The 57,671-nt window shown below is 66.8% G+C and carries 48 protein-coding genes and 1 pseudogene (1 of these 49 only partly in view); 25 read left to right on the forward strand and 24 right to left on the reverse strand.

Translation table 11 applies throughout. From position 1 onward, the window contains the following. Window positions 1-17 precede the first annotated feature (17 nt). Complete coding sequence (locus tag A7G45_RS04365; protein WP_043985881.1) at window positions 18-476, reverse strand: PPOX class F420-dependent oxidoreductase; 459 nt, start codon at window positions 474-476, stop codon at window positions 18-20. 55 nt (window positions 477-531) lie between these two features. Here A7G45_RS04365 and A7G45_RS04370 point away from each other — a divergent pair, with 55 nt between their 5' ends. Next, window positions 532-939, forward strand: coding sequence for a MerR family transcriptional regulator (locus A7G45_RS04370; RefSeq protein WP_043985884.1), 408 nt, complete (start codon window positions 532-534; stop codon window positions 937-939). Between the two features lie 5 nt (window positions 940-944). Here A7G45_RS04370 and A7G45_RS04375 read toward each other — a convergent pair whose 3' ends face one another. After that, a complete protein-coding gene (locus A7G45_RS04375; RefSeq protein WP_260934146.1) occupies window positions 945-1,499 on the reverse strand; it encodes a hypothetical protein in 555 nt (184 codons plus the stop codon). Window positions 1,500-1,762: 263 nt separating this feature from the next. Between A7G45_RS04375 and A7G45_RS04380 the strand changes: the two genes are divergently transcribed. Beyond that, window positions 1,763-3,055, forward strand: a complete 1,293-nt coding sequence (locus A7G45_RS04380) for an MSCRAMM family adhesin SdrC (RefSeq protein ID WP_260934148.1) — start codon at window positions 1,763-1,765, stop codon at window positions 3,053-3,055. Between the two features lie 90 nt (window positions 3,056-3,145). On the opposite strand, the gene A7G45_RS04385 is transcribed toward A7G45_RS04380, so the two are convergent. Both A7G45_RS04385 and A7G45_RS04390 read right to left on the reverse strand, forming a co-directional pair. Next, complete coding sequence (locus A7G45_RS04385) at window positions 3,146-3,952, reverse strand: hypothetical protein (RefSeq protein ID WP_260934149.1); 807 nt, start codon at window positions 3,950-3,952, stop codon at window positions 3,146-3,148. 403 nt (window positions 3,953-4,355) lie between these two features. Further along, complete coding sequence (locus A7G45_RS04390) at window positions 4,356-4,715, reverse strand: hypothetical protein (protein ID WP_043389982.1); 360 nt, start codon at window positions 4,713-4,715, stop codon at window positions 4,356-4,358. Here A7G45_RS04390 and A7G45_RS04395 point away from each other — a divergent pair. Continuing rightward, window positions 4,714-5,556, forward strand: a complete 843-nt coding sequence (locus A7G45_RS04395) for a hypothetical protein (RefSeq protein WP_043389979.1) — start codon at window positions 4,714-4,716, stop codon at window positions 5,554-5,556. The two genes, A7G45_RS04390 and A7G45_RS04395, sit on opposite strands and share 2 nt — an antisense overlap. Here the strand turns inward: A7G45_RS04395 and A7G45_RS04400 are convergent. Then, a complete protein-coding gene (locus A7G45_RS04400) occupies window positions 5,549-6,964 on the reverse strand; it encodes a PPE family protein (protein WP_260934153.1) in 1,416 nt (471 codons plus the stop codon). The genes A7G45_RS04395 and A7G45_RS04400 overlap by 8 nt on opposite strands. 154 nt (window positions 6,965-7,118) lie before the next feature. Here A7G45_RS04400 and A7G45_RS04405 point away from each other — a divergent pair, with 154 nt between their 5' ends. Beyond that, window positions 7,119-7,538, forward strand: a complete 420-nt coding sequence (locus A7G45_RS04405; RefSeq protein WP_043389975.1) for a nitroreductase family deazaflavin-dependent oxidoreductase — start codon at window positions 7,119-7,121, stop codon at window positions 7,536-7,538. On the opposite strand, the gene A7G45_RS04410 is transcribed toward A7G45_RS04405, so the two are convergent. Beyond that, on the reverse strand, window positions 7,525-8,106 hold the full coding sequence (locus tag A7G45_RS04410; protein WP_260934155.1) for a TetR/AcrR family transcriptional regulator: 582 nt from the start codon (window positions 8,104-8,106) through the stop codon (window positions 7,525-7,527). The two genes, A7G45_RS04405 and A7G45_RS04410, sit on opposite strands and share 14 nt — an antisense overlap. Window positions 8,107-8,409: 303 nt before the next feature. Between A7G45_RS04410 and A7G45_RS04415 the strand changes: the two genes are divergently transcribed. Both A7G45_RS04415 and A7G45_RS04420 read left to right on the forward strand, forming a co-directional pair. Next, complete coding sequence (locus tag A7G45_RS04415) at window positions 8,410-8,844, forward strand: MmpS family transport accessory protein (protein WP_043985887.1); 435 nt, start codon at window positions 8,410-8,412, stop codon at window positions 8,842-8,844. Next, entirely contained in the window at window positions 8,841-11,735 is a 2,895-nt protein-coding gene (locus A7G45_RS04420) for an MMPL/RND family transporter (RefSeq protein ID WP_071288122.1), read from the forward strand. Before A7G45_RS04415 ends, A7G45_RS04420 begins: the two co-directional genes overlap by 4 nt. Before the next feature lie 538 nt (window positions 11,736-12,273). On the opposite strand, the gene A7G45_RS04425 is transcribed toward A7G45_RS04420, so the two are convergent. After that, window positions 12,274-12,498, reverse strand: a complete 225-nt coding sequence (locus A7G45_RS04425) for a hypothetical protein (RefSeq protein ID WP_131630727.1) — start codon at window positions 12,496-12,498, stop codon at window positions 12,274-12,276. A gap of 161 nt (window positions 12,499-12,659) precedes the next feature. Continuing rightward, window positions 12,660-13,415: pseudogene (locus A7G45_RS04430) on the reverse strand (L,D-transpeptidase); the annotation flags it as partial. A gap of 316 nt (window positions 13,416-13,731) precedes the next feature. Between A7G45_RS04430 and A7G45_RS04435 the strand changes: the two are divergent. Continuing rightward, a complete protein-coding gene (locus A7G45_RS04435) occupies window positions 13,732-14,790 on the forward strand; it encodes a patatin-like phospholipase family protein (RefSeq protein ID WP_260934161.1) in 1,059 nt (352 codons plus the stop codon). A 13-nt stretch (window positions 14,791-14,803) separates the two neighbouring features. Here A7G45_RS04435 and A7G45_RS04440 read toward each other — a convergent pair whose 3' ends face one another. Then, a complete protein-coding gene (locus A7G45_RS04440) occupies window positions 14,804-15,220 on the reverse strand; it encodes a DUF732 domain-containing protein (protein ID WP_260934164.1) in 417 nt (138 codons plus the stop codon). A 163-nt stretch (window positions 15,221-15,383) separates the two neighbouring features. Beyond that, window positions 15,384-16,064, reverse strand: coding sequence for a hypothetical protein (locus A7G45_RS04445; RefSeq protein WP_260934167.1), 681 nt, complete (start codon window positions 16,062-16,064; stop codon window positions 15,384-15,386). Window positions 16,065-16,542: 478 nt separating this feature from the next. Here A7G45_RS04445 and A7G45_RS04450 point away from each other — a divergent pair, with 478 nt between their 5' ends. From A7G45_RS04450 to A7G45_RS04485, 8 genes are all read left to right on the forward strand, one after another. Next, entirely contained in the window at window positions 16,543-17,532 is a 990-nt protein-coding gene (locus A7G45_RS04450) for an ABC transporter substrate-binding protein (RefSeq protein WP_260934169.1), read from the forward strand. Between the two features lie 67 nt (window positions 17,533-17,599). Continuing rightward, window positions 17,600-18,283 carry a queuosine precursor transporter gene (locus A7G45_RS04455; protein ID WP_260937954.1) on the forward strand — a complete coding sequence of 228 codons (684 nt, stop codon included), beginning with the start codon at window positions 17,600-17,602 and terminating at the stop codon, window positions 18,281-18,283. Between the two features lie 74 nt (window positions 18,284-18,357). Further along, on the forward strand, window positions 18,358-19,029 hold the full coding sequence (locus A7G45_RS04460; protein ID WP_260934172.1) for a 5-oxoprolinase subunit B family protein: 672 nt from the start codon (window positions 18,358-18,360) through the stop codon (window positions 19,027-19,029). 10 nt (window positions 19,030-19,039) lie between these two features. Beyond that, window positions 19,040-19,933: a 5-oxoprolinase/urea amidolyase family protein gene (locus tag A7G45_RS04465; RefSeq protein ID WP_260934174.1), complete on the forward strand. Its 894-nt coding sequence runs from the start codon at window positions 19,040-19,042 to the stop codon at window positions 19,931-19,933. A 49-nt stretch (window positions 19,934-19,982) separates the two neighbouring features. Further along, window positions 19,983-20,549, forward strand: coding sequence for a GNAT family N-acetyltransferase (locus A7G45_RS04470; protein WP_043403072.1), 567 nt, complete (start codon window positions 19,983-19,985; stop codon window positions 20,547-20,549). Between the two features lie 135 nt (window positions 20,550-20,684). Further along, complete coding sequence (locus A7G45_RS04475) at window positions 20,685-21,833, forward strand: uroporphyrinogen-III synthase (RefSeq protein WP_260934179.1); 1,149 nt, start codon at window positions 20,685-20,687, stop codon at window positions 21,831-21,833. Further along, complete coding sequence (locus tag A7G45_RS04480; RefSeq protein WP_260934182.1) at window positions 21,830-22,513, forward strand: sirohydrochlorin chelatase; 684 nt, start codon at window positions 21,830-21,832, stop codon at window positions 22,511-22,513. Before A7G45_RS04475 ends, A7G45_RS04480 begins: the two co-directional genes overlap by 4 nt. 12 nt (window positions 22,514-22,525) lie before the next feature. After that, window positions 22,526-23,338: a hypothetical protein gene (locus A7G45_RS04485; protein ID WP_260934183.1), complete on the forward strand. Its 813-nt coding sequence runs from the start codon at window positions 22,526-22,528 to the stop codon at window positions 23,336-23,338. Window positions 23,339-23,351: 13 nt separating this feature from the next. Here the strand turns inward: A7G45_RS04485 and nirD are convergent, their stop codons facing one another. The 4 genes from nirD to A7G45_RS04505 form a co-directional block, all read right to left on the reverse strand. Continuing rightward, a complete protein-coding gene (gene nirD, locus A7G45_RS04490) occupies window positions 23,352-23,741 on the reverse strand; it encodes a nitrite reductase small subunit NirD (protein WP_043403079.1) in 390 nt (129 codons plus the stop codon). A gap of 13 nt (window positions 23,742-23,754) precedes the next feature. Next, window positions 23,755-26,271: a nitrite reductase large subunit NirB gene (gene nirB / locus A7G45_RS04495; RefSeq protein WP_260934188.1), complete on the reverse strand. Its 2,517-nt coding sequence runs from the start codon at window positions 26,269-26,271 to the stop codon at window positions 23,755-23,757. 134 nt (window positions 26,272-26,405) lie between these two features. Further along, window positions 26,406-26,837, reverse strand: a complete 432-nt coding sequence (locus A7G45_RS04500; RefSeq protein WP_157850371.1) for a hypothetical protein — start codon at window positions 26,835-26,837, stop codon at window positions 26,406-26,408. Then, window positions 26,828-27,586, reverse strand: coding sequence for an isocitrate lyase/PEP mutase family protein (locus tag A7G45_RS04505; RefSeq protein ID WP_043985927.1), 759 nt, complete (start codon window positions 27,584-27,586; stop codon window positions 26,828-26,830). The genes A7G45_RS04500 and A7G45_RS04505 overlap by 10 nt, the downstream gene beginning before the upstream one ends. Window positions 27,587-27,731: 145 nt before the next feature. Here A7G45_RS04505 and A7G45_RS04510 point away from each other — a divergent pair, with 145 nt between their 5' ends. The 6 genes from A7G45_RS04510 (at window position 27,732) to A7G45_RS04535 (ending at window position 33,589) form a co-directional block, all read left to right on the forward strand. Then, the gene (locus tag A7G45_RS04510; RefSeq protein WP_043403300.1) at window positions 27,732-28,019 is read left to right on the forward strand and encodes an Rv0250c family protein; all 288 of its coding nucleotides are present in this window, start codon (window positions 27,732-27,734) and stop codon (window positions 28,017-28,019) included. Window positions 28,020-28,113: 94 nt separating this feature from the next. Further along, window positions 28,114-28,941, forward strand: coding sequence for a succinate dehydrogenase subunit SdhC (locus A7G45_RS04515; RefSeq protein ID WP_043403084.1), 828 nt, complete (start codon window positions 28,114-28,116; stop codon window positions 28,939-28,941). A gap of 62 nt (window positions 28,942-29,003) precedes the next feature. Then, on the forward strand, window positions 29,004-30,911 hold the full coding sequence (locus A7G45_RS04520) for a fumarate reductase/succinate dehydrogenase flavoprotein subunit (protein WP_043403087.1): 1,908 nt from the start codon (window positions 29,004-29,006) through the stop codon (window positions 30,909-30,911). Next, a complete protein-coding gene (locus tag A7G45_RS04525) occupies window positions 30,911-31,663 on the forward strand; it encodes a succinate dehydrogenase/fumarate reductase iron-sulfur subunit (RefSeq protein WP_043403303.1) in 753 nt (250 codons plus the stop codon). The genes A7G45_RS04520 and A7G45_RS04525 overlap by 1 nt, the downstream gene beginning before the upstream one ends. A 444-nt stretch (window positions 31,664-32,107) precedes the next feature. Beyond that, the gene (locus A7G45_RS04530; RefSeq protein ID WP_276554911.1) at window positions 32,108-33,304 is read left to right on the forward strand and encodes an IS30 family transposase; all 1,197 of its coding nucleotides are present in this window, start codon (window positions 32,108-32,110) and stop codon (window positions 33,302-33,304) included. Between the two features lie 126 nt (window positions 33,305-33,430). Further along, the gene (locus A7G45_RS04535) at window positions 33,431-33,589 is read left to right on the forward strand and encodes a hypothetical protein (RefSeq protein WP_260934206.1); all 159 of its coding nucleotides are present in this window, start codon (window positions 33,431-33,433) and stop codon (window positions 33,587-33,589) included. A 4-nt stretch (window positions 33,590-33,593) separates the two neighbouring features. On the opposite strand, the gene A7G45_RS04540 is transcribed toward A7G45_RS04535, so the two are convergent. Beyond that, window positions 33,594-34,991, reverse strand: a complete 1,398-nt coding sequence (locus A7G45_RS04540; protein ID WP_260934208.1) for an MFS transporter — start codon at window positions 34,989-34,991, stop codon at window positions 33,594-33,596. A gap of 64 nt (window positions 34,992-35,055) precedes the next feature. Between A7G45_RS04540 and A7G45_RS04545 the strand changes: the two genes are divergently transcribed. Continuing rightward, the gene (locus A7G45_RS04545) at window positions 35,056-35,547 is read left to right on the forward strand and encodes a CGNR zinc finger domain-containing protein (RefSeq protein ID WP_260937958.1); all 492 of its coding nucleotides are present in this window, start codon (window positions 35,056-35,058) and stop codon (window positions 35,545-35,547) included. Between the two features lie 3 nt (window positions 35,548-35,550). Here the strand turns inward: A7G45_RS04545 and A7G45_RS04550 are convergent, their stop codons facing one another. The 6 genes from A7G45_RS04550 to A7G45_RS04575 form a co-directional block, all read right to left on the reverse strand. Beyond that, window positions 35,551-36,036 carry a flavin reductase family protein gene (locus tag A7G45_RS04550; protein WP_260934211.1) on the reverse strand — a complete coding sequence of 162 codons (486 nt, stop codon included), beginning with the start codon at window positions 36,034-36,036 and terminating at the stop codon, window positions 35,551-35,553. A gap of 69 nt (window positions 36,037-36,105) precedes the next feature. Then, complete coding sequence (gene rfbD / locus A7G45_RS04555; RefSeq protein WP_260937960.1) at window positions 36,106-37,512, reverse strand: dTDP-4-dehydrorhamnose reductase; 1,407 nt, start codon at window positions 37,510-37,512, stop codon at window positions 36,106-36,108. Between the two features lie 14 nt (window positions 37,513-37,526). After that, window positions 37,527-38,525, reverse strand: a complete 999-nt coding sequence (rfbB, locus tag A7G45_RS04560) for a dTDP-glucose 4,6-dehydratase (protein ID WP_260934214.1) — start codon at window positions 38,523-38,525, stop codon at window positions 37,527-37,529. Next, complete coding sequence (gene rfbA, locus A7G45_RS04565; protein WP_043985901.1) at window positions 38,525-39,394, reverse strand: glucose-1-phosphate thymidylyltransferase RfbA; 870 nt, start codon at window positions 39,392-39,394, stop codon at window positions 38,525-38,527. The genes rfbB and rfbA overlap by 1 nt, the downstream gene beginning before the upstream one ends. Before the next feature lie 70 nt (window positions 39,395-39,464). Further along, window positions 39,465-40,979 carry a serine/threonine-protein kinase gene (locus tag A7G45_RS32220; RefSeq protein ID WP_276554724.1) on the reverse strand — a complete coding sequence of 505 codons (1,515 nt, stop codon included), beginning with the start codon at window positions 40,977-40,979 and terminating at the stop codon, window positions 39,465-39,467. A gap of 81 nt (window positions 40,980-41,060) precedes the next feature. Beyond that, entirely contained in the window at window positions 41,061-41,942 is an 882-nt protein-coding gene (locus tag A7G45_RS04575; protein ID WP_260934218.1) for a CDP-diacylglycerol diphosphatase, read from the reverse strand. A gap of 295 nt (window positions 41,943-42,237) precedes the next feature. Between A7G45_RS04575 and A7G45_RS04580 the strand changes: the two genes are divergently transcribed. Continuing rightward, window positions 42,238-43,950 (forward strand): AMP-binding protein, encoded by a 1,713-nt coding sequence (locus tag A7G45_RS04580; protein WP_260934220.1) that lies wholly within the window; start codon window positions 42,238-42,240, stop codon window positions 43,948-43,950. A gap of 11 nt (window positions 43,951-43,961) precedes the next feature. Then, window positions 43,962-44,603, forward strand: coding sequence for a GAP family protein (locus A7G45_RS04585; protein ID WP_260934223.1), 642 nt, complete (start codon window positions 43,962-43,964; stop codon window positions 44,601-44,603). Between the two features lie 3 nt (window positions 44,604-44,606). Here A7G45_RS04585 and pe read toward each other — a convergent pair whose 3' ends face one another. Genes pe through A7G45_RS04600 form a run of 3 tightly spaced genes read right to left on the reverse strand, consistent with a single transcriptional unit; the run spans window position 44,607 to window position 50,171 of the window. Continuing rightward, a complete protein-coding gene (gene pe / locus A7G45_RS04590; RefSeq protein WP_260934226.1) occupies window positions 44,607-45,758 on the reverse strand; it encodes an acyltransferase PE in 1,152 nt (383 codons plus the stop codon). Then, entirely contained in the window at window positions 45,755-48,730 is a 2,976-nt protein-coding gene (locus A7G45_RS04595) for an MMPL/RND family transporter (RefSeq protein ID WP_260934227.1), read from the reverse strand. Before A7G45_RS04595 ends, pe begins: the two co-directional genes overlap by 4 nt. 31 nt (window positions 48,731-48,761) lie before the next feature. Continuing rightward, entirely contained in the window at window positions 48,762-50,171 is a 1,410-nt protein-coding gene (locus A7G45_RS04600; protein ID WP_260934230.1) for a condensation domain-containing protein, read from the reverse strand. A gap of 344 nt (window positions 50,172-50,515) precedes the next feature. Between A7G45_RS04600 and A7G45_RS04605 the strand changes: the two genes are divergently transcribed. Continuing rightward, a protein-coding gene (locus A7G45_RS04605) for a type I polyketide synthase (RefSeq protein WP_260934233.1) crosses the window boundary here: on the forward strand, window positions 50,516-57,671 show its 5' portion. It continues 3,869 nt past the right edge of the window; 7,156 of the gene's 11,025 nt are visible here — the first part of the coding sequence; the start codon lies at window positions 50,516-50,518; the stop codon falls past the right edge of the window.

Raw genomic sequence — 57,671 nt, forward strand, 5'->3', positions numbered from 1 at the left:
TTTTGCGTGGGCGTCACCTATGCGAAGTCGACGCGCACGATCACGCTGTCGTCCCAGACATTCCGATTCCGTGCCTTGCGCCACTTCTCGCGCCACGGAAGGCCGGCGTGCACCTGCGTCACGCCCGGAATCCTGATGAGCGGCACCAGATTCCACTGCCACCCATAGCGTCGGTGCAGCACGCGATTCGCGGCAGCCGCGTCCACGCCGTCGAGGATCGTCGCCGTGCCGGTGAATACAGTTGCGCCGCTGAGTTTTCGGCCGCGATAGTCACAGGCGGTCAGCTCCACCTGCGGATGCGCCCGCAAGCGTGCGGTTTTCGGTCCGCGCTTGGTCCGGAACATGACGGAGTTGCCCGCAGCGGCGAACCACATCGGGGTATCGACCGGCTCACCACTTTTCCGGTAGCTCCGGAGCAGTGCGTACCGGGTCCTGCTCAACTCGCTGATGTCTGATCGCTGTGCGTTGGTAGCCATGCACACAGTCAACGACTTAGAGTTGGCTCCAAGTCAAGCCCGATCCAGGAGTGTCATGGCCACGTTCACCATCGGCGAAGTGTCGGCGCGCACCGACGTCGCCGCGACGACACTGCGCTACTACGAGCAGATCGGTCTCATCCCCGCACCGGCGCGGGTCGGCGGCCAGCGCCGCTACGACGGCGCCGTCGTCGATCGGCTCAACGTCATCCGGGTGTGCAAGACCGCCGGGTTCTCCCTGGACGAGATCCTCTTGCTGTTCGCCGACGACGCCCCCGGCCGCCCCTCGACACGCGCACTGGCCACGGCCAAGATCGCCGAGATCGACACCAAGATCGCCGAACTGCATCTCGCCCGGGCGATCGTCGAGTGGGGTCTCCAGTGCACCTGCCCGTCGATCGACGCCTGCAGCTGCGGCATTCACCCCGCCAAGCCCCGGGACTCCCAGACCGCCGCCGGCTGATCGCGTCAGTGCCCGCTCGGGTGGGCTCCACCAACTTCTGCAGGTAATGGCGGCGGAAGTGGAGTGGTCGGCGTGGGTGCGGGAGCTCCGGTGACAGGTGCGGGTGGCGTGCCCGCCGGTGCGGGCGCGGCGGCGGCAGTGCCGGTCAGCGGCCCGCCACTGCGGTAAAAGGTCATGGGCTCGGACCTGATGGATTGTGAACCCGCGCTGATATCAAGCGATTTGGCGGTCACGACATAGGTGATGCCGTCACTCGTCGCGGTGTAGCGGCCGTTGCCGTCCGCGGTGGCGGAGATGATCAGCTTCGCACCGTCGCTGATGCGCACGCCGCGGTACTGATATTGACCGCCGGCGCTCTTGCAGATGGCCACCCGCGACGAGGCGGTGCTCCCGAAAGCCACCGCGGTATCGCCGGTCGGACACCGCGCCGTCGAGTCGACGAACCCCTGCGCGTCCGTGGCGGGATCGGCCGACGCCGCCGGGATCCCGGCCAGCACCAGCGCGGCGCCCGTCAGGGTCGCAGCCAGCAGCCCCGCGGCTCGGACGGTGAAGTCGGACATCGTCACCACCACATCACACCGCGACGCGTTCGGCGAGCGCCCACACCGCGTCCCGGCAAACCGATTGCCGGTCGTAACCCCTGGGCCTTGGATGAATTCTTGGAAAACTTCAGCTTGATTTATTTACCCGGGCAGGCAAATTGTGCACGTATCGGCAGGTCAGACGGCCGAGGGGCGAATTTTCTCAGCTAGAGGCGAGTCCTGGTTTCCGCTACCTTCAGACCGCCTAATTCCGTTCTGTTTCACTGAATCCGGGGTCCATCATGCAAATCGCTGTTCGGCACAACGCACTGCCTTCGTCTCTCGTTGCCGGAATGTGCTCGGTGTGCATCGTCGCCTCGGTCGGAGCCGCGGCGCCGCTGCCCGCACCGCAGGCCGTGCCCGCGGCGGCGCACTCTGCCGTGACGACCGTCTCCACCTACGCGGAGAAGTACTACCTGACTGCCTTCCCGGCAGACCTGCTGCAGCTGATCTCGCTGCCGTTCACGACGTACCAGACGTTCGTGAACAACCTCATCGCCGGCCCCAACGAGTTCATCAAGGCCTTCAACACGCTCAACGCCGCGATCTACGCCCAGACGGTCGGCCCGTTCGTCGCCCAGCTGATCCAGGGCCCGAACGCGATCATCAACAACCTCAACGCGATCAACAAGGCGATTCACGCCGCCACGCTGCTCCCGATCGTCAACACCCTGATCGCGGCGCCGAACGCCATCATCAAGGGCATCAATGCCATCAACGCCTCGTTCTTCAACGGCACGACGGCAAAGATCCCGGTGCTCATCACCACGGCGATCAACACCGCGATCGCCGCGTTGCAGAACCTGAGCACCTTGCCCGCCACCATCATCAAGGGGATCAACGCCCTGCCGGGCGCGCTCATCGCCGGACTGAACGCCCTGCCGGGCGCCATTCTCTCCGGATTCCCCTTGGCCGCAACGCCGTTGGCCGCCACCACCTCGTTGAAGACACTGTCTGCGGCCACGGTCGTGCCCACGACCCAGCCGTTGTCTCTGACGGTCAAACCCGCTGCCGCAGAGTCGGATACGTCGAGCGTTTCGGCCAAGTCGTCGCCTGCGTCCAGCACGCCGGACAAGACGCCCGCCGCGACCGACACCGGGAAGACGACGGAGAGCACCGGCTCCGGCGCCACCACGGACAGCCCGACCGAGGCCAAGGACACGAGCAAGCCCGCCGGCAAGACCGACGAGAAGTCCGACACCAAGGGCACCGAGACCAAGGGCACCGACGCCAAGGGCACCGAGACCAAGGGCACCGACAAGCCGGACGCCAAGTCCGACACGAAGTCGGACAGCAAGTCGGACGACAAGACGGGCACCGACAAGTCGACCGCCGACAAGTCCACGAAGGCGGACTCGAGCAAGTCCAAGAAGACCGACAAGACCACCTCGAAGGGCGGCAAGCACAGCGCTCCCGACGGTGCCAGCGGTTCGGTCTCCGTGCCCGCGGGTTCGACCGGTGGCAAGCACCGCCCCGAGGGCGGCAGCTCGTCGCACGCCTCCAGCAGCAGCGGCGGCAGCAGCCACGACAGCTAGCACGTAGCACAACGACATTGAGGGCTGTGGCTTCGAAAAGCCACAGCCCTCAATGCATTCCCGCCCACATTCGGTGGACGGGGTCAGACGTCAGTAACCGGGAATCGCCGGCACGACCGGAGACGAAGCCAGCTGCAACGGTGCCTGCGCCGCGGGTGCCAGCAGACCCGGCGCGGGCGCCGTGACCGCCGGCAGGGTGGCCAGCCCAGGCGCGGGAGCCAACGGCGCGGTCGCCGCACCGAGCACACCAGGAACGGGTGCCGTCGCGGCCCCCAACGTTCCCGGCACCGGAGCCGTGGCCGCGCCCAAGACGCTCGATACGGGAGTGGTGGCCGCGCCCAGCGTGCCCGGAACCGCGCCCAGGGTGCCCGGAAGCGCTCCGGTGGCGCCCGACAGGTCTGGCAGCCCGACGGAGGGCAGCCCCGGCGTTGCCACCGGCAGGCCGCCGTTCATCAACGCCGGGATGTTCCCGTTGGCCAGCGCCGTCATGAAGGCGGGGCACTGAGTCTGGATCGCGACCTGCGTGGCGAACCCGGCCAGCGGCGGCGCGATGCCGCCGTTGCCACTCATCTGAGTTGCCGTGCTGGCCATCTGGCTGCCGGGCTGCACGAGCAGCGGGCAGATCGAGGTACCCACCTCGGCGATCGCGTTGCTGACTGGCCCGTTGTTGCCGATGCCGACGTCATTGAGCGCGTCATGGACGACGTCGGCCTGGGCGCGCGGCCCCCACATGAGAGCCGCGGCGACGATCGCCCCGGCCACCACGACAGGCCGCAGCACCGCGGCAGATGTCGCGATGACATCCACGGAGCCGACCTGTGTCCTTCCGGTCTTCGGCCGGCCCGGGCGGGCAGCCACCGATCGCCTGCGGTACGTCACTTCAGTCGTTGCGGTCATCAGCACGCTCCCTGTTCCTGAGTGCTCGGCGCCACATTGGGCACTGATTTCACTTCGGTAACGGTGGGCTACAAATGTCACAAATACAACACGGACCGATAACCGTTCGAACCCTATGCGTTTCGCTACGTTGATCTCTGAGACCGGACTGAAATTCTGTCTCCTTTTCTTATGGGGGCTTCAACTCAATAACACCAGTAGTCACATTTGCCTCATTAGCACCTTCCGGCACAATTTGAAAGAGGCGTCAATACTCGGCCAGATGCAGGCTTTCGGGAGTTCCGCCAGAACCTGGTTGACCCGCCACCGAGCACCGAGCACACCCCGCATCAATTGACGCCGGAGTAGGGCCTTACTTTGTTCATAGGTAATGGTCAGACGGGTGTGACATACTGCACTTTGGTCAGAAAAGGGGAGGTGATCTCCGCGTGATGCCCCACGCGCGGCTCGCCGCCGCCTCCAGCCTCCTCGCCGCGGGCTGCCTGGCATTCCTTCCCGAAGCCGCCGTCGCATTCGCGCTTCCGTCCTCCGACTCCGACTCCAGCGGTAGTAGCTCAACTACGGGGACGACGGGCACCAGCTCAACCACCGGCACCACCGGCACCACGACGGGCACGTCCGCTGGTGGCACCACCGGCAGCTCGGACACGTCGACGACGACCGGCACCGGCACGACATCGACGACCAGCGGATCCTCGACCACCACGGGCTCCACCACGGGCAGCAGCTCGTCGTCGAGTCTGCCGAACACCTTGGGCGGCATGGTCGGTCAGTTCACCCGCATCATCCAGCACCCGACCAGCATCATCGGCGGCGCACCGCTCACCGGCATCATTCCCGGCGTCAAGCCCAACCAGAACGCCCCGCAGCTGACGCCAGGCGCCACATCGACGTTCGCCGCGTCGGCCCCCGCACCGACGAACAACGCGGCGCCGCAACCGTCTGCCGCCCTGGCGCCGGAGCCGGCCAAGACCACCGAGGACACCACCGCCGCGGCCGCACCCAAGCCCCCGCTGGCGCAACTCCCGCTGATGGCCGCCCAGGTTCCGTTGACGGCGCTCGACCTGGTCAAGACCACCCTGCCGACAGTCGTCGAAGCCGTGCCGATTCCAGGTCTCGCCGCACTGCCGGTCTTCGCCGATGCCCTGATCAACCCCATCGAGAGCACCGTCCGAGACCTGGCGGCAGCCGCGTCCGACCTGCCGTTCCTGCAATATCAGCCGGGCACGCCCCTCATCCAGTCGCCACTGGACAACCGGACCCTTCAGCAGAACGCACCCCAGATTCCGAAAACCTTTGCCGCAAGCACTGATTCGGTACCGCGCGACGTCTCGCCCGGTGCTCCGGGCACACCCGTCAAGCCAGTCCCGCCGATCCAGCCCCGCAACGTCTTCGCCGCCGAGAGCCACCTCGTCGCGTCGACGGATTTCCGGCCGGGCTATCCGGACTACCTGCGGGCCGCGGGCCTCAGCGAGGTCGCGGCGGTCGCCGTCCCCGGGTTCGCCGGCATCATCACCCTCACCGCCGCCGGCGGCTTGGTCGGATACCGGCAGGCCCGCGCCACCTCATCGGCACCCAGCCGCGCCCAGCGGTTCGTCAACTAGGCCCAGCCCAGGTCGACGGCAGCATCGGCGTACGCACCACATCGCGTAACACCGTCGCCCGCGGGCCGACCAATCCGCGTGCCGAGACATCAAGTGCCGCATCATGATTGGTTCCGATGACGTCGGTCTCTGCCGGTGCGCCAGGCAGAGTCATCCGACCGTCGGCCGCCATTGTTTCGTGCCGGTATTGCCGCGTTTTCCGGCGCCGGCGGGCCGCGCGGCGCTCGGCCACGGCCACGCTCGCCGCCACCGGTTCCTGAGCCGGGGCGGCTGCCACCTGGGTAGCCGAACCACGCACCGTCGGCGCGGAACCCTCCCCATCCGGGCCGACACCCACGGCGTACAGGTACGGCACGTCGGGCGCGGGAGCCATCGGTGCGGCCGGCGATGACGGAGCCGGCGCCGAACCGGTTTGCGGTGCGGCCGACGACGTCAGGCCCGCCGGCGTCGTTCCGGCCGCCGGCCAGTCAGTGCGATCCTGAATATCGTTGTGGCCCAAAGCTGGCGATTCGGCAATCGGACCCGGGATTACGTCCGGGGCCGGCTCGGCCGGCGGAACACCGCTCGCGGCCGCAGCCGCGGCAGCGGCGGCCGCCGGCGCGGGCACCGCGGCGAACGGGCCGAAATAGATGAGCGGATCCAGCACGGAGTAGGTGAGGATGCTGAAGAGTTTGGCGTTCACCGCGGCCGCCGCGCCGTCCAACGCTTGAGTCGCGATGCTGCGCAACGGTTCCGGCAGCTCACGGGCCCACTCGGCCAGCGCGTTGACGAGTTTTCGCACCTGCTCGACCACAATGCCTGCGGGATCACGGAACGTGAATTGACCAGAACCCGACGTCGCCGACGCGGCGCGGGCCGAAGCGCCAGAATCAGCGAACAGGATGGCCGGAGCCGGCGCTGCGGTCGGCGACGACTGCACACTCACCGTCGACACGCCCTCGTACACCCGCATGGTGGCAGCCGCCTGCAACCACATCCGGCCGTAGTCGGCTTCGTTCAGCGCGATCGGAATGGTGTTGAGGCCAAGGAAGTTCGTCGCGAGCAAGCTGGTGTGGACGGCATGGTTGGCAGCGAGTTCGGCCAGTGTCGGCATGCCCGCGACGGCGACGGCATAAGCGGCGACGACGGTGTCGTGCTGCTGGGCGATCAGCTCGGCGACGGCACCCATCGAAGTCAGCCAGTGACAGAACGGCTGATGGGCGGCCACGTACTGCTCGGCAGTCGAGCCGTCCCACACCCCGCCTTGGACCGCCGCCAGGATGCCCGTCAATTGCGTTGCGGCGTCAGCATATTGGGCAGCCAAACCACGCCACGCTGCGCCGGCCGCCAACAGCGAACCGGGCCCCGGCCCGGTCGCGAGCATCGCCGAACTCACCTCCGGCGGCAGCGTCTCCCATATCGTCGACACATAATTTAGGCTAACCTAAGTTCAGCTGCTCGGGTTGGCCACCTCGGTGCGCCCAAGGGGATTTCGGCCGAGGATCGCCCCAGGACATCCGCCGACCGGTAAGAATTGGGTTCGACCGGAATAACCCGGCTTCCTCAATCCGTTGGGAACTGACGTGACCGAACATGAACTGAGCCCCACCGACTGGGTCCGCAAGCAGACCGAACAGATTCTGGCGCAGGGCACCACCGATGGCGTGCACATCCTCGATCGGCCGGTGGTCCTGTTCACCACCACCGGAGCCAAATCCGGCAAGAAGCGTCTGGTGCCGTTGATGCGGGTCGAGCACGACGGCCGTTACGCCCTGGTGGCGTCCAAGGGCGGCGCCCCGGAGCACCCGTCGTGGTACCACAATGTCAAGGCCAACCCGCGGATCACGGCGCAGGACGGCGAGACGGTCGTGGAGCTGACCACCCGCGAGCTCGAGGGCGACGAACGCCAGGAATGGTGGGACCGGGCAGTTGAGGCCTACCCGCCCTACGCCGAGTATCAGACCAAGACCGACCGTCTGATCCCGGTCTTCATCGCCGAATAACTTCCTGCTCCCCGATCGGCAGTAACCGACGCGCGGACTGCAACAAGATGCGATGGAGTTCGCCGTCGGGAATGTCCTGCAATTCGGGGTCCATCGCGCTGCCGTAGACGCCCGAGATCACCAGCGACATGGTCACCCGGGTCTCGGTGTCCGCACTGTCCAGTCCGAGCACTCTGCGTAGCCGCCGATTGATGGCGCTGCACTCCTCATGGGAGTTGACCAGGGTGTCGATGGCCGGGTCGCGGTAGAAGACTGCCGTCACGCGCCGGTGCCGGACCGCGAGCTCGACGAACCCGGTGATCGCGGCCTCCTGCCGGGCCGGCCCTCTCTCCTCAGCCTCGATCGCGGTGGCCAGCTGATCGAGGTCGGCGAACACCGGCCGGATAACGGCGAGCACGATGTCGTCCTTGGAATGGAACTGGTAGTACACGGAGGCCTTGCTGACCCCCATGTGATCGGCGATCATCTGCAGCGATGTGCCGTTCACGCCGTGCTCCGCAAACAACGCCAGGGCAGCTTCGATCACCCGCGTACGCGCTGATCCGCGCGGCCCCACCGATTTGGCCAATCCCCGCTCCCTGTTCACCGCCGACCGGGTGGTCGCCGTGTAGCCCTGGTCACCGCCATCACGGCGACGTCACGTACGTCACACGGGATGCCCCGATGTGCGCACCGACCTGCATCAATTCAATCGCTTAACTTGTCTAAGTTTACCTTGGTGGATACTCTGAGTCTGCCGATCGGCAGACTGAATGTGACACAGCTGGCGGCGCCGTACAAACCGTGCGCAGCGCCCCAGGTCACGCAATCCGCCAAGGCATGTCGAGCAATCGAGGAACGGGGAGGTCAGCATGACCAAGGAGATCGCTGCATGATCGGCACTGCGCTCAAGAAGGCGTGGATCCCGCTGCTCATCCTCGCCGTGGCCCTCGTCGCCGGTTTCACCGTGCAACGCGTCCGCGGCTACTTCGGCCAAAACCCCGTCATCGTCACCCCACGCAACTTCGCCGACGACGCCAAACCGTTCAAGCCCAAGGTCGTCACCTACGAGATCACCGGCGAACCCGGCGCCTACGCCGACATCAACTACCTCGACCTGGACGCCAAGCCACAACGCATCGACCACGCCATGCTGCCCTGGAAACTCGTCCTGTCCACCACCGCACCGGCAGCATCGCCCAACATCGTCGCCCAAGGCGACGGTGACTCCATCACCTGCACCGTCCACGTCGACGACGAACTCAAAGACACCCGCACCTCCACGGGCGTCCACGCCCAGACCTTCTGCCTGGTGAAATCTGCATGAGCAACCACAGCCTCGATACCCCGACGGACTCGTTCCCCAAGGCCGAGCAGCCGCCGCACCGGCCGCTGATCCCCCGCCTGATCCGGACGCTCGCGATCCCCGTCATCCTCGCCTGGATCGGCATCGTGGTGGTGCTGAGCACGATCGTTCCGGGGCTGGACGAGGTCGGCAAGATGCGGTCGGTCTCTATGTCACCGCACGACGCGCCGTCGATGATCGCGATGAAGCAGGTCGGCTCCGACTTCAAGGAGTTCGAATCCGACAGCTCGGCCATGGTGGTCCTCGAAGGCCAAGAACCGCTGGATGCCGCCGCACACGCGTACTACGACCAGATCGTCGCCAAGCTCCAGGCCGACACCGCGCACGTCGAGCACGTCCAGGACTTCTGGAGCGACCCGCTGACCGCGTCCGGCTCCCAGAGCGCGGACGGCAAGTCTGCCTACGTGCAGGTCTACCTGCGCGGTAACCAGGGCGAATCGCTGGCCAACGAGTCCGTCGAGACCGTCGACAAGATCCTCAAGGGCGTCCCCGCTCCGCCGGGCGTGAAGAGCTATGTCACCGGCGCGGCCGCCCAGGCCTCCGATATGAACGTCGCCGGCGATCGCAGCCTGAAGGTCATGGAGGCCGTGTCATTCGCGGTCATCATCGTGATGCTGCTGCTGGTGTACCGGTCGTTCATCACCGTGCTGATCGAGCTGTTCATCGTCATGGTGCTGGTGGGCGCGGCGCGCGGCCTGGTCGCCGTGCTCGGCTTCTACAACGTCATCGGCCTGTCGACCTTCGCCACCAACCTGCTGCCGATGCTGGCCATCGCGGCGGCGACCGACTACGCGATCTTCCTGATCGGCCGCTATCAAGAGGCGCGCACCGCGGGGATGTCCAAAGAGGACGCCTACTACGACATGTATCACGGCACCGCGCACGTGATCCTCGGTTCGGGTCTGACGATCGCCGGCGCGACATACTGCCTGCACTTCACCCGACTGCCGTACTTCCAGACGCTGGGCATCCCGCTGGCCATCGGCATGGTCACCGTGGTTCTCGCAGCACTGTCCCTCGGCCCGGCCCTCATCACCGTGGTCACCAAGTTCGGCAAGACGCTGGAACCCAAGCGCGAGATGCGGGTGCGGGGCTGGCGCAAGATCGGCGCCGCGATCACCCGCTGGCCGGGCCCGATCCTGGTCGCGACGATCGCGGTGGCGTTGGTCGGCCTGGTGGCCATCCCCGGTTACAAGACGAGCTACGACGACCGTCAGTACATGCCTGCGGATCTCACGTCCAACGAGGGTTACGCGGCCGCCAACCGGCACTTCTCCCCGGCTCGCATGAATCCCGACCTGCTGCTGGTCCAGACCGACCACGACCTGCGCAACCCGTCGGACTTCCTGGTGATCAACAAGATCGCGAAAGCCGTTGTGGCCGTTCCGGGTATCGCTCAGGTGCAGGCCATCACCCGGCCCGAGGGCACGCCCATCCAGCACTCGACCATCCCGTTCCAGCTGGGTATGCAGAGCACCACGCAGGTGATGAACCAGAAGTACCAGCAGGACATGATGGCCAACATGCTCAAGCAGGTGGCTGACATCCAGGTGAGCATCGACACCATGACCAAGATGCAGGCCATCACGGTTCAGATGTCAACGGTCATGGACAGCATGGTCGGCAAGATGCACGGGATGCTGAGCGACATCGAAGACCTGCGCAACCACATCTCCGATTTCGACGACTTCTTCCGGCCGATCCGCAACTACCTCTACTGGGAACCGCACTGCTACGACATCCCGGTCTGCTGGTCCATGCGTTCGGTCTTCGACACCCTCGACGGCATCGACACCATGACGGACGACTTCCAGACCGTCATCCCCGACATGGACAAGATGTCTGCGCTGACGAAGCAGATGGTCACGGTCATGCCTCCGCAGATCGAGACCATGAAGAACATGAAGAAGTACATGCAGATGATGTACGCCACCCAGAAGGGACAGCTGGATCAGCAGGCCGAGGGCCAGAAGAACTCCAGCGCCATGGGTGAGGCCTTCGACAAGTCCAAGAACGACGATTCGTTCTACCTGCCGCCCGAGGCCTTCGACAGCGCCGATTTCAAGCGCGGCATGAAGAACTTCATCTCGCCGGACGGCAAGTCGGTGCGGTTCATCATCCAGCACGAGGGCAATCCGCTTACCCCCGAAGGCATCTCGCACATCGATGCCATCAAGCAGGCCGCCAAGGAGGCGATCAAGGGCACCCCGCTGGAGGGCTCCAAGATCTTTCTGGCCGGCAGTGCGGCGACCTTCCGCGACATGGCCGAAGGCTCTGACTACGACCTGATGATCGCCGGAATCTCGGCTCTCGCACTGATTTTCGTCATCATGCTGATCATCACGCGAGCGGTGGTGGCCGCCTCGGTGATCGTGGCGACGGTGGCGATCTCGCTGGGCGCGTCGCTGGGTATGTCGATTCTCATCTGGCAGTACCTGATCGGCCTACCGCTGCACTGGATGGTGATACCGATGTCGGTGATCATCCTGTTGGCCGTGGGCGCGGACTACAACCTGCTGCTGGCGGCCCGGTTCAAGGAAGAGATCCATGCCGGCCTGAACACCGGCATCATCCGGGCCATGGGCAGCACGGGCTCGGTGGTCACCAACGCCGGCTTGGTCTTCGCCTTCACCATGTCGTCGATGATCATCAGCGAGCTACGCATCATCGGCCAGGTGGGCACCACGATCGGCCTGGGCCTGTTGTTCGACACCCTGGTAGTCCGGTCGTTCATGATGCCGTCGATCGCGGCCCTCATGGGCAAGTGGTTCTGGTGGCCGCAGATCGTGCGTCAGCGTCCGGTGCCGGTGCCCTGGCCAACCCCCGACAAGAAGGTCGACGCGACCGTCTGACCCGTCGTACCGAAAGCGCCGCGCTGAGACTGCCCGTCTCAGCGCGGCGTTCTTATCGGTGCGCTCGTTGCTCGTGCGTCTACACAGACGGCCACTCGAGCTCTCCCTGCGTCAGCGCAATCTCAACTACTGCACGGGATTTGCGAGTCGCGTACAGAGCACATGCGGCCCGTCCCATGCGCGGGGAGATACGTGGTTTCAATCACGAGGCACTGGCAGTCATCCCCATTGAACCCACGGACCTTCTCAGGACGCCAGAGGTCCCTGGGTTCAGTCACCGGCGGCAGATTGCCATCACGATTGAACACACGCACTCCGTCGTCCACATTGTTGCGGCGAACGCTTTGGGCCCAGTCGTGGGACCTGAGCGCCGCACCCTGCCCCGGAAACGCAAAATGCCCGCCTCGGTGCGACAGGGTTGTCGCACGAGGCGGGCACCAGCGTGTGTACGGGTGGAATGACGGGGCCGGCCAGGCCGGGTGGGCTACCGGAGGTAGCGCGCGCCGAACAGCGGCGCGGACGCTACCGGTCTACCGAATCAGGCGCCGAAGCCGCGGCCGGTGGACCAGGCGAACACCGCGTAGGCCGCCGAAGACGACATCTGGTGAACTTCGGCTTCCGTGCCACCGAGCTCACGGATGCGGTCGGCGAAGGTCGACTCGATGATGCCCGAACACGTCGTCAACAAGTCCATCAACGATGCGTCCGCCGCCGGCGGCTGTGCCGGCTCGAACTGGTTCGGCAAATGCGCTACTGCTCCCACGACCACTCCTGACCTCAAACTGTTAATTTCAGCTATCTAATTTTATCGGCTAAGTACCGGTCGTGACTAGGACTTTTGCCGTGACACTGCCCAGTGTACCTAATGCTTTGTGGTGTGCGTCACATCGACGCGACCGCAATTCAACATTGACCGCATCGTTATCACCACTGGTCCCACGGCACACTCCAGTCGCCGTTCTGCCACAGCTGCAATGGCTTGCCGCCGGTGTTCCGCACCTCGACCACGTCGCCGGGCACCGAGAAGTTGTAGAACCACTGCGCGTTGTCGTGGTTCAGGTTCAGGCACCCGTGACTGGTGTTGGTGTTGCCCTGCGCCCACACCGTGGCGTCGAGCTGATGCAGGTACACACCGTCAGTGCTGACACGCACGGCGTACGGGATGGTCTCCTTGTATCCAAGGTGGTTGTTGATCGGCAGCCCGTACGTCGACGAATCCATGATCACCGGATTGCTCTTGTCGAGCACCGTGTAGACACCCGGCTGAGTCCAGAAACTCAGGGTCTTGCCGTTGACGGTTTCGGTGCCGCCGCGCCCCATGGAGGTCGGCATGGTCTTCACCAGCGCGCCGCCGTCGTACACGTTGACCTTCTTGGTCGCGTCGTCGGCGATCGACACATGGGAAGCGCCGATGGTGAACGTCGGCCCCCCGGCCACCGACACCACGGTGCCCGGCGCCCAGTACTGCGGCGGGCGCCAGTGCGCGGTGGTGTTGTTGATCCAGTGCCAGGACCCGGCCACCGGCGGGTTCGCGGTCACCACGAGGTCCCGAGCGGCCGCAGCCTCATCGACCGGACCGCCGAAGTGCGCGACGATCACCGTTCCGATGCCGTAGGTCGCGCCGTCTCGAATCGGCGCCCCGGAGGTCATGGAGAACGAGACCGGCGGCGGCCCCGCAGGGCCGGGAGGTGGTGCGTCGTCGTCTGCCGATGCCACCGCGGTGGGGACGAGAAGGACCATGGACATTGCCATTACAAATGCGCGTGCCGCCAACATGCGGTCACAGTACCGATGCTCCATTCGCCACCCCCTCTCCGGTGAAATCTTCGATGTGCCAGCAACATTAGGGATGCGTACTGAGGGCGCCTTAGTCTGCGCCTAAGAATCGGCTGAGTGCCCGTGTAACGCCCGCCACACCCGCACCCAGTGCCGCATCGCCGTCACAAGCCGTTGCAGTCCACGGCAAACCGCAGAAGTTCACCTAGCATCGTGACCAATGGTGCACAGGCCCGACGACTCCCCTGCGGTCCCGGTCAAGACCGCCGATCTGGTGCTGTCGGGCGGTGGCGTCAAGGCGATCGGATTGGTCGGCTCCGTCGTCGCCCTCGGTGACGCCGGCTATCGCGTAGGCCGGGTCTCTGGGACGTCGGCCGGCTCCCTGGTGGGCGCTGTCATCGCCGCCGCGAATCGTCGTCAGCCGGCCGGCTGTCAGCTCAGCGGTGACCAACTCCACGAGCTGGCGATGTCCCTGCCCTACCGCAAGTTCCTGGATCCCATTGGCACCAGCCGAATCCCGGTGCTGGGCAAGTACTGGACCGCCTTCCGCGGCCAGGGGATGTACCGGGGCGACGCCGTCCACGATTGGGTCGACGGCGAGCTGCGCAATCTGGGGGTACGGACCTTCGGCGATCTGGCACTCGACGACCGCGAGCTACCGCCTGAGCAGCGCTACCGCCTGGTCGTCACCGTCGCCGACATCACCCGCGGCACGCTGGTCCGACTGCCCTGGGACTACCGCAGGATGTACGGCCTCGATCCCGACGAACAGTCCGTCGCCGACGCGGTCAGCGCGTCGATGGCCATCCCGTTCATCTTTCGTCCGGTGACGATCACCGGCGCCTCGGGCACGACGTCGACCCTCATCGACGGTGGTCTGCTGTCGAACTTCCCGATGTACTCGCTCGATCGCACCGACGGGAAGGTGCCACGCTGGCCCAGCTTCGGCATCACCGTCACGGCCCAGCGTGCCGCCCAAGGCGACGGCGACCCGGGCCCAGGGCTGGCACCGGTGGTCGATCTACCCGGTGCACCGCGGCTCTTGGAGAACCTCATCAACACCGCACTACTCGGACATGACCAGACTTATCTGCGACAGCCATCGGTCGCGGCGCGCACGATCGTCGTCGATGCCGCGGGTATCGGATACCTGAATTTCGACATTTCCCCGGCGGATCGGAAGCGTCTTTACGACAACGGCTACGCCGCCGCAAAGGAATTCCTGAATACCTGGGACTGGCCCACTTACCTACATCGCTTTCACGCGGGTTCGGCGTGAATACCCTCCCGGCCTAAAAGCGGGGGCGCGGCACTCCGTCGGGACCGATGTTCAGGCCGGGGCACAAATGCACCATCGCCATATCCATCACGAAAGTCGCGGAGGCCTTGTTCACCTTCAACGAATTGGAAATATTGTTCACCGCATCGCCCGTCGGCTGACCCGCGTACACGAACATGTTGCAGGTCAGACGGCCGGTCTTGAGCAGGTCGGCGTCGCTGCTCTTCAGCCGGCCGTGCAGCTCCGTGAGATAAGCGACCTCGGCCGCGTTGGCCGCGGCATTCGTCGGCACGCAGTCGAGCGGGTTGCCCCGTTCGGCGCAGGCCGCCATCTGGCCCGTTCCGACATCAGCCAATGCGGGGGCAGAAACGCCGAGACCAGCGACTGCCAGGGCCGCCAGCAGCCGGCCGGTAATCACTCGCGCAGTCATCGCAACAACACCTCCCGACCGCCATATAAGACGCTTCCGTCAATTAATTCCGGCACCGCCCCCGCGGTGTCCGTAACGGAATAATAAAGATTATTCGGGCATAGCGATAACCGAACGGGAAATGAAACTTTCCCGACTTATCGGCGTGATGCCGGCGAAACGGTCAGACGGCGCTGCCGGTCACTATGTGTTGGGCGAGTTGAGGCACCACTCCCGCGGCGATCACACTCAGTTCTCCCGACGGGTCCAGCGCATCGGGCCACGGCCCCGCCAGCGCGTCGAACTCTACTTGGTGACGGCCGACGGCCCGCTCAACCGCGCGCAGCGACACGCTGCAGTCGCGGGCCCGCCGGCCGCACGCGCACTGCTGGCCGGGATGCTCGGAGCAGCCGGCCACGTAGCGATCAACGGCGGCGCGCAGCGTCGGATGCACCGGGCGGGCCAACGCAATGCTCCGCACCTGGCCTCTGCGCCCGATCCAGCTGGCCACCACTTCTTCGCCCATGTCATCGAGAGCCTGGACGTACGCCTCCAGTTCGGCTCGCGGCGACGGGTCTCCGGCGGCGGCGGGACCGACGATTTCGATCACCGCGTGCCCCTGCCAGTCCTGCGGACGGAACCGCAAGGTCCGCCGGCCGGACCGCACGACCTGGCCGCCCGCACTCACCACAGCTCCGTCCGGTTGCGCGGTGTCGTACATCCACCGCAGACCAACGAGCAACTCGGGAAGATGCCGGGTCACGACCCGCTCCGGTCGCTTCGAGGCGGGCCCCTGGCGTACGGCCGCGGCCTCGGTCCGGCCATGTCGACGCGGGATGCTCAGTCCGCCAGAATCCATCGCCATAGCCGCCTCCCAGCAAATCCATCTTGTCCGTCAAAGAACGACGGCCATCCCAATTACAGCACGGTGACGGGGTGCCCGACGATACGTCAAACGACTGACATCACGCAGTTTCCGCTAACAACACCAATCGACTCACAGGTAACGCACGGACCATGCGACCCACCGGAAACGCCGGTTACACACCGGTATTTACCAGCAATTTAATAATCGCTGCCCCAGGCAAGCGCGCAGCTAGCGGCCGCCGACCGACGGACGACACTCTGGCGTGCAGCTAATAATCTGAAGAAGTACATACCCAAGGTATGCTGCGCGATTCCAATCGCCTCGATGCCGGCGAGCCATTGATATTTACGTTGTGGGCAAACTAGGTCACCGAGCCGCGCTCGTCTGGTGCCGCAGCTCGATGCACCCGGCCGGTACCGACCCCGTGCGCGTGTTACCGCTGCCGTTCCCCGGGGCAGGTGAAAGACTCACCGACGTGCACCCAAACCGCTCGCGCCGCAGCTTCCTGGCACTGGCCGCCGGTGCCGCCGGTGCCGTGGCGGTCGCCGCATGCACCAAGCCGCCGGCCTCGGGCACCGTTGCCGGCGACGGGTCGGTCACCATCAATCACGCATTCGGATCCACCCGGATTCCGGCACCGCCAAAGAACGTGGTGTGCGCCGGCCTCACCGGGCAGGACGAACTGCTGGCGGTCGGCGTGGTCCCGATCGCCGTGACCGAGTGGTTCGGAAACCAACCGTTCGCGGTGTGGCCGTGGGCCCAGCCCGCGCTGGGTCCGGCACAGCCGGCCGTCCTGAACCTCAACGACGGCATCCAGGTGGACAAGATCTCCGCGCTGAAGCCCGACCTCATCATCGCCACCAACGCCGGACTGGATGCCGACACCTACAAGAAGCTGTCGGCCATCGCACCGACTGTCGCCCAATCGGGCCAGGACGCCTTCTTCGAACCGTGGAAAGACCAGGCCACCGTCATCGGGCAGGCAGTCTTCAAGGCCGACGACATGAAGAAGCTCATCGACGGCGTCGACGCGAAGTTCGCCGGCGCGGGTAAGGCGAACCCGAGACTCAGCGGCCGAAAGATGTTGATCGTCAACGGTCTTCCCACCGCGGACGGGGTCGAGATCACACCGACGGGGTGGCGCACCGAGTTCCTCGGCGAGCTGGGCATCGCCATCCCGGACGGGCTGGACTCCTTCACCAAGGGACAACACGCCTTCGTGCCCCGCGACCAGATGGTCAGCGCGTTCCGCGGCGCGGACGTGTTGATCTGGACTCTCGACGCTGACGACCAGCGGCCCGCGGTGCTGGCCGACCCGACGGTCGCGCAGCTGAGCCAGACCAAAGCCAACCGGATCGTCTTCCCCAACAAGGACCTGTCCGCGGCGATCGCGTTCGCCTCGGTGCTGTCCTATCCGGCCGTGGCCGATCAATTGCCGCCCCTGCTGACCGCGGCGCTGGCCTGACCTGATCCGGGTCCGAACCCGGCTCCGGGTTGCACCCGCCGTCCCGCCTGCCAAGATGATCGGCGTGATCGGCACCGAGCGCCCCGAACAGCACGCCCGCTTCGCGCAGGTCGGATCGATCTACTATCCGATCCTGATCGCGGTGTTCACGGCCCTGGTGATCATCTCCAACGTCACCGCCACCAAGGGCGTGGCATTCGGGCCGATCATCACCGACGGCGGCTTCATCGTCTTCCCGCTGACCTACATCATCGGCGACGTGCTGTCGGAGGTGTACGGATTCAAGGCCACGCGGCGAGCGATCTATCTCGGCTTTGCGATGAATATCCTTGCGGCCCTGACGTTCTGGGCGACCATCTATCTGCCGGCCGCCGACTTCTACCCGAACCAGGCGCACTTCGAGAACGTCGTGCACTCCTACACGCAGCTGATCATCGCGGGTCTGGCCGGGTTCATCGTCGGACAGACCATCAACGCGTGGGTCGTGGTGGCCATCAAGGAACGCACCAAGGAGAAGCACCTGTGGGCGCGACTGGTCGGCTCGACCTTCGCCGGGCAGCTCGGTGACACCCTGGTGTTCTGCGCCATCGCCGCCAATGCCATCGGCATCAGCACCTTCCACGACTTCGCCGTCTACACCGGCCAGGGCTGGCTGTACAAGACCGCCGTCGAGGTTCTTTTCCTGCCGGTGACCTACCGCGTGATCAGCTACATCAAGCGCCGCGAACCGACGTACGACTTTGCTGTCTGAGCGATTCTTAAGGCTCCTCTGGCGAGCTGTTAAAGAAGCGTCAATTTCCCGCTACTCGCGAGTAGATTTTGGTGATGACCGTCACAGTTCAAGACGTTGACACGGCAAAATCGCCAACGCTCGACAGTATCCGCGACTATGGCGACCAGGCGCTGCTCCTGGAATTCAACAGCACCGCCGAGGTGTTGGCGTGGACCGACACGCTGAGGGCTGCGCATCTGCCCGGCGTCCTCGACATCGTCCCGGCCTCGCGGACGATTCTGATCAAACTCGCCGCGCCGCGATATCAGATTCCCACCGGGCAGCGGCTGTCCAAACTGCACCTCGAGGCATCCGATAACACCGAGGCCAGCGCCTCGCAGGAGCCCGACGTGATCATCGACGTCGTGTACGACGGCGTGGACCTCGACGAGGTCTCGACGCTGACCGGGCTGGCTCCGAACGAGGTGATCGCCGCCCACACCGGATCCCTGTGGCGGGTCGCGTTCGGCGGCTTCACACCGGGCTTCGCCTATCTGGTGGGTGGCGACGAGCGGCTCCAGGTGCCGCGACGCAGCGAGCCGCGAACCCGCGTGCCCGCCGGGTCGGTGGCTCTCGCCGGCGAGTTCGGCGGGGTGTACCCGCGGGAGACCCCGGGTGGCTGGCAGTTGATCGGCCGTACCGACGCCAGGTTGTGGGACATCGAGCGGGAGCAGCCGGCGTTGCTGATTCCGGGCATGTGCGTGCAATTCCGGGCGATCGGTTAGGGGAACAGCGATGACCGCAACACTCGAAATTCTCAAGACCGGTCCGCTCGCGCTGGTCGAGGACCTGGGCCGTCCCGGACTGGCTCACATGGGCGTGAGCCGTTCGGGCGCCGCCGACCGCCGCTCGCACACGCTGGCCAACCGGCTGGTGGCCAACCCGAATGACCGGGCCACCATCGAGGTGACGTTCGGCGGCTTTTCCGCCAGGGTCCACGGTGGCGGCAAAGAGGGCGTCGCGGTCGCGGTCACGGGCGCCGACGCCGATCCATCGGCCAACGGAAAGCTCTTCGGCACCAACAGCATCCACTACGCGCACGACGGAGACGTGATCTCCCTGGGTGCGCCGCACACCGGCCTGCGCAGTTATGTCGCGGTCCGCGGCGGCTTCGTGGTGGATCCGGTGCTCGGATCGTGCAGCTACGACGTCATGTCGGCCATCGGCCCACGGCCCCTGCAGGCCGGTGACGTACTGACCATCGGCGAACACAGCGCGGAGTTCCCGGAACTGGATCAAGCACCCGTGGCCGCCATCGCCGAGGACCTGCTCGAGCTGTTGGTGGTCCCCGGTCCGCGCGACGATTGGTTCGTCGACCCCGACGCCCTGGTGCACACGGAGTGGGTGGTCACCGACCGCAGCGACCGGGTCGGGATGCGGTTGAACGGCCGGCCGCTACAGCACCGCTGGCCGGACCGCCAGCTCTCCAGCGAGGGGGCGACGCGGGGAGCAATTCAGGTGCCGCCCAACGGTTTGCCGGTGATCCTCGGCCCCGACCATCCGGTCACCGGCGGGTACCCCGTGATCGGCGTGGTCGCCGACCACGACATCGACAAGGTGGGGCAGATCCGGCCCGGCCAGCACGTGCGGATGCACTGGTCCAGGCCACGTCACCCGTTCGGCGGCTGAACCCCCGCAGGCACCAGCGCGGGCTGCGCAATCCTGGTAGAACGAGGGGGTGCACCCCACGGATCTCTCCCGCGTACACAACGTTCACACGGCGCGCCTGGTCCACACCGCTGATCTCGATGCCGAGACCCGCGATGGCGCACGGCAGATGGTCATCGACGCCTACGACGGCGATTTCTCTGATGCCGACTGGGAGCACTCGCTGGGCGGCATGCACGCGCTGATCTGCCATCACGGCGCGATCATCGCGCACGGCGCGGTCGTGCAGCGCCGCCTCATCTATCGCAACACCGCACTGCGATGCGGGTACGTCGAAGCCGTTGCCGTCCGCGAGGACTGGCGCGGCCAGGGGCTGGCCGGCGCGGTCCTGGACGCCGTCGAGCAGGTGATTCGCGGCGCCTACGAGATCGGGGCGCTCAGTTCCTCGGACGCGGGGCGCCCGATCTACACCGCGCGCGGCTGGCAGCCGTGGCGCGGCACGACGTCGGTGCTGGCTCCGGCAGGGGTCAACCGCACGCCCGAAGACGATCACTCGTTGTTCGTACTGCCGGTCTCGGTCGAGGTCGACACCACCGCCGACATCACCTGCGACTGGCGCGACGGCGACGTTTGGTAGCGCTGTGAGGTTTTGACCGACAAAATCCCAGGTCAATGCCGAGTGTGACGAAAACTTCACGCCTTACTCACAGGCGACATCACCGAGCAACGGCCGGGTAACCGGCCGGAAACACGCGTTACGTTCACTAGACACATGAGTGATCCCGATCGGGCCCCGCTCACCGGATTTCGGGTGGCGGTGACCGCCGCACGCCGTTCCGATGAGCTGTGTACCCTGCTGCGCCGCCGTGGCGCGACGGTGATCGCCGCCCCTGCCATTGCCATGGTGCCGCTGCCCGACGACGACGAACTGCGCACCCACACCCGATCGCTGCTCGAGGTGCCACCCGATGTGGTGATCGCGACCACCGGCATCGGGTTCCGCGGCTGGATGTCCGCAGCCGACGACTGGGGAGTGTCCGGCGAACTGACCGAAGCCCTCGGCCGCGCCCGGATCGTCTCCCGCGGCCCCAAGGCCACCGGCGCGCTCCGTGCCGCCGGGCTGCCCGAGGAATGGTCACCCGAGTCCGAGTCGTCCCGCGAGGTGCTCGGCTACCTGTTGCAGGGCGGCATCTCAGGCCTGCGGATCGCCGTCCAGCTGCATGGCGCCACCGACGACTGGGACCCCTTCCCCGAGTTTCTCGACGAACTGCGCCGCGCCGGCGCCGACGTCGTCCCGATCCGGGTTTACCGGTGGCAACCCGTACCGCCCGGTGGGCCGTTCGACTCGCTGGTCAACGACATCGCCGAGCGCCGGCTCGACGCCGTCAGCTTCACCTCGGCCCCCGCGGTCGCGGCGACCCTGATGCGCGCGACCGAACTCGGCGTCAATGAGCAAGTGCTGGAAGCATTTCGGACCCAGGTGCGCGCCATGTGCGTCGGCCCGGTGACGGCACGACCGCTCGCTCGGCTGGGTGTACCAACCTTCGCGCCCGAGCGGATGCGCCTGGGTGCGCTGGCCCGGCATATCGCCGACGAGCTGCCGGTGCTGCAGGCCCGGAAGCTGCGAGCTGCCGGACACAACTTGGAGATCCGCGGTACCTGTGTCGTCGTCGACGGTGTGGTCCGGGACCTGTCGCCCGCTGGGATGGCCATCGTCCGTGCGCTGGCGCTGCGGCCGGGCGCGGTGGTGTCGCGGCAGGAACTGCTGGCCGCGCTGCCCGGCAGCGGTACAGATACTCACGCCGTCGAGACTGCGGTGCTGCGCCTGCGAACCACCTTGGGCGACAAGGAAATCGTCGCAACTGTGGTGAAGCGCGGCTACCGGCTGGCGGTCGACGACTACGCGGCAGGTGCGCTGTGAACCCCGTCCTGGTCGCCCACGGCACCCGCAAGGGCTCGGGTGTCGCGATGATCGGCGATCTGGCCGAGCGGGTAAGCGGACTGCTGAACCGCCGGGTGCACACCGCGTTCGTCGACGTCCTCGGCCCCACGCCGGCCGAAGTGCTGTCGGGGCTGCCCTACGGCCCCGCCGTCGTCGTTCCTGCCTTCTTGTCTTCCGGGTACCACGTCCACAAGGACATCCCGGAAGGGATTGCCGCGAGCGGACATCTGGACGTCACTGTGACGCCGGCACTCGGCCCCTCGACCGCGATGGTCCGGGTACTGGCCGACCGGCTGATCGAATCAGGCTGGCGTCCATCGGATTCCGTGGTGCTGGCCGCTGCCGGGACCACTGACCCGCGCGCCGCCAGCGACCTGCGCCGAACCTGCGCCATGCTGTCGGCGACACTGGGCAGCCGCGTCGAGCTCGCGTTCGCGATCAGTGGCACGCACTGGGTCGGTGACGTGGTTACCCGGCTGCGCAAGCGTGGCGCCGAGCGGGTGGCCGTGGCGTCATACCTGTTGGCCGACGGCCTCTTTCAGGACCGGCTGTACACGTGTGGGGCCGACGTGGTGACCGACCCCCTGGGCCGGCACCCGGGCGTCGCCAAGCTGGTTGCGCACCGGTTCCGGACAGCCCGCCTGTCGATCGCCGCCTGACATACTGGAGGCATGGCCAAGCGGTCGGGCAACGACGTAGCGCTGGATACCTACCGGTTCCTTCGCGGCGGCATGGTCGTCATGGCTGTCCTGCTGGGTGCGGCGCTGGCCGTCGAGCGGGCACATGCCACGTGCTGGCAGACCTCGATCAGTGCCTACTACTTCACCACCACACATGCCGTCTTCATCGGCGCGCTGTTCGCGATCGGCGCCATGCTCATCGTGTACCAGGGCGCCAGCGACACCGAGAACACCCTGCTGAATCTGGCCGGGGTGCTGGCCTTCGTGATCGCCGTCGTCCCCACCACGCGGCCCGTACTACAGTGCGGCACAACTGATCCCGTAGCCGTGCAAACAGGGGCGGCAGTGCTGTTCAACACCTGGACGGTCACGGTGGTGCTCGCCGGCTCGCGCGTCGCGTCGTGGTTGTTGTTCCGGCCCACCCGGCCCAACACCCTTCTCGGCACCGCCGCAGTGTGGCTGCAGCGCGCGGTACTCGGGACCGGCGTCGTGGTGCTGATCGCGGCTCCGGACTGGTTCCGGGTCAATGCCCACGGCATCGCCGCGGCGGCGATGTTCGGCGCCATCGTGCTGACGGTGTTCAGCTCGGCCTTCGGTACTGCGCCGGATTGCGGGCGTCGTTACCGCGTTGCCTACCAGACGATCTCACTGTTGATGGCCGGCACCTTGCTGACCACGGTGGTGCTGCATCAGACGCTGGACGGTTTCAACCACGCGGTGCTGATCGCGGAGATCGCCCTGATCATCGAGTTCACGGCGTACTGGGTGATGCAGACCATCGAGGACAACAGCTGCACGCGCTGACTTCCGACGAAACCTACGCGGCTACGTCGACTCCCAGCGGACCGATCTCGACCAGCCCGGCCCAGACCCGGATCGGGTAGACCGGCAGGCTCACCGAGGGATCGTCAAGGCAGACACCGTCATCCAGGGCGAACGCCTGCTTCTTGATGGGGCTCTGCACGCAGGCCCGGCCGGCGCGGTCACCGACGAGCCCCCGCGACATCACTGCCGCACCGGAGAACGGGTCGATGTTGCCGACCGCGTACAGCGAGCCGTCGTGCAGGCGGAACAGCGCAGCCTGAGTGCCGTCGGGCAGCAGCACACCGGCACCTCGTCCGGGCACCAACCGGTGGTAGGAGCACACCGCGGTCCACTCCGAACGGTCGTGGTACTGGGCAACTTCGGAAAGGTCGTTGAGAGTCATCGTGGCCTCCTGATCAGCTTTTCGCGGGCGGGACGGTGGGCATACCGATCGGCACCTTGCGGCCGTTGCGTTCGGTGAATTCGATGGTCGGGTCGGCCACGTCGGGCGCGTTGACGAACGAGACGAACTGCGACAGCTTCGCTCGGTCGTCCAGCACGCCCTTCCACTCGCAGGAGTAGCCGTCGACGTGCCGTTCCATGGCGGCTTCGAATTCGCTTGCCAGACCGAGAGAGTCGTTGCACACGACGTCGCGGACGTGATCCAGGCCCATCTGATCGACCCACGGCGCGGTGCGCTGCAGCCGATCCGCGGTGCGGATGTAGAACATCAGGAATCGGTCGATGTAGCGGACCAGGGTCTCGTCGTCGAGATCGCCGGCCAGCAGCTGCGCGTGGGCGGGCGTCATACCGCCGTTGCCGCCGACGTACAGGTTCCAGCCGGTCTCGGTGGCGATGACGCCGACGTCCTTGCCGCGGGCCTCAGCGCATTCCCGGGCACAGCCCGAGACGCCCATCTTGAGCTTGTGCGGCGAACGCAGACCGCGGTAACGCAGCTCCAGATCGATCGCCATCTGCACCGAATCCTGTTGTCCGTAGCGGCACCAGTCGCTACCGACGCAGCTCTTGACCGTGCGCAGCGACTTGCCGTACGCCTGTCCGGACTCCATGCCGCCGTCGACCAGACGGCGCCAGATTTCCGGCAGCTGGTCGACCCGCGCACCGAACATGTCGATGCGCTGGCCACCGGTGATCTTGGTGTAGAGCCCGAAGTCCCTGGCGATCTCACCAATCAGGATCAGCTGCTCCGGGGTGATGTCACCACCCGGAACCCGCGGCACCACCGAGTAGCTGCCGTTCTTCTGGATGTTCGCCAGGAAGTGGTCGTTGGAGTCCTGCAGACCGGCCTGCTCGCCGTCCAGGATGTGACCACTGCTGGTCGACGCCAGGATCGAGGCGATGGCGGGTTTGCAGATGTCGCAACCCTTTCCGGACCCGAACTTGGCGATCAGGCCGGAGAACGTACGGATCGAGGTGGCCGAGATGATCTCGAACATCTCGGCCCGCGACTGCGGGAAGTGCTCGCACAGCGCCTTGGACTGCTCGACGCCCTGGGCTTCCAGCAGCTGCTTGAGCAGCGGCACACAGGAGCCACACGAGGTGCCGGCCTTGGTGCAGGCCTTCAGTCCGGCGACGTCGGAGCAACCGCCTTCGATCGCGCCGCACAGGTCGCCCTTGGTGACGTTGTTGCAGGAGCAGATCTGGGCGGCGTCCGGCAGGGCGCCGACACCGAGAGCGCTTGCGCCCTCACCAGATCCGGCCGGGGCGATCAGCGCCAGCGGATCGCCGGGCAGTGCCTCGCCGACCATCGGGCGCAGCACGCCGTAGGACGACGCGTCGCCGACCAGGATGCCACCCAGCAGGGTCTGCGCGTCGTCGGACAGCACCAGCTTGGCGTAGGTCTGCTTCACCGGGTCGTTCACCACGACCTGCAGGCAGTCGGGCGTAACACCCTGGGCGTCACCGAAACTCGCGACGTCGACGCCGAGCAGCTTCAGCTTGGTGGACATGTCGGCCTCGGGGAACTCCGCGGCGCCACCGAGCAGGCGGTCGGCGACCACCTCGGCGGTGGTGTAACCGGGACCGACCAGGCCGTAGCACCGGCCTTCGACCGCGGCGACCTCACCGATCGCGTAGATGTCAGGATCGCTTGTCACACAGGACAGGTCGGTCAGGACGCCGCCACGTTCGGCCAGTTCCAGACCGGCCTCACGGGCCAGCTCATCCCGCGGGCGCACACCGGCGGCGAAGACGACCAGGCCGGCGTCGATCAGGGTGCCGTCGCTGAGCAGCACGCGGATGCCCTCGTCGAGCGGCTCGATGGCGTCGGTACCGACATCCAGGTGCACCGAGATGCCCAGCTTGCCGATCATCCGGGCCAGCAGCGCACCGCCGGCGTCGTCGAGCTGCTGGTTCATCGGGCGCGGTGCGCGCTCGACGATGTGAGCCTGCATGCCGAACTGGCGCAACGCATTCGCGGCTTCCAGGCCGAGCAGACCACCACCGATGACCACACCGGTGTTGTTGCCGTGTTCGGCAGACCGCTGCATGGCGGCGCGGATGCCGTCGAGGTCGTCCAGGGTGCGGTAGACGTAGCAGCCGGGCAGCTGGTGACCTGGCACCGGCGGTACGAAAGCGTAAGAGCCCGTGGCTATTACCAACTTGTCGTACGTGATACCGCGGCCCGACTCGGTCACCACCGTCTTGGCGGTGCGATCGATACCGCCGACCTTGTCACCGAGCACCAGGTCGACGAGTCCGTCGCCCTCATAGTCGTTGCCGGGCAACGCCAGCTTCGACCGGTCCCAGTGCTCGGTGTAGCCGGTGAGCCCCACCCGGTCGTAGGCGGCGTCCGCTTCCTCGGACAGCACGGTGATGCGCCACTGGCCCGCGGTGTCCCGCGAGCGCAGCGCCTCGACAAGGCGGTGCCCGACCATTCCGTGGCCTACGACCACAAGGTTCTTCGCGTCCATGCACCAAAAGGTAGGGAGCAGATATTGCGGATTGTGTTGCCGCGTGTGAATCGACCGTCACGCTCTTCTCACAGGCCGCGACGAAGGCCCGTGAAGTGAGTGGCCCAGGTCACAGGCCTGCGGTTATGCGCTCACTAGCCGACGCCGGCGGGCGACGAGGTGGTCGCGGTGGTGTACGGGTTGTAGATCGTCGTTGTGGTGGTCGTGGGGTTGGTCCCGTAACCGGAGGTGCTCGACGGCGTGTAAGTCCCGCTGGTGGTGGTGCTGGTCGACGAGGTCGTCTCATCCGTGGTCGACGTTTCCGACGTGCTTTCCGTCGTCGTTGTCGTCGTGGTGGTGGTCGTCGTGGTGGTTCGCGTCGTCGTCGTCCGCTTGGTGGTCGTCGGATGCGTCGTCAGCACCGTGGGTTCGCCCACCGGACCGGGCGGCTGCTCGGACGCGTCAGAGGTTTGAATCACCTGGTAGATCAGGACGATCAACAGCACCGCGGCGGCAACGCCGGCGGCCCACCACAACCCGTAATTTTCGTCGGCGCTGCGCTCGTGGTCGCTGTCGCTCACTGCCATCGCGCCAGAATATCCGCGGCCGCCGCGGCCAATGCGCGCTGGAGGAACGGTCCGAAACTGATGCGCCCGACGCCCAACGGACCGAAGGACGCGGGGTCGTCGGACTCGGGGATCGCAATGGCGTTGATCGGCAACGGCAGGTCGGCGGCCAACCGGCGCAGGGTGTCGTCATCGTGGCGGCCCACCGGATACAGGGCGTCCGCCCCGGCCGCCGCACACAGCTGCAACCGCTGCACGGCGCGGTCGTACCGGTCGGCCTCGTCGCCGATCTGGCGCAGGAACAGGTCGGTGCGCGCATTGATCACCACGTGGACACCGGAAGCATCTGCAGCCCTGCGCAATTCACCGACCAGGTCGGCGTGTTCCTGCGCGTCGCGGATGCGTCCACCGTCCTTGTGCACGGTGTCCTCGATGTTCAGGCCGACCGCACCCGCGGCCAGCAGGCCAGAGATAAGGCGGGTCGGGGCCTCGCCATAGCCGGATTCGATGTCGACCGACACCGGAACCTGAACCGCCGAGGTGATCTGACTGACGCGCGTCGTGAGGTCGTCGAACGACATGCCCTCGCCGTCGGGCTTGCCCACCGAGTCAGCCACGGGATGGCTGCCGACCGTCAGCGCCGAGAATCCGGCGGCCACCGCGAGCGTCGCCGACCAGGCGTCCCACACGGTCGGGAGGACGACCGGATTTCCCGGCTGGTGCAGGGCCAACAGTGCTTCGGCGCGCTGCGCCAGTACCGCATCGGACATGGTCACACCGTACCGACACACACCGGCCGGACATGCCGGCGCCGTGCCGACAAACGTGACCTGTCTCACTTTCATCTCCGGATCTGACTAGCATCCGGTGTCGTACTGTGATTTATGACACCCTTCAGCCCAAGGAGGTCGCATGATGTCCACCACCACTGAGCTCACCGAACTGCACGAATTGATCGGCAATCTTCGCCGGTCCGTCGGCTCGCTGGCCGCCAAATACGGGGACTCCCCCGCCACTCGCCGCATCGCGAATGACGCCGAGCGCCTGGCCGTCGACATCGATCGGCTGGACATCGACATCGAAGAGCTGGAATTCAGCCGCGGCATCAAGCAGCAAGGCCCGGCCAAGGAAAAGATCGTGATCCCCGATCACGACTACTCCAGCGAATTCTGGAACAACGACGACGGTGGCGTCGGCGGCTGACCGGCAGTGGGCACGGCAGTCGGCCGTGCCCACCAGCGGCCGTCCCAAAACTGCATAGACAGACCGTGTCCCCAATGGAATCGAGGCTTTCTTCGTGAGCGCACCCGCCGCCAACCGTCCCGGGACCGGCGTCTTCTCCCCCACGCGTGCACAGATACCGCAGCGCACCCTGCGGACCGACAACTGGCTCAAATCCCCGATTCTCATCGACCTGGGATTTGCCGCGTTCATCATCTACGCGACAGCGCGCGCGTTCCAGCGGGACCACTTCTACGTCGCGGACTACCACTACCTGACGCCGTTCTACTCACCGTGTCTGAGCGTCAAGTGCGGGGCGGCCAGCGAGTTCTGGCCGCAGATCCTGCCCGCTGACGGACTCCTCTCGCTCATCCCCTACGCGGCGCTGTCCCTGCCGTTCCTGCTGCTGTTCCGGCTGACCTGCTACTACTACCGGGGCGCCTACTACCGCACGGTGTGGCAGTCCCCGACCGCGTGCGCCGTCGCCGAGCCGCACGCCAAGTACACCGGTGAGACGCGGCTCCCGCTGATCATCCAGAACACCCACCGGTACTTCTTCTACGCCGCCGTGCTCATCTCGCTGATCAACACCTACGACGCGATCGTGGCGTTCCGCTCGCCGACCGGTTTCGGGTTCGGTCTGGGCAACCTCGTCCTGCTGGGCAACGTGATCATGTTGTGGATCTACACGGTGTCCTGCCACTCCTGCCGGCACGTCACCGGTGGCCGGCTCAAGCACTTCTCGAAACACCCTGTGCGGTACTGGATCTGGACCCAGGTCAGCAAGCTCAACACCCGGCACAAGCTGTTCGCGTGGATCACCCTGGGCACCCTGATGTTCACGGATTTCTACGTCATGGCCCTGTCGGCCGGGTGGTTCAGCGACCTCAGGTTTGTCGGATGAGTTTTGTCGGCGACGAAACTCTTTGATTTTCAACACTATTCACAACAATTTGGAGTTATTTCATGGCTGAACTCGAGCGGCACGAATACGACGTCGTCGTAATCGGAGCCGGCGGGGCGGGGTTGCGTGCGGTCATCGAGGCCCGGGAACAGGGCCTGCGGGTCGCGGTGGTGTGTAAGTCGCTGTTCGGCAAGGCCCACACCGTCATGGCCGAGGGCGGCTGCGCCGCCTCGATGCGCAACGCGAACTCCAAGGACAGCTGGCAGGTGCACTTCGGCGACACCATGCGCGGCGGCAAGTTCCTGAACAACTGGCGCATGGCCGAGCTGCACGCGCGTGAAGCACCGGACCGCGTCTGGGAGCTGGAGACCTACGGCGCGCTGTTCGACCGCACCAAGGACGGCCGGATCAGCCAGCGCAACTTCGGTGGCCACACTTACCCGCGGCTCGCGCACGTCGGCGACCGCACCGGCCTCGAGATCATCCGCACCATGCAGCAGAAGATCGTCTCTCTGCAGCAGGAGGATTTCGCCGAGACCGGCGACTACGAGGCCCGGATCAAGGTGTTCCACGAGTGCACCATCACCGAACTCGTCAAAGACGGCGATCGCATCGCCGGCGCCTTCGGCTACTGGCGTGAGTCGGGCCGGTTCGTGCTGTTCGAGGCGCCGGCCGTGGTGCTGGCCACCGGCGGTATCGGCAAGTCGTTCAAGGTGTCGTCGAACTCCTGGGAGTACACCGGCGACGGGCACGCCCTGGCCCTGCGGGCCGGCGCGACGCTGATCAACATGGAGTTCATCCAGTTCCACCCGACGGGCATGGTCTGGCCGCCCTCGGTGAAGGGCATCCTGGTCACCGAGGGTGTGCGCGGTGACGGCGGAGTGCTGAAGAACTCCGAGGGCAAGCGCTTCATGTTCGACTACATCCCCTCGGTGTTCAAGGGCCAGTACGCCGAAACCGAGGAAGAGGCCGACCAGTGGCTCAAGGACAACGACTCCGCTCGTCGCACGCCTGACCTGTTGCCCCGCGACGAGGTGGCCCGCGCCATCAACTCCGAGGTGAAGGCCGGCCGTGGCACCCCGCACGGCGGCGTCTACCTCGACATCGCCTCGCGTATCCCGACCGAGGAGATCAAGAAGCGCCTGCCGTCGATGTACCACCAGTTCATGGAGCTGGCCGAGGTCGACATCACCAAGGACGAGATGGAGGTCGGCCCGACCTGCCACTACGTCATGGGTGGCATCGAGGTCGATCCGGACACCGGTGCGGCCCGCACGCCGGGCCTGTTCGCGGCCGGCGAGTGCTCCGGCGGTATGCACGGCTCGAACCGGCTCGGCGGCAACTCACTGAGCGACCTGCTGGTGTTCGGCCGGCGGGCCGGCCTCGGTGCGGCGCAGTACGTCAAGGCACTGCCCGCGCGTCCCGTCGTCTCGGACACCGCGCTGACCACCGCGGCCAGAGAAGCGTTGGCGCCGTTCGACGAGCACCCCGGCGCGGAGAACCCGTACACGCTGCACACCGAGCTGCAGCAGTCGATGAACGACCTGGTCGGCATCATCCGCACCAAGGATGAGATCGAAGCGGCACTGGGCAAGCTCGATGACCTGAAGCGCCGCATGCACAACATCACCGTCGAGGGCCACCGGCAGTTCAACCCCGGCTGGCACCTGGCTGTCGACATGCGCAACATGCTGCTGGTCAGTGAGTGCGTCGCCCGCGCCGCGCTGGCCCGGACCGAGAGCCGCGGCGGCCACACCCGCGACGACTACCCGGAGATGAACGCCGACTGGCGCAACATCCTGCTGGTGTGCCGTGCCGGCGGCGGTGACCCGATCGTCCCCGACGTCACCGTCACCGCGGAACAGCAGGTGCCGATGCCCGCCGAATTGCAGGCCTGCTTCGAGCTGTCCGAGCTGGAGAAGTACTACACCGACGCCGAACTGGCCACCCACCCGGAACGGAGCAAGTGATGAGCACGAGCTACCAAGCCAATGTGCGGGTCTGGCGCGGCGACGACACCGGCGGCGGGCTCGACGACTTCAAGGTCGAGGTCAATGACGGTGAAGTTGTGCTGGACATCATCCATCGAATTCAGCAGACCCAGGCCGGCGATCTGGCGGTGCGGTGGAACTGCAAGGCCGGCAAGTGCGGCTCGTGCTCGGCGGAGATCAACGGCCGCCCGCGGCTGCTGTGCATGACCCGGATGTCGACGTTCGACCCGGCCGAGACCGTCACGATCACCCCGCTGCGCGCCTTCCCGATCATTCGCGACCTGGTGACCGACGTTTCGTTCAACTACGAAAAGGCGCGCCAGATACCGTCTTTCGCACCGCCGAAGGACCTCAAGCCCGGCGAGTACCGGATGCAGCAGGAGGATGTCGAGCGGTCGCAGGAGTTCCGCAAGTGCATCGAGTGCTTCCTGTGCCAGAACACCTGCCACGTGGTGCGCGACCACGAGGAGAACAAGCAGGCGTTCGCCGGGCCGCGCTTCCTGATGCGCGTGGCCGAGCTGGACATGCACCCGCTCGACACCCTGGACCGCAAGGACATGGCACAGGACGAGTTCGGACTGGGCTACTGCAACATCACCAAGTGCTGCACCGAGGTCTGCCCCGAGCACATCAAGATCACCGACAACGCACTGATTCCGATGAAAGAACGCGTCGCCGACCGCAAGTACGACCCGATCGTCTGGCTGGGTAACAAACTGTTCCGCCGGTAAGCGGCAGCCACCGAGATCAACGAAATGGTCGTTCCCAGCGCCGGCGGGTTCACACGGTCGTCGCAACACTCATGAATGTGAGGGGTTGCGGCGATCGTGTCGTTTTCAGGGGATCGTGTTCGGCGTGATGATCAGCTAGCAAAGCTGATTGATGCGGGTGTGTCGGTGCGGGAAGCTGCGCAGGCGTTGAGGTTGTCGGAGCCACGGGTGTATGCGATCTTGCGGGCGATGGGGCAGTCGCTGGGTCCGCTGAGACCGGGCATGCGTGGCGTTGATCCGGCTCAGGTGGCCGATGTGTTCATCAAGACCGGGTCGGTGAACGCGGCCGCCAAAGCGGTCGGGCGGGCGCATTCCACGGTTCGGCAGGTGCTCGTTGATCAGGGCTTGATCGAGCCCGAGCAGCAGCGGCGGGGTAAGTCCGCTGCACGGGCTCGGTTCTTTGAACTGCTCGATGAAGGGTGGTCTGTCGCGCGGGCGGCCCGCGAGGTCGAGGTCCATGTCAAGACAGGCCAGCGTTGGCGGTACGGGGACCGGCGAGTCGGCAACACGCGGGTGCATCCCGATGGCACGGTCAGCGATGACATCGCCGGCAGGCGGTACACACGACCGGTGAAAACCCGTGCAGCCCATACTGAAACCACATCTGATGACGAGTCGGCTAGCAGGTATTTGCAGCTCACGGACCGGCTGGCGATCGCTGATGGACTGGCCGCCGGGCTGACCCGCACCGCGATCGCCGACATGATCGGCCGGCACAAGTCCACGGTGTCCCGCGAGATCTCTGCGCGCAGTATCGAGGGCCTGTATCTGCCGTATCAGGCCGATGCGGCGGCCGCATTGGCCCGGTCCCGGCCAAAAGAGTCCAAACTTGTCACCAACCAGAGGCTGCGGGAACAGGTCGAACAGGGGCTGGATCAGCGGTGGTCCCCGGAGGAGATTTCGCATCGCCTGGTCAAGGACTTTCCAGACGACGAGAGCATGCGGGTGAGCCACGAAACGATCTATCAAGCCCTGTATTTTCAGGCCCGTGGTGGGCTGAAAAAGGAAGTGACTCAAGCACTTCGGTCCGGCCGCACCACACGCAAACCGCAACGCAAACCCGGCGAGCGCTACCAGCGGTTCGTCGACCCGATGCTCATGATCGCCGACCGGCCCGACATCGAGGATCGGGCCGTCCCGGGGCACTGGGAAGGCGACCTGATCATGGGTGAACTCAACAAGACCGCGATCGGCACCCTGGTCGAACGCGCGACCCGCTACACGATGCTGGTGCACCTGCCCGGCAGCCATGACGCCGAAACGGTTCGCGACGGGCTGATCGCCACGATGATGACCCTGCCCGAGCACCTGCGGGGATCGCTGACCTGGGACCAAGGCGCCGAGATGGCCGGCCACAAAGGATTCACCACCGCCACCGACATGCAGGTGTACTTCTGCGACCCGGCCAGCCCGTGGCAGCGCGGCACCAACGAGAACACCAACGGCCTGCTGCGCCAGTACTTCCCCAAGGGCAGCGACCTGAGTGTGTTCGGACCCGAAGACCTCGAACACGTCGCCCAGCAACTCAACGGACGCCCACGCAAAACGCTCGACTGGGACACCCCAGCCGAGCGCTTGCGTGATCTACTGCTGACTCAATAACCAGCAGTGTTGCGACGACCCCTAGAAACCGCCGCCTGGGGACGACCATTTCGGCTATTTCGAGGCACTTCTTTCGGGTCGGCGTAGTGTCGGAAGGGCAGCCAATCCGCGACGAAAGGCAGCCGCATGAGTCAAGAAACCAAGAGCGTCAACGACATCCGTACCGCGATCCGCGAGCTTTCCGCGCGCGCCGAGCTGGCGCGGAAAGAGGGCCGGCCCGACGACGCCGCCGAGCTCGAACAACGGGTAGACGGTTACCGGCGGGAACTGGCCGCCAAACCCTGACGCGCTAGGCACGGAGCAAGCGGAAGCTGAGCGCTCCACCACAGATCGCAACGAGCCCCGCGACGATGAACGCCGCGCTGAGTCCAGGTGTCGAGACGCCGGCGCTCATGTCGCCCGTTGTGGCCAACGCACCGCACAGCGCGACCCCGATGGTCAGACCGAGCTGACGAGCCGCGTTGACCGCCGCGGCCGCGGTGCCGGCGCGCGCCGGTGGTACCGAGGTTGCGGCGATGGCGGGCAGCACGGGTGAGACCATCCCGGCGCCGACGCCGGTCACCGCCAGCGCGGCGATGAGCGTCGTCCACTGCGGCCGGGCGACGATGGCGCCGCCCGCCAGGCATGCCAGGCCGGTCAGCACCGTGCCACCACCGAGCACCCAGCTTCGCGGCGCATCGTGCAGTCGGGCACTGCAGGTGAGCGATACCCCGATGAACGCCGCCAGCTGAATGGTCAGGATCAGCGATGCCTGCAGCGCGCTCAGGCCCGCGGTGCCCTGCAGCCACCGCGACAGCGCGGGCAGTGCCGCAAAACCGGCGAAATAGTAGGCGAACGCCGCGGTGAGCGCGCCGGTGAAGCCGCGGGTGGCGAACAGGCCCGCAGGCAAGACCGGATTGGCAACACGGCGCTGGACGACGACGAATGCGCCGGCGGCCACCAGGCCTGTCACGGCACCCGCGACGGTGCCGGTCGAGACCCAGCCGTGTTCTCCGGCGTTGATCATCGCGTAGGTGATCCCGGTCATCGCTGTCGTGATCAGCGCTGCGCCGGCGACGTCGACCCGGCCACCGCGGTGGTGCTCGCGCGGTAGCGCGGCCGCGCCGAGGAGTAGTGCGATGCCGCACACGGGTACCGCGGCGACGAACAACCAACGCCAGCTGAGGAATTCGGTGACGGCACCACCGGCGAGCGTGCCGACCGCGCTGCCCGCGCCGGCAACCGCACCCCAGATGGCAAACGCGATTCCGCGGGCGCGTCCGGAATAGGACTGTGTCAGCAGCGGCACCGCGGTCGCGAATATCGCGGCGCCGCCGACGCCTTGCAACGCGCGGGCGACGATCAGCAGACCGCCGGACTCCGCCAGCGCACAAGCCAGTGACGCGGCGCCGAATGCGGCCAAGGCGAGCAGGAACAGCCGCCGGTGCCCAATTCGGTCGCCGAGAGTTCCCATCGCCAAGACGAGGGCGGCGAGGGCCAAGGTGTAGACGTCGACGATCCACTGCGCGACCGTGAATCCGGTCCCGAGGTCGTCGGCGATGGTGGCTGCGCTGACGGTCACCACAGTGGTGTAGACGAGGAGGAGAAACGTTGCGGCGCAACATGCCAACAGCGGACGCCGGTCGGCGAGCCGGTTGGCCATCGCGACGGGTTGAGTGGGCTTCGATACGGAGGGTGTTGACGGCACAGTGCCACGTTGATGTAATGCCCTTGTACGTGTAAACCCTTACACCGAACCGCTGTTGCAGAACGTGACCGACCTGCTCAACCGGCCGCCGACCACGCCCGCAGAGCTCCAGGATCGGTGGACCGCACGGGCCATGCCCACCGAGCACGACGCTACGACCGAAGACCTACGACAGGTGCGAGAGTTCTTGCGGCAGTGGGAAACCCTGGTCGAAGCCCCCGCCGATGAGGACCGGGTGAGCGTTCTCAACCGACTGCTGGCCCGCTATACGACCAGCCCCTCGATCACCAATCACGACGGCAGCGGCTGGCACCTGCACTACCGCGCTCCCGACGCCGGATTCGCCGCCACGATGGCCGGCGCGACCAGCGCCGCCGCGGCTCACTACCTCGCCGAACGGGGCATGCACCGGATTCGTCGCTGCGCACGGACCGACTGTGCGAACGCCTTCGTCGACTTCACCCGGCCCGGGACGCAGAAATACTGCAGCCACGGTTGCGCGAACCGCGACGCCGTCCGTCGGCACCGGGCGTCATCGGGCCGACGCAGCGGCTGAGACTCAGGCCTCCAGGCGGCGGAATGAGCTGCGGTGGAAGACCATCGGCTCGACGTCCGGGTTGACGATGATGTCGCTGATTGCCAGGACCACGATGGTGTGATCACCGGCGGGAACCAGTTGATCGATCGACGTCTCGAGCCACACGCTGGTGCCGTGGATGAACAGCGAACCGTTCTCGCGCGCCTCGGTTTCCATGCCGGCGAACCGATCGCCGGTCTTCGCGGCGAGGGTGCGCGCCGCGGCGTCGTGGTGCTGTCCCAACACGCTGATACCCAGGGCCGGCAGGTCCTTGAGCTTGGGCCAGGTGGTCGAGGTGTTCTGCACACAGAACGACACGAGCGGCGGTTCCAGCGACACCGGCACGAAGGTACTGGCGGCCAGGCCGACCTTGACGCCCTCGACTTCGGCTGCGATGGCGACGACACCGATGGGGAAGCAGCCGAACGCTGCACGCAGGGACGCCGGGCTGAGATCTGTGGAGCTCATAGTCCCTCCATCTTCACACGGCGCTCCCCGGCGCACCCGAGCAAGCGTCCGCTTGGCGGGAATGCGCTGCTACCGGCCCAGGTAGCGCGCCAGCGAGTCTTCGGACGACTCGGGTATGAATCCCGTTGATTCCAGCTTCTGGTTGTCGAGCGCGCTGTTCCGCGGGCGGGGTGCCACCGCCCTGGTCGCCGAGGCGAAATAGGCGTCGGTGCTGACGCCGGTGACCCGCTGGGGGTCGTGTCCGGCCAGCTCAAATATCCGGCGGGCGATGTCGGCCCACGACGTGGCCGGGCCCGCGCCGGTGACGTTGTACGTCCCGTAGGGAGCGCCGGTCGTGGTGAGGTGTCGGACCGCCCGGGCCAGCTCGGAGGTGAAGGTCAGCCGCCCGAACTGGTCGTCGACCACCGACGGGTCGACGCCGCGCTCGGCCAGCGACAGCATGGTGCGGACGAAGTTGTGGCCGTCGCCGATCACCCATGACGTCCGCAGGAGGTAGTGCCGCGGCACCGTCGCGACGAGCTGGTCGCCCGCCGCCTTGGTCTGGCCGTACACGCCCAGCGGGGCGATCGGGTCGTCCTCCCGGTACGGCGACTCGGACGTGCCGTCGAAGACGTAGTCGCTGGAGAAGTGCACCAGCGTGAGGCCGCGGGCGGTCGCGATGCGCGCCAGTGCCGCAACCCCCGTGACGTTGACGGCCCAGGCGTCGGCCCGACCGCCCGGCGTCTCGGCGTCGTCCACCGCCGTGTAGGCGGCCGCGTTGATGACGGTGTCGTAGTCCTGCCACCGGATCGCCGTTTCCAGGTCCCCGGCCAGATCCACCTCGTCCCGCGTGACGAACTCAACGCTCGGGTCGTCGCCGTAGTCGGCGCGCAGGGCCCGGCCGAGTTGACCATTCGCACCAAGTACCAACGTCTTTCGCGGTGCGACGGGTTGCACGTCCGCCAACCGCGGATGCGTCCGGTCCTTGACCGACAGCTCGGCGCGCTCGAGCGGAATCGGCCATTCGATGGCCAGCGTCTCGTCGGCCAGATTCACCGAAACATATTGGGCGTCAAACGAATAGTGGTCGTTGACCAGGTAGACGTATGCGGTGTCGGCTTCCAGGGTCTGATACGCGTTGCCGACCCCGCGGGGCACGAACACGGCGCGCGACGGGTCCAACTCGGCGGTGAACACGGCCCCGAACGACGGGCCGTCCCGCAGGTCGACCCAGGCACCGAAGATCCGGCCTGTCGCAACGGAGACGAACTTGTCCCACGGTTCGGCGTGGATGCCGCGGGTGGTGCCTGCCGCGTCGTTGAACGACACGTTGTTCTGCACGGGCCCGAAATCCGGCAGTCCGAGCGCCGTCATCTTCTCGCGCTGCCAGTTCTCTTTGAACCAGCCGCGGTTGTCGCCGTGGACCGGCAGTTCCCAGACGGTCAGCCCGGGGATCGGTGTGGTGTTGGCGGACAACGGTTTCCCGTACTCGGTCACTGGTCGCCCGTCGCTCACTGGCCCTGGCTGGCGTAGCGCGCTTCGGTGGCGTCCTTGACCGGCCGCCACCATGCGTCGTTGTCGCGGTACCAGGCGATGGTGGCGCTCAGCCCGTCGGCGAAATCGAGATACTTTGGCTGCCAACCGAGTTCGGTGCGTAGCTTGGTGGAATCGATGGCGTAACGCAGGTCATGACCCGCGCGGTCGGTGACATGGCCGTACGCGTCGGCCGGTTGCCCCATCTGCGTCAGGATCATCTCGATGACGGCCTTGTTGTCCTTCTCGCCGTCCGCACCGATCAGGTACGTCTCACCGATGCGGCCCTGCTCGATGATCGCGAGCACCGCGGACGAGTGATCGTCGACGTGGATCCAGTCCCGCACATTGCGACCCGCACCATAGAGCTTCGGCCGGATTCCGCACAGCACGTTGGTGATCTGGCGCGGAATGAACTTCTCGACGTGCTGGTAGGACCCATAGTTGTTGGAGCAGTTGGAAATTGTGGCGCGGACCCCGAACGAGCGCACCCAGGCCCGCACCAGCAGGTCACTGCCGGCCTTGGTCGACGAATACGGTGACGACGGGTTGTATGCCGTGCCCTCGGTGAACTTGGCGGGATCGTCGAGTTCGAGGTCGCCGTACACCTCGTCGGTAGAGATGTGGTGCAGCCGGGCACCGTGCTTGCGCACCGCCTCCAGCAGCGTGAACGTCCCGATCACGTTGGTGTGCAGGAACGGTTCCGGATCCCGCAGCGAGTTGTCGTTGTGCGATTCGGCGGCGAAGTGCACCACGATGTCGGTCGTGGCCATCAGCTCGTCGACCAAGGCCGCGTCGGCGACGTCACCGAGGACGAACGTCATCCGCTGTTCCGGCAGGCCCGCGAGGGATTCCCGGTTGCCCGCGTAGGTCAGCTTGTCCAGCACCGTCACGTGATGGTCGGTGTGGTCGAGGACGTATCGGACGAAGTTGGCGCCGATGAATCCGGCGCCCCCGGTGACCAGCAGCCGTGCCATCAAAGTCCCCTGGCCAGCAGGTCCAACAGATACGTGCCGTAGCCGGACTTCACCAACGGCTCGGCGCGCTGCCGCAGTTCGTCACCGCTGAGATAGCCACGCCGCCAAGCGATTTCCTCGGGCACCCCGATCTTCAATCCGGTGCGCCGCTCGATCGTCCGGACGAATTCCGCCGCGTCCGTCATCTGGTCGAATGTCCCGGTGTCGAGCCACGCCGTCCCGCGGGGCAGCACCTGCACCCGTAATCTGTTCTGCGCCAGATAGGTTCGGTTGATATCGGTGATCTCGTACTCGCCGCGGGCGCTGGGCTTCAGCTCGCGCGCGATCGACACCACGTCGTTGCTGTAGAAGTACAGGCCCGGCACGGCGTAGTTACTCTTCGGCACCACAGGCTTTTCCTCCAGGGAGACCGCCCGCCCGGCGTCGTCGAACTCGATGACGCCGTAGGCCGAGGGCTCGGCGACCCAGTAGCCGAAGATCGCCCCGCCGTCGACGTTGGTGAACCGCTGTAGCTGATTGCCCAGACCAGGGCCATAGAGCAGGTTGTCACCGAGCACCAGTGCGACGCTCTGTCCGTCAAGGAAATCCGCGCCGATGGTGAAAGCCTGCGCGAGACCGTCGGGCGACGGCTGCTGGGCATAGCTGATCGATACGCCGTACTGCGATCCGTCGCCGAGCAGCCGCTCGAAACTCGGCGCATCGAGCGGCGTCGTGATGACCAGGATGTCGGTGATCCCCGCCAGCATCAGCGTGGACAGCGGGTAATAGATCATCGGTTTGTCGTAAACCGGGATCAGCTGCTTGGAGACCCCGGCCGTGACGGGGTGCAGTCGCGTCCCCGCGCCGCCCGCCAGGATGATCCCTTTCACTCAGCAATCCTGACATACAGCCGCCGGCCACAGAGCGGCATGCGCTGGACACGCCTGCCCGGCAGGCCGTTCAGCGCGCGGATTCGAGGGCCGGCTCGGACGCCAGCGTCTTGCCGTCCTGCACGATCTCCAGCCCGGACGACGAGACGTGGTACTCGGCCGAATCGGGATCGTTGATCGCGACATAGCCGTCGCCGGATGCGTGCACGGTGCCCAGCCGGATCTTCGCGCCGTCGGACAGCCGATACCCCAGGTAATACAGCACGCCGACGCTGCTGCGGCAGATCACGACCGCCGACTGCGGCGTCCGCAGGATCATCGCGGCCTCGTCCGCACCGGCGCACCGGGCGGCCCCGTCGTAGGTGGTGAAGCCGTGGGAGTCGGCGTCGGGCAGCACCATTCGCGCTGTCGTGGGCGTCAGCGTCGTGGAGCTCTCCGGCTCGGTGGATTCGACCGAGGTCACGGTCACGCCCGACGTCTCGACCGGGGTCGTCGTGGCCTCCGCCGAAGTCGTTGCGCCGCTATGGCCGTCACGCCCACCCATCAACGCCACGCCGGCGAAGACCAGGGCCACCGCCAGCAGCACCCCGATTCCCATGAGTGCCCAGACCGTCGGGCTCAGTCCGCGCCGCGTCGTCGCCGGCGGATTTGGTTGGTGCGCAAGCCCCATGGGCGCGGCGACCGGCGCGGCGTGAACTGTCGGCGCTCCGGGTACCGCGGGAGCCGAGGCGGACGGCGGCAGCGTCGCCGCCGCGCCACGTGCCAGTGCCGCGGCGAAATCCCCACACGACTGGAAGCGGTCAGCAGGTCGACGGGCCATCGCGATCGCCATCACGGGGTCCAGATCGGCGAGATCTGGCCGGAACTCTGCCAGCCGCGGCACCACTCCGCTCAAGCGTTGGCTGATGATCACCACCGGGGTGGAGTCCCCGCCCGGGGAGTGGCCGGTCAACAGCTGAAAAGCCGTGGCGGCCAGGGCATATTGATCGGAGCGACCATCGAGGGCCTCGCCCAGCAATTGCTCCGGCGACGCGTAGTTCGGCGTGCCGAGCGTCATGTTCGTCGACGTCAGTCCGTCGAAATCGTCGACGCGGCGGGCGATCCCGAAATCGGCCAACAGCACCCGACCACGGCCCGGGCCCCCTGCGCCCAACAAGATGTTCGCGGGTTTGACGTCGCGATGCAGCAGCCCGCGGCTGTGCGCGTGATCCAGCGCGTCGGCAATCGCGGTGACGATGGCGATCACCTGGCCGCGCGGCATCCCACCGGGGCACTGCGTCCGGACCACATCACCGGCGTCGGAACCCTCGACGTAGTCCATCGAGATCCACAGTCGCCCGTCGCATTCGCCGCGGTCGTGCACTCCGACGATGTGCTGGTGCCACAACGTCGCCGCGGCGTCAGCCTCGCGCTCGAAGCGCCGCCGGTATTCGGCGTCGCCGGACAACGTCGCCGGCAGTACCTTCAGCGCGTCGGTGCGAGGCAGCCGCGGATGCTGGACCAGGTACACCTCGCCCATGCCTCCGGCACCCAATTTTCTGACCACGGTGAATCCGGCGAAGACCGATCCATCGGGCAGCGACATGGTCGGATCGTAACTGCCAGAACACGAATCGGCGGCCACTCGAGACTCGCTCGAGTGGCCGCCTGCCGCATGTCGCGGGGTCTACCGCTTGTCCATGATTCCCTCGATCTGGTTGACACCGTGGATGCCGCTGTTGGTGTCACTTTCCAGGACCACCAGCCCGTTGCCATCGCGGTTGAGCGTGATCAGCATCGTCTCGTGAGCCATGCCGACGTCCGTCTTTCCCTGCTTCTGCAGCGGCGCGACGATGTCGTCGTGCAGCTTGGCGAAGAAGTTGGCGTCCATGCCGTTCGCGTTCCAGGCCCGGTACTGGTGCTTGCCGCTGGGCAGGAATGCCTTGTCGTGGTCGGAGACCTCGATGACCTGGTTGACCCACTTCGTCTCATCTTTGGACACCTTGCCGGCCTTGACCGCGCGGTCGATGTCCTCGCGGGCCCCGCTGTACAACCGGGTCAGGTGGATGTGCAGCTGGTCCATGCCGCGGCCGTCCTTTGAATTGATGCCCAGGGCCCAGTCCGGGGCGCTGGAGAAGTGGAGCGACTCGAAGCCGGCCTTGAAGTAGTTCGGGGCGTCCGAGCGGAGCAGTTTGTCGCACTCGATCCCGGTCTCGCGCACGGTCGGCACGATCAACAGGTCCTGGGTCTCCTTCATCGCGTTCTTGTCGGACTTACCCGGCTTGACGGCCCAGCCGCGCGTCGAGTCGTTGCCCGGCCACTGGACCTCGAAGTTGTGGCCCGGGTTCTTCGGCGAGTGCTGTCCGGTGGTGCCGTGTGCCGGCGGCTTGACGCCGTCCCAGATGCCGTCCTGCTTGTGGTCGTCGCAACCTTGGAAGTGCTGCGTGCCCGTCTCTGCGTGGGCCACCGGCGACAGACCGAAGACCAGCGCCGGCGCTGCCACCATGGCGGCGGCGGCCGCGATACGGCGGGTGAAGCGGGAGCGGGTGGTCACGGTCGTGGTGGTCATCTTGTCTCCTGAAGGTTTGGGGTGTGCTTCGGTGTTGAAGCAACCTTCGCGGAATTGACGCCCCAGGTCAGTCCGCTGATCGGGCCCCCGACCGGACGAAATCGGTGTCCTCCGATTGGGGGACACAACCGGCTTCCCGCAGGCCGGCGCTCCCTCCACACAGTCGATTTGGAGCCGTCAACTTTCCTTGACCGTCAAGGAAAGTTGACGGCTCCCGACGAAAGGTGTCTGTGGAGAGCCCGCACCGCCAAACCAGCTACCACCGCTCTCATGGGAGTTGAGTAGCCTTGGCGCCATGTCCGATGCGTCGATCCTCTCTGTGCTGCGAGAGCGCGCCGGCCTGACTCCCGACGACGTGGCGTTCACCTTCACCGATTACGACCACGACTGGGACGGCGTCACCGAGAGCCTGACCTGGGCCCAGCTGTACCGCCGCACCCTCAACGTGGCGCACGAGCTCAGCATGCACGGCGCCCCCGGCGACCGGGCGCTGATCATCGCGCCGCAGGGGCTCGCGTACATCGTCGGGTTCCTGGGCGCCATGCAGGCGGGTTTCATCGCGGTACCGCTGTCGGTGCCGCTACCTGGCTCGCACGACGAGCGCGTCAGCGCCGTCATCACCGACACGTCGCCGACGGTCGTGCTGACCACCGCCGCCGCGTTCGACATCGCGGCGCAGAACGTGGACGACGGCGCCTCCATGGTCGCCGTGATCGCCGTCGACACCCTCGATCTGGACGCCGACCGAGATTTCGACGAAGACGTGCCCGCGGGCCCGGACATCGCGTACCTGCAGTACACCTCGGGCTCGACGCGGCTGCCGGCCGGCGTGATGATCTCGCACAAGAACCTGCGGGTGAACATCGAGCAACTGCTCGCCGATCTGCTGTCGCAGCACGGCGGGGCGCTGCCGCCGGGGTCGACGCTGGTCTCGTGGCTGCCCTTCTACCACGACATGGGCCTGGTGCTCGGGATCGCGGTGCCCATCTTGTCCGGCCATCAGGCCGACCTGATGAGTCCGATCGCGTTCCTGACCCGCCCCGTCCGCTGGCTGCAGGCGCTGTCCCGGAACAACCCCGCGTGGTCGGCCGCCCCGAACTTCGCGTTCGATCTCGCCACCCGGCGCGTCACCGCGGCCGAGATGGCCGAACTCGATCTCAGCGGCGTCATCGGCATCAACAACGGTGCCGAGCGCATTCACCCACCGACCTTGGTGAAGTTCGACGATCGCTTCGCGGCCGTCGGCTTCCGGCCCGAGATGATGGTGCCGTCGTACGGCCTGGCCGAGGCGACGCTGTTCGTGGCCAGCGGCGCCCACGGCCGTCCGCCGGAGGTCGTCGAGTTCGCCGCCGACGAACTGACCCAGGGCATCGCGCTGCGCAAAGCGGGTGGCACCCCCCTCATGCGGTACGGGCGGGCGGCCGCACCGCTGCTGCAGATCGTCGATGCCGATACTTGCCAGCCCTGCCCTGACGGCGTCGTCGGCGAAATCTGGACCTGCGGCGACAACGTCTCCGCAGGCTACTGGCGCAAGCCCGAGCAGACCGGATCCGCATTCGGCGCGACCCTGGCGGACGCCCCCGAAGGCACACCCGAGACGGGCTGGCTGCGCACCGGAGACCAGGGCTTCATCTCCGACGGTGACCTGTTCATCGTGGGCCGCATCAAGGACATGCTGATCGTGCGCGGCCGCAACCACTACTCCGACGACATCGAAGCAACGGTGCAGAAGATCAGCCGCGGCCGGGTGGCGGCGATCGCCGTGACCGACGACCACACCGACCAGCTGGTCACCATCATCGAACTCAAGGCGCGGGCCGACGCCGACGAGCTCACGGTGATGAAAAACGATGTGGTCGCCGCGATTTCGCGGGCGCACGGATTGCAGGTCGCCGACGTGGTGCTGGTGGAGGCGGGCTCGATCCCGACCACCACGAGCGGCAAGATGCGCCGCTCGGCCTGCGCTGAGCAGTACCGGCAAGGGCAGTTCACTCGGTTGGACGCGTAGCCCGCGCCCCGATGTGGATCACCCTGCTGGTGATGGCGGTCGCGGTCAGCCTGGAGCCGTTCCGGATCGGCATGTCCGTCGTCATGCTGAACCGGCCGCGCCCGCACCTGCAGCTGGCCGCCTTCCTGTGCGGCGGTTTCCTGATGGGTCTGACCGTCGGCGCGGTGGTGCTGTTCGTCCTCGAGTCCCGGTTACCCGCTTGGGCCTCAGCGCATTTCAATCTGCCGACGGTGCAGATCGTCATCGGCGTCCTGGCGTTGGTGGCGTCGTTGTTCCTGGCCGTCACCACGGGACGCGACCGCCAGGTGCCGGAGTGGCTGAGCAGGTTGCTCGACGGCCGGTCGCTGTGGGTCGCCGGCGTCGCGGGTCTGGGCATCGCGCTGCCCTCGGTCGACTATCTGGCTGCGCTGGCCGTGATCGCCGCCGCGCGCGTCGAAGCCGACGTACGGATGAGTGCCCTGGTGGCATTCAACGTGGTGGCGTTCTCGTTGGTCGAGGTCCCGCTGCTGGCCTACCTCATCGCGCCGCAACGCACGCGCGCGGCAATGAGCAAGCTGCACAACTGGATTCGCGCCCGGCAGCGGCACGAAGTCGCTGGGCTGCTGGCGGCGGTCGGCGTGGTGCTGGTCGCGGCGGGTGCGCTGGGGATCTGACCCCTAGTGCGCGCTCGGCCCGTGGCTCAGCACGTAGTTGATGCCCGACATCAGCTGGGAGACCGGGTCGGCGGCACCACCGAAGGCGGCCTGTGTGGCCGGGGCGGTGGCGGCGGCCGGGTCGTAGCCGTGCACCGGGTCGACCTCGATGGGCGCGGTCGCCGGGTCGTCGTTGCGTGAGTACCCGCTGTCGATCATCGGTTTCATCACGGCGTCAAGGTGATTCATGTCCGCTTCGGACATGCCGAGGTACTTGAACGGCACGACGAGCGGCAGGTGCTGCTCGGGGATCAGGTACGTCGTGGTCTTGGCGCCGCGGGAGTTGACGGTCGTGATGATGTTCTGCGGCGGCACGTTCTTCGGGTTGGTGAACGCCACCGCGGTGTGGCCGGTGGCCAGGCCGACGACCGCGTTCGCCAGTGCCATCAGGTTGTCCGGCCGGTCCGGCCAGTCGGCGATGCTGTCGTATGCGGAGACGAATTGGTGTGTGTCGTACTGACTGTCGACCGCCGGCGGCATCAGGAAGTCCAGCGCGGGCACCGTGCTGCCGACGGGAAAGGTCTGCCGCAGGAAGCTCTGGGTCCAGGGGTTGACCGTCAGCGGGTCGCCGTAAGTGGCGAACGACAGCTCGTTCGGCGCCGGCGCAGCCGGGTCATAGGCCAGCCGGTCCTGCACGGCGTGCACGACCATCGCGCCTTCCGACAGGCCGATCACGGTGCCGGGGCCGCCCTCACGGACCCGGCGGATGACGTTGTCCTGCCCGATGTCGACGGACTCACCGATGCTCGGGCCGTTCAACCCGATCTCCGGCATCTTCTGGTGCAGTTCCTCGACGCCCGGGATGAAGCTGAGCACGTGGCCCTGAACCTGGCCGGCAGGGTAGTCGACGATCTCGCGTTGCAGGCCCGGGAACCAGTCCGCGCCGGTACGCCGGATGTACTCGTCGTACGGAATACCCATGACGTGGGCGCCGCCGAGGGCGTACCCGCGACCGGGGGTACCGATCGGCGGGATGGCGGGGACGATCGTGTCGCCGGACCCGGAGCCACCCGAAGGCTCGTCAGCCGTGGCGATCCAATCCGCGAGAGGCCCTGAGGCACCGACCGTCAGCAGCGTGGTGGCAATTGCCAACGAGCTGGCAAGTAGCTTCTTCATGCGTTGCTCCCCTGCGGTTTTGGTCGTGACGGCCACCAGTTCGCCTCTCCGACGAGCGTGGCCATGGCGGGCACGGTGATGGTCCGTACCAGGAACGTGTCCAGCAGGATGCCGGCGCCGATGACGAATCCGCCCTGGATCACCGTGCCGATGCTGGAGAACAGCAGACCCCACATCGAGGCCGCGAAGATCAGGCCGGCCGCGGTGATCACGCCGCCGGTCGACGACAGCGTGCGAATGATGCCGTACCGCATGCCATGTGGCGATTCGTCACGCATGCGCGAGACGAACAGCATGTTGTAGTCGGCGCCGACGGCGACCAGCACCACGAAAGCCAATGGTGGAACGGTCCAGTGCAACGGCTCGTGGAACAGGTACTGGAACACCACGACTCCGATACCGAGCGCGGCGAAGTACGAAAGCACCACGGAGCCAACCAGATACAGCGGCGCGATCAGCGACCGCAGGAGCAGCATCAGGATCAGCAGCACCACGGCGATGGTGACGATGATGATGAACCGGATGTCGTTCTGGTAGTAGTCGCGAGTGTCCTTGAGCGCCACCGGATATCCGCCCATCGACACCGTCGCATCGGACAGCGACGTGTTCGGCTGGGCGCCGCGGGCGGTGTCGCGGATGGTGTTGACCTGATCCATCGCGGCGGAGCTGAACGGGTCGAGCTTGGTGAGGACCAGATACCGCACCGAGTGTCCGTCGGGCGAGATGAACATCTTGGACGCCGACTTGAAGGCCGCCAGCTGCAGCACCTCGGGCGGGATGTTGAATCCTGCCTGGGTCGGACCGGCCGCGTTCTGTTTCATCGACAGCAGGAACGCCCCGGCCTGGTCGAGACCTGAACGCATCAGCTTGATCTGGTCGACGACTTCGTCCACCCCGTTGGCGACTTCGCGGCTCCCGCTCGCCGACCGATCGGCGCCCTGGCGGAGTTTCGTCAGGTTGGCCTGCGCGCCGGCGGGGCTGTCCATCCCCATGCTGCGCATCACCTTGGTCAGGTTCGTCATCGCGCCCTGGAGCTGCGCCACCGAGGCGTTGAGCGTCTTCCGGTCCTGCATGGACTGCAACTGCCCGGCGAGCTTGTTGATCTCGTCGATGGTGCCGTCCTGGCGCGCTTCCTCGAGGCGCTGGAAGTGGCCCCGCGTTTCCGCGCAGGACAGGTCGAGGTCGCACACCGCGTTGTTCTGCAGTGCCGCCAGCACCGGACCCACCCAGCCGAACATGTCTTTGGCCGCCGTGTAATTCAGCCCGAGGGTGTTGCCGAGCTTGCTGACACTGTTGACGAGCTTGGCCGCGACCTCGACGTTCTGCACCAGCTTGTCGCCGCCGTACTGGCTGCGCATCGCGGTGAAGGCGTCCAGCGTCGTCTGGAGGCTGCCGGCGATCTGGGTGACCTGGCCGCGCACGTCGCTGAGGTTGGTCGCGAGGGTGTCGGCGCCCTTCGCCAGTCGGTTGATGTCGTTGGTGCGCTCGCCGATCATGCCGGCGCCCTCGGTCAGCCGGTCACCGACCAGGCCGGCCTGGAAGGTGGCGCGGAACTCCGGCGGCACCTCGCCGAGGGGACGGGTGATGCCGCTGACCATCGCGACGTCCGGCAATTGGCTGATGCGCGACGCCATCTGCTCCAGGTCCGCGAGGGCCTGCGGGGAGCGCAGGTCGCGCGGCGACTGGACGAGCACGTACGACGGCACGGACTGGTTGACGTTGAAGTGGCTCTCGAGCGCGGCGTACCCGACGGAACTCGGAGCCGACGAGGCGACGGCCTTGCGGTCGTCGTAGTTGAACTTCGCGAAGCTCGCGGCACTGGCCAGCAGGATCAGCACCAGCAGGCTGGCCACCAGATGCAGACGCGGCCGGCGGACGATGCGGGCGCCGGACCGGCGCCACAGCTGTGCGGTGATCTCGTTTCGCGGCTTGATCCAGCCGCGCGGCCCGACGAGCGTGATGATCGCGGGCAGCAGCGTCACCGCGGCGAGGAAGGCCACCAAGATGCCGATCGCCGACGACACCCCGACGGTAGAGAAGACGCCCATCTTGGCGAAGCTGATGCCGAGGAAGGTGACGCCGACCGTCGCCGCCGACGCGGTGATGACCTTGCCGACGGACGTCAGCGCCTTGCGCACCGCGTCGGTTGACTCGTCGCCCAGTCGCACATAGTCGTGGTAGCGGCTGATCAGGAACACCGCATAGTCCGTGCCCGCGCCGAAGATCATGGCGCTCAGCAGGATGATGGCCTGGTTCGACACCCCCAGCCCGGTCAGCTGGGACAGCCCGGCGACCGCGGCCTGCGCGATCACCAAGGACATGCCGATGCCGGCCAGCGGCAACATCATGGTGACGGGGTTGCGATAGACGACCAGCAGGACCAGGAGCACCAGGACCGCGATGGCGATCTCGATGGGCATCCGGTCCTTCTCACCGGCGACGGTGAGGTCGGCGACGGTGGCCGCCGGCCCGGCGAGCTGAATCTTCAGCGGACTGCCCGCGGTGCTGTGTTTGACGATGTCGGCCACGCGGTTGTAGGCGGCGTACGACTGCGGCGTGCCCAGCGCGCCGGTCAAACCGACCGGCAACACCCAGGCCTTCTTGTCCTTGCTGGTCAGAAAGTTCCGCAGGGGTGGGGTGCTGATGAAGTCCTGCAGCATGACGACGTCGTGCGGGTCGTCGCGCAGGGCGTCCACCAACTTGCGGTAGGTGGCTTCGTCGGCTCGATCCAGGCCGCGGTCGTTGACGAGAACCACCAGCAGCAGGTCGTCGGTGCCGGGTTCCTTGAACGCCTCGGTCATCTGCCGGGCGGCGACGCTCGACGGGGAGTCGGCGGGCAGCATGGCCAGCGGATGCTTCTGGGCCATGTCGTTGAGGCTCGGCACAGCCAGCGGCAGGGCCACGGCGAGCGTGATCCACAGGCCGATCACCACCAACGGCCACCGCACCACAAAATCGGCTAGCCGTCGCAACTGAGGCCCCTTGTCGAGCCCGCCCGACGGGTCACCAGTTCCCGCCGTCGGCGATCCGCGAGCAGACCGACTTCATCGCTTCCAGGTACCTGGTCACGGACTTCTTGGCGATGGGGTTGTCCGGGTACATGACCTCCATGACCGTGCCACCCTCGTACCGGAAAACGTAGATGGTCAGCTGGTAGGAGTACCGGCCGTCGGAGTAGATGCCGATGTTGTTGGCGTACCCCATCTCGGTCGCCGCAAGAATTGTGTTGAGCGGGGCCGCGCCGCCGTGCAGGAAGTTCGACACCGGGAAGTTGGGCCGCGGCCAGTCCAGCCACGGTGCCAGCTCAAGCACGCGGTAGTACGGAACCCGCGCCATGTTCAGGTTGCCGTCGAACGATTCCTGCGCCGACCAGGCGGCTTCGTTGAAGGTCGCCGCGGCAATCGGCACGGTGATGGGCACCAGGCCGGTGAACCAGCCCTGCGTCATGAAGTTGTCCGACGTGCGCCGGGTGTCCCGCGGTGTGAGGCCGTAATACGTTGCGGCACCGGTCAATTCGTGTTCGACCTGGGCCATGCACGCGAACAGGCCACCGACGAACCGGGCGCCGGCTCCCTCGCAGGCAGCCTCGAACCGCGCCGTCTGGTCCGGGTCCAACAGAGATTCGCCGACCATGTCGCCGACCGACGGCTCCATGGCGTTCCCCAGCGGCAACGGGAACTCCGGCATGCTGTTGTTGTTGTTCTCAGCAAACTCGATCCAGGCCTGCACCTCAGGCGAGTCGACGGTCAGCGCCGAGGTGCGCTCGTGCTCCCGGACGCACCATTCGTCGAAGCTGCCGGCGTCCGGCAGAGCAAACGCTGAGCCCCCTGTTGTCAATGCTGTGTACCGGCCATGAGCCTCCAGCATGGTGATGCCGATGAGCGCAGCATCCCCGTGGACGTGATCGATGGCGGCGTAGAAGTTGAAACTGTCTTCGCTCTGCACGATGCCGAAGGAGAAGCAGCCCCACTCCAGTGGCGTCGGGATGTCCACCAGATGCTTGCGGACGTCTTCGACCGCCAACTCACCGTGATCGACGGGCTCGAACTCGAGATCCTCGGGATCGGTCAGAGTGTGCCGGAGGATGTCACCGGCGTCGGTGTACTCGAACCAGCTGCGGTAGGTGTCGTGCCTGCGCAGATAGGAGTTGAGCGCCTCGTTCATGGCCGCGATATCGCACTGACCAGGAACTTCGCACGTCGCGATGATCTGCCGGGAGTACTCGAGACCCGAGCCGGTGCGCTCGACGACGCCGCGGATGTGCTGGCCCTGCATGTAGCTGACCGGCACCGAACTCACAGGTGCCTGCCGGGCTACTTCACGAGCCGCCTCGGTCGGGTGCCAAGAGGTCAGAACACCTGGGATCGGCGTCCAATCATCGATCTTTCCGATCGTGATTTTCCCGATGCGCAATTACTTTCCTCCCAGGTCTGGACACACTGAGGCCCGGCAACGCTGTTGGCGTCATCAACATACCCCGGCAACCTTTGCCGGCGCCGTTACGCCTGGTAGGACGGTCCTCGCTGACCAATCACCACCGCTGCGCATAATCCTCGTGCTTCAGCAACCTACATGTAATACTGGCCCGCAGAAGATGAGCTGGCCGTGGCCGTTCGGAAGATCAACTGGCCGAGGCCGTTCAGTAGATCTGCCGACCAGTCGATAGGGCCGGCCCTTCGCACATAATTTCTGGCGCTGAACACGGTCTCCTGCATGGGACCGGACGTCACCGGCAAACGCGGGAGGACAACTTTTTCATGGCAAGGATCGAAGCTCCGGAAACGTCCAGCTTTGCGATCGTCGGCTACGCCGCGCGCTTCCCCGGAGCCACCGACGCCGAATCCTTCTGGGAGATGCTGCACGAGGGCCGGGACGCCGTATCCGAGGTGCCCCAGGACCGGTGGGACGTCGACGAGTTCTTCGATGCCGACCCGGACGCCCGCGGCAAGATCATCACCCGCCGCGCCGGCTTCCTCGACGACGCCGTCGGCTTCGACGCACCGTTCTTCGGGGTGTCCACCCGCGAAGCCAAGATGATGGACCCGCAGCAGCGCCTGCTGCTCGAGATGGCGTGGCGCGCGGTCGAGCACTCGGGCACCGCCCCGTCTGCCCTGGCCAACACGCAGACCGGTGTGTTCATCGGCCTGGCCACCCACGACTACCTGGGCATGGCCTCGGGCGAGCTGACCTACCCGGAGATCGAGGCCTACATGGCCATCGGCACTTCGGGCGCCGCGGCCGCCGGCCGCATCAGTTACCGCCTTGGCCTGCAGGGTCCGGCCGTCACCGTCGACACCGCATGCAGCTCGTCGCTGGTGGCCGTCCACCAGGCCTGCCAGGCCCTGCAGCTCGGCGAGTGCGACCTGGCGCTGGCCGGTGGCGCGAACGTCATCCTCAGCCCGGCCACCATGATCACCTTCTCGCAGTCGCGCATGCTGGCCCCCGACGGCAAGTGCAAGACCTTCGACGCCTCCGCCGACGGCTACGTCCGCGGCGAGGGCTGCGGCGTCATCGTGGTGAAGCGACTCGAGGACGCCATCCGTGACGGCGACCGGATCCGGGCCGTCATCCGCGGTAGCGCCATCAACCAGGACGGCGCCTCCGGCGGCCTGACCGTGCCCAATGGCGTTGCACAGCAACGGGTTATCGCCGAAGCGCTGGAACGCGCGGGCCTGACGCCCGGCGACGTCGGCTACCTGGAGGCGCACGGCACCGGCACCTCGCTGGGCGACCCCATCGAGGTCCAGGCCGCGGCAGCGGCCTACGGCACCGGACGCGATGCGACCGATCCGCTGCTGATCGGCTCGGTGAAGACGAATATCGGACACCTCGAGGCCGCTGCCGGCGTCGCCGGGATCATCAAGGTGATCCTGTCGCTCGAGCACCAGGAACTGCCGAAGCACCTGCACTTCACAAACCCGTCGCCGCACATCCCGTGGGACCGCATCCCCTTGAAGGTCGTCGACGAGGCCACCACCTGGGCACGCGGCGACCGGCCGCGCGTCGCGGGCATCAGTTCGTTCGGCTTCTCGGGCACCAATGCCCATGTCCTGCTTGAGGAAGCGCCTTCCGCGGTTCCCTCGGAGAGCCCGGTCGAGGAACCCGACGACCGGCGCTTCATGGTGTTGCCCCTGTCTGCGCGGACCCCGGCCGCCCTGCTGCAGTCCGCCGAGGACTACCGCGGCTGGTTGGCCGCACACCCCGAGGCCACCCTCTCCGACGTCTGCATCACCGCGGGTGCGGGCCGCGCCCACTTCGAGCACCGCGCCGCGCTCGTGGTGAATTCCCTTGAGTCCGCACGTGAATTGCTGGGCGCGCTGGCCGACGACCGTCCGGCACCGGGCCTGGTGCGCGGAACTTCCGCGGACAAGCCGAAGACCGCCTGGCTGTTCCCGGGACAGGGCAGCCAGTTCGCCGGCATGGCCAAGGAACTGTTCGAGACCGAGCCGGTCTTCGCCGCGACCATGGGGCAGTGCGCTGCCGCGGTCGCTGACGTACTCGAAAAGCCTTTGCTGGATGTCATTTTCGACGACGGCCCCGGCGCCGAGGAGGCGCTGCGGCAGACCAGCTACGCCCAGCCCGCGATCTTCGCCGTCGAGATGGGCCTGGCCCGGCTCTGGCAGTCGTGGGGCTTCGAGCCCGACGTGGTCCTCGGCCACAGCGTCGGCCAGTACACCGCGGCCTGCGTCGCCGGCGTGTTCAGCCTGGAGGACGGTATGCGGCTGCTCGCGGAGCGCGGCCGGCTGTTCGGCAACCTGCCTGCGGGCGGCCGGATGGCGGCGATCTTCGCCGCGCCCGAGCGCGTCGAGCGCCTCACCGATGAGTACCCGAGCCTGTCGGTCGCCGCGTACAACGGCGCCAACACCGTGCTCTCCGGTCCCGGCGCCGACCTGGAACGTGCTGTCGCCGGGCTGACCGGAGACGGTGTCCGCTGCGACTGGCTGGAGACCAGCCACGCCTTCCACTCGGCGCTGCTCGATCCGGCGCTCGACGAATTCGAGTCGTACGCAAACCAATTCACGTTCAACGCGCCGCAGCGGATGCTGGTGTGCAACCGGACCGGCGACACCCTGGGCCGTACCGCGAAGCTCGACGGCCAGTACTGGCGCCGGCACGCACGTCAGCCCGTCGAGTTCGCCAAGGGCGTGGAGACGCTCGCCAAGCTCGGCTGCGCGGTGCTGCTCGAAGTCGGCCCGCAGCCGGTGCTGACTGCCGCGGCCCTGCGCGCCTGGCCCGACCCGGCGACCGCGCCGCGGGCCATTGCGTCGTTGCGCCGCAAAGGCGCCGACCACCGGCAGATCACCGAGGCGCTGGCCACCACCTACACCGCCGGGCACCTGCCCGACTTCGCCGCCGTCCGGCCCGGCTCGCCACACAAGTTCGACCTGCCGACGTATCCGTTCCAGCGCAAGGCGTACTGGTTCACCGACGAGCGGATCAAGCCGACGTGGACCTCGCATCAGACCGGTGGGGCCACCACCGAAGCCGTCCAGCTGCTCCAAGACGGCCGCATCGACGAGCTCGCCGCCCTGCTGGGCGGCGTGGCCGGTGACACTGCCGGCAATCAGTCGACCATTGATGTGCTGAACAAGTTTGCCGCGCAACACAACCGGCAGCGCACCGCGCAGTCCGTCTCGGATGCCCGGTACGAAATCCGCTGGGAGAAAGCCGCTGCTGGGTCCTCTTCGGAGATCGGCGAAGGCTCGGCGTGGGTCCTGATCGGTGACGACGCTGCGGTGCTCGAGCCGCTGACCGAGGCCCTGACCCGGCTCGGCCACCGGCACCGCGTCCTCGGGCTGCCTGGGTCCGACGCCGATGAGCAGCAGCTGGCAGCCGACCTGCGCGCGGCCGTCGAAGACGAGCCGACGCTGCGCATCCTGCACGTCGCGGCCCTCGACACCGATGCCGCCTCGATGCAAGCGGTCCTGCGCATGCAGCACCGCGTCCTCAGCGGCACGCAGCGCCTCTTCCGCGCGGCGGCCACCGCTGAACTGCGGGCACCGATCTGGGTGATCACGCGTGGCGCCCAACGGGTTACCGACACCGATACCGTCGCACCGGAGCAGACGAGCCTGTGGGGCTTCGGCCGCTCGGCCGCGCTGGAGTACCCGCAGGTGTGGGGCGGCCTCGCCGATCTCGCCGAGGGCAGCGCCGACGAGTGGGCACGATTGATCGCCCAGGTGGTCGCGGCCCCGCGCGGTGAGGACCAGATCGCGCTGCGCGCCGAGGGCGTGCACGTGCCGCGCCTCGTCCGCCGGACCGGGCAGCCGAACCCGACGCAGCTCGAATTGCGTTCTGACGCCACGTATCTCGTTACCGGCGGCCTCGGGTCGCTCGGGCTGGAGATCGCGGAATATCTGGCCGCGCACGGCGCGCGGCAGCTGGTCCTGACCAGCCGGCGCGCGCCGAGTGAGGCCGCGCAGCAGCGCATTGACGCGCTGCGAGAGCAGCACGGCTGCGAGGCCCGGGTCATCACCGCCGATGTCGCGAATCCGCACGACGTCGCCCGCCTGATGTCCACCCTGCGCGCCGAGCTGCCGCCACTGGCCGGTGTCGTACACGCGGCCGGTGAGAACAGCACCACTCCGCTGGCCACCCTGGAAGGCGCCGAGCTGGAGCGCGTGTTCTCCGGAAAGGTCTGGGGTGCCTGGTATCTCAGCGAGGCCGTTGCCGACCTGAAGCTCGACTTCTTCCTGTCCACCTCGTCGATCTCGGCGGTGTGGGGCAGCTACGGCCAGACCGCGTACAGCGCGGCCAACGCGTTCCTCGACGGCTTGACGTGGCGCCTGCGCGAGCAGGGTGTGCCCGGTATGAGCGTCAACTTCGGTCCGTGGTCCGCCGGTATGGCCGACCCCGACGCCCGCGTCCAGCTGGAACGCCGCGGCGTCCGCACGCTGTCCCCCACCGACGCCCTGACCGGCATGGCCGACATCCTGGTGGCCGGCGGCTCCCCCGCGGAAGCCGTCGTGGCGCGGATGGACTGGGCCAAGTTCCTACCGATCTACTCGCAGGCCGGGTCGCGGGCCCTGCTGGCCGAGGTGGCCCGCGAGGTGCCCGAGTCCGCGGGGGCCTCCGGCGCTGTCGGTGCGTCCGGGAACACGCGCTTTGTCGAGCAGCTCATCGCCGCACCGGTGCAGCAGCGCAAGAAGCTGGTGCTGGAGTACCTGCGCGACGCTGTCGCCGAGGTGACGCGCATCGAGGCCTCCGAGATTCGCGAGGAGACCGGTTTCTTCGACCTCGGCATGGACTCGCTGATGGCCGTCGAACTGCGGCGCCGGCTGGAACAGGGTGTCGGCAAGGAACTTCCGGCGACTCTCGCCATGGACCACCCGCGGCTCACCGATGTCGCGGACTACCTGCTCAGCGACATCCTGAACCTCAACGAGAAGGCCGGTCCGAAGGCCGTCACCGCGGTCAAGTCGCTCGCCGCGGCCGACGAGCCCATCGCCATCATCTCCGTGGCGTGCCGCTTCCCCGGCTCGCCCGACCCGGATGCGTTCTGGCGGGTGCTGTCCCAGGGCGTCGACGCGATCAGCGAGATTCCCGAGGATCGCTTCGACGTCGATGAGTTCTACGACCCCGACGCCATGACACCAGGCAAGATCTACACCCGCTCCGGTGGCTACCTGGAAAGCGTCGACACGTTCGATCCCGAATTCTTCGGCATCTCGCCGCGCGAGGCCGTGTGGATCGACCCGCAGCAGCGACTGATGCTCGAAATCGCCTGGGAGGGCTTGGAAAGAGCCGGGTACGCCCCGTCATCGCTGCGCGGCAGCCGCACCGGCGTGTTCGTCGGCGTCGGTGCCAACGAGTACTCGCACCTGTTGTCGGGCGGCTCGGTGGAGAACCTCGAGCCGCACTTCATCACCGGTAACGCGCTCAACGCCATCGCGGGCCGCGTGTCGTTCACGCTCGGCCTGGAAGGGCCGGCCATGGCGGTCGACACCGCCTGCAGCTCGTCGCTGGTGGCCGTGCACCAGGCCACACAGGCCTTGCATTCGGGCGACTGCGACATGGCTCTGGCCGGTGGCGTCAACGTGCTGCTGAGCCCGGCGTCCATCGTCGCCGCGTCACGCGCCCGCATGCTGGCGCCCGACGGCCACTGCAAGACGTTCGACGCCGCTGCGGACGGCTACGTCCGCGGTGAGGGCTGCGGCGTCCTGGTCCTCAAGCGGCTCAGCGACGCGCAGCGCGACGGGGACCGCATCGCGGCGATCATCCGCAGCAGCGCGGTCAACCAGGACGGTGCATCCAGCGGCCTGACGGTGCCCAATGGCGGTGCGCAGCAACGGCTCATCAACACGGCCCTGAGCCGGGCCGGCCTGGCCGGCGGCGACGTCGACTACCTGGAAGCGCACGGCACCGGCACCCCGCTCGGTGACCCGATCGAGGTCCAGGCCGCGGCGGCCGCGTACGGCGCGGGCCGCGACCCGAACCGGCCGCTGCTGATGGGCACGGCGAAGACCAACATCGGCCACCTGGAGTCGGCGGCCGGCGTCGCCGGTCTGGTCAAGGTCGTGCTGTCGCTGGAGCACGAAATGCTCCCGCAGACCCTGCATTTCAACAAGCCGTCGCCGCACATCCCGTGGGACTCGCTGCCCGTGCAGGTGGTGGACAAGCCGACGCCGTGGCACACCGACGGCCGCCCGCGCCGCGCCGGCGTCAGCTCTTTCGGGTTCACCGGCACCAACGCACACGTGCTGTTGGAAGAGGCCCCGGTGGTGATCACCGACGAGGATGCCGCGGACGACGTGACGCCCGAAACTCCTGTCACCGAACCCATCAGCGTGCTGCCGCTGTCAGCGCGCTCGGCGCAGGGCCTGACGGCGCTGGCGCAGCGGTACCGCGAGTGGCTCGACGAGCACCCCGACGCCTCGATCGCCGACGTGTGCTTCACCGCAGGCTCGGGGCGTTCGCACTTCGAGCACCGCGCCGCGGTGGTCGCGAACACCGTCCACGACGCCAAGAACCTGTTGGAAGACCTGGTGGCGAACAAGCTGCGGCCGGGTGTGCTCAAGGGCGAGTGCGCCGACCCGCCGACCACCGCGTGGTTCTTCCCCGGTCAGGGCAGCCAGTACCCGGGCATGGCCCGCGAATTGTTCGATACCGAACCGGTTTTCGCCGACGTGGTGCGCCGGTGCGCAGAAGCAGTGGACCCGATTCTGCCGCGCCCCCTGCTGGAGGTCATGTTCGGCAACGATCGGGAAGCGGCAGAAACGCTGCGCAACACCGCGTTTGCGCAGCCCGCGATCTTCGCCGTCGAGATGGGCCTGGCCCGGTTGTGGCAGTCGTGGGGCATCGAACCGGATGCGGTGCTGGGCCACAGCGTCGGCCAGTACGCGGCGGCCTGTGTCGCCGGGGTGTTCAGCCTGGAGGACGGCGTCCGATTGATCGCCGAGCGCGGCCGGCTGTTCGGCAGCCTGCCGGCCGGCGGCCGCATGGTGGCGGTGTTCGCCGATCCCGAGTACGTGGAGCGCGCCGCCGAGGCATTCCCGCGGGTGTCCATCGGCGCCTACAACGGCCGCAACACCGTGCTGTCGGGCCCGGGTGAGGATCTGGAGCAGATCGTCGCCGCCTGCAGCGAGGACGCCACGCGCTGCACGTGGCTCGAGACCAGCCACGCCTTCCACTCGGAGCTGCTGGACCCGGTTCTCGACGAATTCGAGTCCTTCGCAACGCAGTTCCAGTTCGCGGTGCCGACCCTGCCGCTGATCTGCAACCGCACCGGCGCGGTGCTCACCGCCGAGACGCCGCTGAACGCGCCGTACTGGCGTCGGCATTCGCGTCAGCCGGTGCAGTTCACCGAAAGCGTCAAGACCGTCGCGGCGCTGGGCTGCTCGGTGCTGATGGAGATCGGCCCGCAGCCGATCCTGACCGCGGCCGCCCTGCAGTGCTGGCCCGAGTCTTCGGAGA

Source organism: Mycolicibacterium llatzerense, assembly GCF_025331195.1.
Lineage (GTDB): Bacteria > Actinomycetota > Actinomycetes > Mycobacteriales > Mycobacteriaceae > Mycobacterium > Mycobacterium llatzerense.

Coding starts and splice junctions, on each gene's coding strand:
- A7G45_RS04550 (WP_260934211.1), bottom strand. CDS start 36,036: ATGAGCTCCACAGATCTCAGCCCGGCGTCCCTGCGTGCAGCGTTCGGC.
- pe (WP_260934226.1), bottom strand. CDS start 45,758: ATGAAGAAGCTACTTGCCAGCTCGTTGGCAATTGCCACCACGCTGCTG.
- A7G45_RS04580 (WP_260934220.1), top strand. CDS start 42,238: ATGTCCGATGCGTCGATCCTCTCTGTGCTGCGAGAGCGCGCCGGCCTG.
- A7G45_RS04535 (WP_260934206.1), top strand. CDS start 33,431: ATGAGTCAAGAAACCAAGAGCGTCAACGACATCCGTACCGCGATCCGC.
- A7G45_RS04390 (WP_043389982.1), bottom strand. CDS start 4,715: ATGCCGCCCAAGGTGTTCGGCAGACTCGACGACGAGCTGCTGCCCGTG.
- A7G45_RS04475 (WP_260934179.1), top strand. CDS start 20,685: ATGAGTGATCCCGATCGGGCCCCGCTCACCGGATTTCGGGTGGCGGTG.
- A7G45_RS04370 (WP_043985884.1), top strand. CDS start 532: ATGGCCACGTTCACCATCGGCGAAGTGTCGGCGCGCACCGACGTCGCC.
- nirB (WP_260934188.1), bottom strand. CDS start 26,271: ATGGACGCGAAGAACCTTGTGGTCGTAGGCCACGGAATGGTCGGGCAC.
- A7G45_RS04385 (WP_260934149.1), bottom strand. CDS start 3,952: ATGACCGCAACGACTGAAGTGACGTACCGCAGGCGATCGGTGGCTGCC.
- A7G45_RS04485 (WP_260934183.1), top strand. CDS start 22,526: ATGGCCAAGCGGTCGGGCAACGACGTAGCGCTGGATACCTACCGGTTC.
- A7G45_RS04505 (WP_043985927.1), bottom strand. CDS start 27,586: ATGTCCGATGCGGTACTGGCGCAGCGCGCCGAAGCACTGTTGGCCCTG.
- A7G45_RS04435 (WP_260934161.1), top strand. CDS start 13,732: ATGGTGCACAGGCCCGACGACTCCCCTGCGGTCCCGGTCAAGACCGCC.
- A7G45_RS04395 (WP_043389979.1), top strand. CDS start 4,714: ATGGTCGGTCAGTTCACCCGCATCATCCAGCACCCGACCAGCATCATC.
- A7G45_RS04500 (WP_157850371.1), bottom strand. CDS start 26,837: ATGGCAGTGAGCGACAGCGACCACGAGCGCAGCGCCGACGAAAATTAC.
- A7G45_RS04440 (WP_260934164.1), bottom strand. CDS start 15,220: ATGACTGCGCGAGTGATTACCGGCCGGCTGCTGGCGGCCCTGGCAGTC.
- A7G45_RS04375 (WP_260934146.1), bottom strand. CDS start 1,499: ATGTCCGACTTCACCGTCCGAGCCGCGGGGCTGCTGGCTGCGACCCTG.
- nirD (WP_043403079.1), bottom strand. CDS start 23,741: ATGACTCTCAACGACCTTTCCGAAGTTGCCCAGTACCACGACCGTTCG.
- A7G45_RS04520 (WP_043403087.1), top strand. CDS start 29,004: ATGGCTGAACTCGAGCGGCACGAATACGACGTCGTCGTAATCGGAGCC.
- A7G45_RS04575 (WP_260934218.1), bottom strand. CDS start 41,942: ATGACCACCACGACCGTGACCACCCGCTCCCGCTTCACCCGCCGTATC.
- A7G45_RS32220 (WP_276554724.1), bottom strand. CDS start 40,979: ATGTCGCTGCCCGATGGATCGGTCTTCGCCGGATTCACCGTGGTCAGA.
- A7G45_RS04465 (WP_260934174.1), top strand. CDS start 19,040: ATGACCGCAACACTCGAAATTCTCAAGACCGGTCCGCTCGCGCTGGTC.
- A7G45_RS04460 (WP_260934172.1), top strand. CDS start 18,358: ATGACCGTCACAGTTCAAGACGTTGACACGGCAAAATCGCCAACGCTC.
- A7G45_RS04420 (WP_071288122.1), top strand. CDS start 8,841: ATGAGCAACCACAGCCTCGATACCCCGACGGACTCGTTCCCCAAGGCC.
- A7G45_RS04365 (WP_043985881.1), bottom strand. CDS start 476: ATGGCTACCAACGCACAGCGATCAGACATCAGCGAGTTGAGCAGGACC.
- rfbB (WP_260934214.1), bottom strand. CDS start 38,525: ATGGCACGGCTGCTGGTCACCGGGGGCGCCGGATTCATCGGCGCCAAC.
- A7G45_RS04585 (WP_260934223.1), top strand. CDS start 43,962: ATGTGGATCACCCTGCTGGTGATGGCGGTCGCGGTCAGCCTGGAGCCG.
- A7G45_RS04415 (WP_043985887.1), top strand. CDS start 8,410: ATGATCGGCACTGCGCTCAAGAAGGCGTGGATCCCGCTGCTCATCCTC.
- A7G45_RS04510 (WP_043403300.1), top strand. CDS start 27,732: ATGTCCACCACCACTGAGCTCACCGAACTGCACGAATTGATCGGCAAT.
- A7G45_RS04525 (WP_043403303.1), top strand. CDS start 30,911: ATGAGCACGAGCTACCAAGCCAATGTGCGGGTCTGGCGCGGCGACGAC.
- A7G45_RS04380 (WP_260934148.1), top strand. CDS start 1,763: ATGCAAATCGCTGTTCGGCACAACGCACTGCCTTCGTCTCTCGTTGCC.
- A7G45_RS04445 (WP_260934167.1), bottom strand. CDS start 16,064: ATGGCGATGGATTCTGGCGGACTGAGCATCCCGCGTCGACATGGCCGG.